At 60.8% G+C, this 56321-nt stretch carries 55 protein-coding genes (1 of these 55 running past the window's edge); 37 read left to right on the top strand and 18 right to left on the bottom strand.

Going from position 1 to position 56321, the window contains the following annotated elements; translation table 11 throughout:
• Together ACB037_RS18430 and ACB037_RS18425 are read left to right on the top strand one after the other, a co-directional pair.
• Nucleotides 1-653, top strand: the final stretch of a protein-coding gene (locus ACB037_RS18430) for a DUF4118 domain-containing protein (RefSeq protein ID WP_371175701.1). 1936 nt of this gene lie to the left of the window's left edge; 653 of the gene's 2589 nt are visible here — the last part of the coding sequence; its start codon lies off the left edge, out of view; its stop codon occupies nt 651-653.
• 38 nt (nt 654-691) lie between these two features.
• Nucleotides 692-1375 (top strand): response regulator, encoded by a 684-nt coding sequence (locus ACB037_RS18425; protein WP_319891540.1) that lies wholly within the window; start codon nt 692-694, stop codon nt 1373-1375.
• Between the two features lie 4 nt (nt 1376-1379).
• Here ACB037_RS18425 and ACB037_RS18420 read toward each other — a convergent pair whose 3' ends face one another.
• Complete coding sequence (locus ACB037_RS18420) at nt 1380-2507, bottom strand: multidrug effflux MFS transporter (protein WP_124244151.1); 1128 nt, start codon at nt 2505-2507, stop codon at nt 1380-1382.
• A 92-nt stretch (nt 2508-2599) separates the two neighbouring features.
• On the opposite strand from ACB037_RS18420, the gene ACB037_RS18415 reads away from it, so the two are divergent.
• Nucleotides 2600-3424, top strand: coding sequence for a helix-turn-helix transcriptional regulator (locus ACB037_RS18415; protein WP_371175700.1), 825 nt, complete (start codon nt 2600-2602; stop codon nt 3422-3424).
• Here ACB037_RS18415 and ACB037_RS18410 read toward each other — a convergent pair.
• Complete coding sequence (locus tag ACB037_RS18410) at nt 3354-3587, bottom strand: hypothetical protein (protein ID WP_041212072.1); 234 nt, start codon at nt 3585-3587, stop codon at nt 3354-3356. The genes ACB037_RS18415 and ACB037_RS18410 overlap by 71 nt on opposite strands.
• A gap of 283 nt (nt 3588-3870) precedes the next feature.
• Here ACB037_RS18410 and ACB037_RS18405 point away from each other — a divergent pair, with 283 nt between their 5' ends.
• Nucleotides 3871-5121: a valine--pyruvate transaminase gene (locus tag ACB037_RS18405; protein WP_109113150.1), complete on the top strand. Its 1251-nt coding sequence runs from the start codon at nt 3871-3873 to the stop codon at nt 5119-5121.
• Nucleotides 5122-5194: 73 nt separating this feature from the next.
• Here the strand turns inward: ACB037_RS18405 and ACB037_RS18400 are convergent, their stop codons facing one another.
• Entirely contained in the window at nt 5195-5635 is a 441-nt protein-coding gene (locus tag ACB037_RS18400; protein WP_010672292.1) for an Hsp20 family protein, read from the bottom strand.
• 92 nt (nt 5636-5727) lie between these two features.
• The gene (locus ACB037_RS18395; RefSeq protein ID WP_010672291.1) at nt 5728-6141 is read right to left on the bottom strand and encodes an Hsp20 family protein; all 414 of its coding nucleotides are present in this window, start codon (nt 6139-6141) and stop codon (nt 5728-5730) included.
• 256 nt (nt 6142-6397) lie between these two features.
• Here ACB037_RS18395 and ACB037_RS18390 point away from each other — a divergent pair, with 256 nt between their 5' ends.
• A complete protein-coding gene (locus ACB037_RS18390) occupies nt 6398-7168 on the top strand; it encodes an MBL fold metallo-hydrolase (RefSeq protein ID WP_371175699.1) in 771 nt (256 codons plus the stop codon).
• Nucleotides 7169-7253: 85 nt separating this feature from the next.
• Entirely contained in the window at nt 7254-8219 is a 966-nt protein-coding gene (locus tag ACB037_RS18385) for a GlxA family transcriptional regulator (protein WP_041214184.1), read from the top strand.
• A 98-nt stretch (nt 8220-8317) separates the two neighbouring features.
• Here ACB037_RS18385 and gyrB read toward each other — a convergent pair whose 3' ends face one another.
• The 4 genes from gyrB to dnaA form a co-directional block, all read right to left on the bottom strand.
• On the bottom strand, nt 8318-10729 hold the full coding sequence (gene gyrB / locus ACB037_RS18380) for a DNA topoisomerase (ATP-hydrolyzing) subunit B (RefSeq protein ID WP_052814513.1): 2412 nt from the start codon (nt 10727-10729) through the stop codon (nt 8318-8320).
• A complete protein-coding gene (gene recF, locus ACB037_RS18375; protein ID WP_010672287.1) occupies nt 10726-11829 on the bottom strand; it encodes a DNA replication/repair protein RecF in 1104 nt (367 codons plus the stop codon). Before recF ends, gyrB begins: the two co-directional genes overlap by 4 nt.
• 2 nt (nt 11830-11831) lie before the next feature.
• The gene (gene dnaN / locus ACB037_RS18370; protein WP_039040646.1) at nt 11832-12935 is read right to left on the bottom strand and encodes a DNA polymerase III subunit beta; all 1104 of its coding nucleotides are present in this window, start codon (nt 12933-12935) and stop codon (nt 11832-11834) included.
• Between the two features lie 83 nt (nt 12936-13018).
• The gene (gene dnaA, locus ACB037_RS18365; protein ID WP_371175698.1) at nt 13019-14389 is read right to left on the bottom strand and encodes a chromosomal replication initiator protein DnaA; all 1371 of its coding nucleotides are present in this window, start codon (nt 14387-14389) and stop codon (nt 13019-13021) included.
• Nucleotides 14390-14699: 310 nt separating this feature from the next.
• Here dnaA and ACB037_RS18360 point away from each other — a divergent pair, with 310 nt between their 5' ends.
• The 8 genes from ACB037_RS18360 to mnmE all read left to right on the top strand — a co-directional run bounded on the left by ACB037_RS18360 (nt 14700) and on the right by mnmE (nt 20953).
• Nucleotides 14700-15458: an amino acid ABC transporter substrate-binding protein gene (locus ACB037_RS18360; RefSeq protein ID WP_042079067.1), complete on the top strand. Its 759-nt coding sequence runs from the start codon at nt 14700-14702 to the stop codon at nt 15456-15458.
• A complete protein-coding gene (locus ACB037_RS18355; protein ID WP_082030189.1) occupies nt 15459-16127 on the top strand; it encodes an amino acid ABC transporter permease in 669 nt (222 codons plus the stop codon).
• Between the two features lie 12 nt (nt 16128-16139).
• Entirely contained in the window at nt 16140-16874 is a 735-nt protein-coding gene (locus ACB037_RS18350) for an amino acid ABC transporter ATP-binding protein (protein ID WP_042079068.1), read from the top strand.
• A 271-nt stretch (nt 16875-17145) separates the two neighbouring features.
• Nucleotides 17146-17280, top strand: coding sequence for a 50S ribosomal protein L34 (rpmH, locus tag ACB037_RS18345; protein WP_005307156.1), 135 nt, complete (start codon nt 17146-17148; stop codon nt 17278-17280).
• Nucleotides 17280-17639: a ribonuclease P protein component gene (rnpA, locus tag ACB037_RS18340; RefSeq protein WP_371175697.1), complete on the top strand. Its 360-nt coding sequence runs from the start codon at nt 17280-17282 to the stop codon at nt 17637-17639. The genes rpmH and rnpA overlap by 1 nt, the downstream gene beginning before the upstream one ends.
• Nucleotides 17606-17854, top strand: a complete 249-nt coding sequence (gene yidD / locus ACB037_RS18335) for a membrane protein insertion efficiency factor YidD (protein ID WP_084203073.1) — start codon at nt 17606-17608, stop codon at nt 17852-17854. The genes rnpA and yidD overlap by 34 nt, the downstream gene beginning before the upstream one ends.
• Nucleotides 17855-17859: 5 nt before the next feature.
• On the top strand, nt 17860-19506 hold the full coding sequence (gene yidC / locus ACB037_RS18330; RefSeq protein ID WP_042079069.1) for a membrane protein insertase YidC: 1647 nt from the start codon (nt 17860-17862) through the stop codon (nt 19504-19506).
• 85 nt (nt 19507-19591) lie between these two features.
• Nucleotides 19592-20953 carry a tRNA uridine-5-carboxymethylaminomethyl(34) synthesis GTPase MnmE gene (gene mnmE / locus ACB037_RS18325; RefSeq protein WP_371175696.1) on the top strand — a complete coding sequence of 454 codons (1362 nt, stop codon included), beginning with the start codon at nt 19592-19594 and terminating at the stop codon, nt 20951-20953.
• Nucleotides 20954-21023: 70 nt separating this feature from the next.
• Here mnmE and fhuB read toward each other — a convergent pair whose 3' ends face one another.
• From fhuB to ACB037_RS18300, 5 genes are read right to left on the bottom strand one after another with little or no spacing between them, the layout of a single operon-like run.
• Nucleotides 21024-23006 carry a Fe(3+)-hydroxamate ABC transporter permease FhuB gene (gene fhuB, locus ACB037_RS18320; RefSeq protein WP_371175695.1) on the bottom strand — a complete coding sequence of 661 codons (1983 nt, stop codon included), beginning with the start codon at nt 23004-23006 and terminating at the stop codon, nt 21024-21026.
• Complete coding sequence (locus tag ACB037_RS18315) at nt 23003-23905, bottom strand: ABC transporter substrate-binding protein (protein ID WP_371175716.1); 903 nt, start codon at nt 23903-23905, stop codon at nt 23003-23005. Before ACB037_RS18315 ends, fhuB begins: the two co-directional genes overlap by 4 nt.
• 31 nt (nt 23906-23936) lie before the next feature.
• A complete protein-coding gene (locus tag ACB037_RS18310) occupies nt 23937-24701 on the bottom strand; it encodes an ATP-binding cassette domain-containing protein (RefSeq protein ID WP_010672275.1) in 765 nt (254 codons plus the stop codon).
• A 46-nt stretch (nt 24702-24747) separates the two neighbouring features.
• The gene (locus ACB037_RS18305) at nt 24748-26394 is read right to left on the bottom strand and encodes a multidrug ABC transporter permease/ATP-binding protein (protein ID WP_371175694.1); all 1647 of its coding nucleotides are present in this window, start codon (nt 26392-26394) and stop codon (nt 24748-24750) included.
• Nucleotides 26395-26454: 60 nt separating this feature from the next.
• Nucleotides 26455-28563: a TonB-dependent siderophore receptor gene (locus ACB037_RS18300; protein ID WP_041214177.1), complete on the bottom strand. Its 2109-nt coding sequence runs from the start codon at nt 28561-28563 to the stop codon at nt 26455-26457.
• Between the two features lie 371 nt (nt 28564-28934).
• Between ACB037_RS18300 and mioC the strand changes: the two genes are divergently transcribed.
• The 15 genes from mioC to glmU all read left to right on the top strand — a co-directional run bounded on the left by mioC (nt 28935) and on the right by glmU (nt 42714).
• Nucleotides 28935-29384, top strand: a complete 450-nt coding sequence (gene mioC / locus ACB037_RS18295; RefSeq protein WP_039040628.1) for an FMN-binding protein MioC — start codon at nt 28935-28937, stop codon at nt 29382-29384.
• A gap of 508 nt (nt 29385-29892) precedes the next feature.
• Nucleotides 29893-31782: a tRNA uridine-5-carboxymethylaminomethyl(34) synthesis enzyme MnmG gene (mnmG, locus tag ACB037_RS18290; protein WP_010672271.1), complete on the top strand. Its 1890-nt coding sequence runs from the start codon at nt 29893-29895 to the stop codon at nt 31780-31782.
• A 20-nt stretch (nt 31783-31802) separates the two neighbouring features.
• Complete coding sequence (rsmG, locus tag ACB037_RS18285) at nt 31803-32429, top strand: 16S rRNA (guanine(527)-N(7))-methyltransferase RsmG (RefSeq protein ID WP_010672270.1); 627 nt, start codon at nt 31803-31805, stop codon at nt 32427-32429.
• A gap of 27 nt (nt 32430-32456) precedes the next feature.
• Nucleotides 32457-33260: a ParA family protein gene (locus ACB037_RS18280; protein WP_029313362.1), complete on the top strand. Its 804-nt coding sequence runs from the start codon at nt 32457-32459 to the stop codon at nt 33258-33260.
• Complete coding sequence (locus ACB037_RS18275; RefSeq protein WP_010672268.1) at nt 33257-34165, top strand: ParB/RepB/Spo0J family partition protein; 909 nt, start codon at nt 33257-33259, stop codon at nt 34163-34165. Before ACB037_RS18280 ends, ACB037_RS18275 begins: the two co-directional genes overlap by 4 nt.
• Nucleotides 34166-34355: 190 nt before the next feature.
• Nucleotides 34356-34766, top strand: coding sequence for an ATP synthase subunit I (locus tag ACB037_RS18270; protein ID WP_010672267.1), 411 nt, complete (start codon nt 34356-34358; stop codon nt 34764-34766).
• Between the two features lie 8 nt (nt 34767-34774).
• Nucleotides 34775-35557 carry a F0F1 ATP synthase subunit A gene (gene atpB / locus ACB037_RS18265; protein ID WP_010672266.1) on the top strand — a complete coding sequence of 261 codons (783 nt, stop codon included), beginning with the start codon at nt 34775-34777 and terminating at the stop codon, nt 35555-35557.
• A 58-nt stretch (nt 35558-35615) separates the two neighbouring features.
• Nucleotides 35616-35855 (top strand): F0F1 ATP synthase subunit C, encoded by a 240-nt coding sequence (gene atpE, locus ACB037_RS18260; protein WP_010672265.1) that lies wholly within the window; start codon nt 35616-35618, stop codon nt 35853-35855.
• A gap of 51 nt (nt 35856-35906) precedes the next feature.
• Nucleotides 35907-36377 (top strand): F0F1 ATP synthase subunit B, encoded by a 471-nt coding sequence (gene atpF, locus ACB037_RS18255; RefSeq protein ID WP_010672264.1) that lies wholly within the window; start codon nt 35907-35909, stop codon nt 36375-36377.
• 13 nt (nt 36378-36390) lie between these two features.
• Nucleotides 36391-36924, top strand: coding sequence for a F0F1 ATP synthase subunit delta (gene atpH, locus ACB037_RS18250; protein WP_010672263.1), 534 nt, complete (start codon nt 36391-36393; stop codon nt 36922-36924).
• 15 nt (nt 36925-36939) lie between these two features.
• Nucleotides 36940-38481 (top strand): F0F1 ATP synthase subunit alpha, encoded by a 1542-nt coding sequence (gene atpA, locus ACB037_RS18245; protein ID WP_010672262.1) that lies wholly within the window; start codon nt 36940-36942, stop codon nt 38479-38481.
• 42 nt (nt 38482-38523) lie between these two features.
• Nucleotides 38524-39390 (top strand): F0F1 ATP synthase subunit gamma, encoded by an 867-nt coding sequence (gene atpG / locus ACB037_RS18240; protein ID WP_010672261.1) that lies wholly within the window; start codon nt 38524-38526, stop codon nt 39388-39390.
• Nucleotides 39391-39423: 33 nt separating this feature from the next.
• On the top strand, nt 39424-40812 hold the full coding sequence (atpD, locus tag ACB037_RS18235; RefSeq protein WP_010672260.1) for a F0F1 ATP synthase subunit beta: 1389 nt from the start codon (nt 39424-39426) through the stop codon (nt 40810-40812).
• Nucleotides 40813-40830: 18 nt separating this feature from the next.
• Nucleotides 40831-41259: a F0F1 ATP synthase subunit epsilon gene (locus tag ACB037_RS18230; RefSeq protein WP_010672259.1), complete on the top strand. Its 429-nt coding sequence runs from the start codon at nt 40831-40833 to the stop codon at nt 41257-41259.
• A gap of 93 nt (nt 41260-41352) precedes the next feature.
• Nucleotides 41353-42714 (top strand): bifunctional UDP-N-acetylglucosamine diphosphorylase/glucosamine-1-phosphate N-acetyltransferase GlmU, encoded by a 1362-nt coding sequence (glmU, locus tag ACB037_RS18225; RefSeq protein WP_371175693.1) that lies wholly within the window; start codon nt 41353-41355, stop codon nt 42712-42714.
• 51 nt (nt 42715-42765) lie between these two features.
• Here glmU and creD read toward each other — a convergent pair whose 3' ends face one another.
• The 4 genes from creD to blrA form a co-directional block, all read right to left on the bottom strand.
• Entirely contained in the window at nt 42766-44157 is a 1392-nt protein-coding gene (gene creD / locus ACB037_RS18220) for a cell envelope integrity protein CreD (protein ID WP_371175692.1), read from the bottom strand.
• 121 nt (nt 44158-44278) lie between these two features.
• Nucleotides 44279-45073 (bottom strand): class D beta-lactamase, encoded by a 795-nt coding sequence (gene blaOXA / locus ACB037_RS18215; protein ID WP_371175691.1) that lies wholly within the window; start codon nt 45071-45073, stop codon nt 44279-44281.
• 99 nt (nt 45074-45172) lie between these two features.
• Nucleotides 45173-46594, bottom strand: a complete 1422-nt coding sequence (gene blrB, locus ACB037_RS18210; protein ID WP_279961620.1) for a beta-lactam sensor histidine kinase BlrB — start codon at nt 46592-46594, stop codon at nt 45173-45175.
• Nucleotides 46595-46628: 34 nt separating this feature from the next.
• On the bottom strand, nt 46629-47303 hold the full coding sequence (gene blrA, locus ACB037_RS18205; protein ID WP_041212060.1) for a beta-lactam response regulator transcription factor BlrA: 675 nt from the start codon (nt 47301-47303) through the stop codon (nt 46629-46631).
• 122 nt (nt 47304-47425) lie between these two features.
• On the opposite strand from blrA, the gene ACB037_RS18200 reads away from it, so the two are divergent.
• Together ACB037_RS18200 and glmS are read left to right on the top strand one after the other, a co-directional pair.
• A complete protein-coding gene (locus tag ACB037_RS18200) occupies nt 47426-48199 on the top strand; it encodes a DeoR/GlpR family DNA-binding transcription regulator (RefSeq protein WP_202044882.1) in 774 nt (257 codons plus the stop codon).
• Between the two features lie 55 nt (nt 48200-48254).
• Nucleotides 48255-50087 carry a glutamine--fructose-6-phosphate transaminase (isomerizing) gene (glmS, locus tag ACB037_RS18195; RefSeq protein ID WP_010672252.1) on the top strand — a complete coding sequence of 611 codons (1833 nt, stop codon included), beginning with the start codon at nt 48255-48257 and terminating at the stop codon, nt 50085-50087.
• Between the two features lie 60 nt (nt 50088-50147).
• Here the strand turns inward: glmS and ACB037_RS18190 are convergent, their stop codons facing one another.
• Nucleotides 50148-50924 carry a LuxR family transcriptional regulator gene (locus ACB037_RS18190; RefSeq protein WP_010672236.1) on the bottom strand — a complete coding sequence of 259 codons (777 nt, stop codon included), beginning with the start codon at nt 50922-50924 and terminating at the stop codon, nt 50148-50150.
• 211 nt (nt 50925-51135) lie between these two features.
• Between ACB037_RS18190 and ACB037_RS18185 the strand changes: the two genes are divergently transcribed.
• The 6 genes from ACB037_RS18185 to ACB037_RS18160 are packed head-to-tail and all read left to right on the top strand — an operon-like array spanning nt 51136 to nt 55966.
• The gene (locus tag ACB037_RS18185; protein ID WP_319859953.1) at nt 51136-51897 is read left to right on the top strand and encodes a DUF3450 domain-containing protein; all 762 of its coding nucleotides are present in this window, start codon (nt 51136-51138) and stop codon (nt 51895-51897) included.
• Complete coding sequence (locus ACB037_RS18180; RefSeq protein ID WP_371175690.1) at nt 51894-53201, top strand: MotA/TolQ/ExbB proton channel family protein; 1308 nt, start codon at nt 51894-51896, stop codon at nt 53199-53201. The genes ACB037_RS18185 and ACB037_RS18180 overlap by 4 nt, the downstream gene beginning before the upstream one ends.
• Nucleotides 53198-53728: a MotA/TolQ/ExbB proton channel family protein gene (locus ACB037_RS18175; RefSeq protein WP_010672233.1), complete on the top strand. Its 531-nt coding sequence runs from the start codon at nt 53198-53200 to the stop codon at nt 53726-53728. The genes ACB037_RS18180 and ACB037_RS18175 overlap by 4 nt, the downstream gene beginning before the upstream one ends.
• Complete coding sequence (locus ACB037_RS18170; protein ID WP_010672232.1) at nt 53725-54126, top strand: biopolymer transporter ExbD; 402 nt, start codon at nt 53725-53727, stop codon at nt 54124-54126. The genes ACB037_RS18175 and ACB037_RS18170 overlap by 4 nt, the downstream gene beginning before the upstream one ends.
• Nucleotides 54123-54785: an energy transducer TonB gene (locus ACB037_RS18165; RefSeq protein ID WP_319859955.1), complete on the top strand. Its 663-nt coding sequence runs from the start codon at nt 54123-54125 to the stop codon at nt 54783-54785. The genes ACB037_RS18170 and ACB037_RS18165 overlap by 4 nt, the downstream gene beginning before the upstream one ends.
• 2 nt (nt 54786-54787) lie before the next feature.
• Nucleotides 54788-55966: a hypothetical protein gene (locus ACB037_RS18160; RefSeq protein WP_319895237.1), complete on the top strand. Its 1179-nt coding sequence runs from the start codon at nt 54788-54790 to the stop codon at nt 55964-55966.
• The last annotated feature ends 355 nt before the right edge of the window (nt 55967-56321 follow it).

Below are 56321 nucleotides of genomic sequence, written 5' to 3'. Positions count from 1 at the left end.
AGACGCCGCTGGCCACCATCATGGGGGCCGGCAGCACCCTGCTGGAATACGGGGACCGGATAAGTGCGGAGGACCGCATCGAACTGCTGCACTCGGTGCAGGACGAGGCGCGCCGCCTGCACGGCTATGTGCAAAACCTGCTGGACATGACCCGCATCGGTTCACCGGATTTCCAGCTGAAACGGGATTGGGTCGACCTGGCGGACCTGGTGGAAAGCGCCCGCCGCCGGCTCGACTCCTCCTGGCGCCAGCACAAGCTGCTGGTGCACTTCGATCAGCAGATCCCCCGGCTCTATGTGCACGGCGCCCTGATCGAGCAGGTGCTGGTCAACATCCTCGACAACGCCTCCCGCTACTCACCGGCCGGCACCCCCATCGAGTTCAAGGTGATGCTGGCGGACCCCGACCTCATCATCGACATCATCGATATCGGGGTCGGCATCGCCGAGTCGGATCGGGACAAGATCTTCAATCTGTTCTACACCCAGCCGGTCGGTGACTGCGGCAGCCGCGGCACCGGGCTTGGCCTCGCCATTTCCCGCGCTATGATAGAGGTCCACGGCGGCCGCATCTGGGCATTCGCCGGCCCCAACGGCAACGGCACCTGCATGCGCATCTCCCTGCCGCTGGCCCTCAACGCACCGGCGGCCTGATGGTCGCCGCCCTTTTCAATCAGCAAACGGGAGGCTGAATGGCTCACATACTGATCATCGACGACGAGGCGGCCATCCGCCGTTTTTTGCGGATCAGCCTGATCGCCGAAGGACATCAGGTGAGTGAGGCGGTCGGCGTCACCGAGGGGATGGCGCAGTATCGCCACCTCAACCCCGACCTGGTGATCCTGGATCTGGGCCTGCCGGACGGTGATGGCATGCAGATCCTGCACGCCATCCGCGAACATCACGCCAATCCCGTGCTGGTGCTCTCGGCGCGGGACTCGGAGCAGGAGAAGGTGCGGTTGCTGGATGCGGGGGCCAACGACTACATGAGCAAGCCGTTCGGCGTCGGGGAGATGATGGCCCGTATCCGGGTGCTGCTGCGCCAGCGGGTCGGCGCCACCAGCGGCGAATGCCGCCACTTCCCCCAGTGTGGCCTGACCCTGGACAGCAGCAGCCACAAAGTCACCCTGCAGGGCGAGGAGATCCCCCTCTCCCGCAAGGAGTTCGCCCTGTTGCAGGCCCTGGTGTGCCACCCCGGCAAGCTGGTGCAACAGACCCAGCTGCTCATCGACATCTGGGGGCCGAGCCACAAGGAAGATACCCACTACCTGCGCATCGTCATCGCCAGCCTGCGCAAGAAGCTGGGAGATAACCCCCAGCAACCCACCCTGATCGAAACTGAAGCCGGCATCGGCTACCGCTTTATCGGCAGCTGATGTTTCACGTGGAACGACGCCAACCACAGCACAGGGCCAGCAGACCGCAACCCCCGAGCAGCAGACCGAGATCCTGCAAGCTGGCTGCAACCGCCAACCCCAGGCTGAGCAACAGGTAGTAACCGAGCCCGAACAGGGCCCCGGCACTGCCCGCCACCTCCCGATAGGCCAGCAGCGCCTGGCTCAGCACATTGGGGATAGCCAGCCCGAACGCGACCACCACTCCCGTCATGGGCAGCAGAAACCAGAGCGATGCCTGACTGGCCCACACCAGCCAACCCGAACCCAACGCCAGCACGGCGGCGAGCCGTATTAACGAGGCAGGCGTCCAGCCACGGCCCAACAGATGCTTGTTGAGCAGGCTGCCCACCAGGGTCGCCAGCGCCAGCACGATGCCGGAGTAACCAAACTCGCCCGCGCTCAACCCCAGACTGGCAAACAGAAACGGCGCCAGGCTGTAGTAGCCGAACAGCATGGTGTTGAACAAGGCGACCAGGGCGGCGCTGCGCCACAAGCCGGTATCACGCACCATCCGGCAGGCCAGCGGCCAGAGTGCGACCCTTTGGGTGGTGGCCGGGCGGGTTTCCGGCAGTTGCCAGCAAGCCATCAGCAACAAGCCGATTGCCAGCGCCAGCAGGGCGCCGAATACCCCGAGATAACCCAAGTCATCAGCCAGCAGGCCACCGCTCACCAGCCCCAGCACAGGACTCAGGGAGAGCGCGATGCCCATCACCGAAAAGACCCGCGCCAGATCGCTGCCCTGATAGCTGTCGCGCAGCATGGTCTGGGTCACCACGGAACCCACGGCGGCGCCGAAGGCCGCGATGACCCGGGCCAGCAGCAGGGTTTCAAATTGAGTGGCCAGCAACGCCAGCAGGGTGCCGGCGCCATAGGTCAGCAACCCCGCCAGCATGGCGGGACGCCGCCCGATGAGATCGCACAGTCGGCCCCAGCAGACCACGCCCGCCGCAAACGCCAGAAAATAGACCGACAGGGTCTGGGACGCCTGCCCCTCGCTCACCCGAAACTCAGTGGCGATATGGGTCAGCACCGGGCTGTAGATGGTCTCCACCATCTGGGGAAACATCATCAATCCGACCACCAGCCAGCGCGGTGGCAACCTGTTGTTCATGACACACCTCCTTCACAAGAGGTCGCCATTCTAGAGAGGGATAACATGTCCGATTACAATAAGGCGGACTATAAACAGCAAGAATCGGACACATGGCCTTTATTCTTCCCGATCACCCCTTTGATCCGGACCAGCACGACGGCAGCGCCATCGGTATTGCCGCCGCCCTCGGCTGGCACGACTCCGGCCGCCATCAGCACCAGCGCCACCAGCTGCTGTTCGCCCAGGCAGGCTGCATGACCATAGAGCTGGACGATCAGGTCTGCCTGCTGCCGCCGACGCGAGCGGCCTGGTTGCCAGCAGGCCTGCCCCACCGGGTATTGATGCGCGGGGTAGTGGCCTATCGCTCCCTCTACTTCCAGCCGGAGCCCGCGTTGCCAAACGAGATGGCGGTGCTGGCGGTCAACCCGCTGCTGCGGGAGATCATCGAGCGGATGGCGCTCTGGCCCTGGGACAAGCCGGAAGCAGAGCAAACCTGCACACTGGCATTATTGAAAGAAGAGCTGGCGCAAGCGCCGCGGGAATCCTGGCAGTTGCCGCTGCCGTCAGACGGGCGTCTGACCGGCTGGCTGCAGGAGTTAAAGCGGGGTGACACCCTGCCCGATCGGCTCAACCGGCTGGCCGAACGGGTGGGTGCCAGTGACAAGACCATAGGCCGCATCTTCATGCGGGAGACCGGCATGAGCTACCAGGCCTGGCGCCAGCAGTGGCGACTGCTGCGGGCCATGGAACTGCTGGCCGAAGCCGAGCCCATCAGCCGGGTGGCCGCTGCGCTGGAGTTCGCCAGCGACAGCGCCTTCATCGCCTTCTTCAGGCAGCACACGGGGCAGACCCCCTTGCGCTACCTCAACTCTCGGGATGAGTCGCATCGGCCGAACTCGCCTCCACCACCAGGGTCTCCAGGGCCAGCGGCTTGAGGTTTTGAATGGCCTCTGCCACCACGTCATGGGAGGCCTGCTGCTGCAAGGCCAGCATCTCCTGTTGCAGGGCGGCGCTGTCCAGCTCGGGTCTGGGGTTCTCGGCGGCCATGGCATTCAGGCTCAGGCTGCTGGCAATCAGGGTAGCGATCAGGATCTTCATCTGGCGTGCTCCGGTGTGGTTGAGATGACCAGATAGCTATTCCAATAGTTGTGCCAGATTTATAACAGCATGATTTTATTGATATAAATAATTTTTTGATGCTGCCACCCCCCTTCCTGAATCGAATGTTGGTTATTTTAAAACCTATAAATGGTTTTTTTTACCACCTCCATCATGGCAACCCTGTTCCACGTGAAACGCCCCGTTTTTTTGATCGACACCCGCTTTTGAAGTGAGCTATGGTGCTAGCTCCCCCCTTAACTGACTCTGGATTTGCCACCGAATGGAATTCTCCTTGTTCGGCGAGAAGTTCACTCGCCACGCCGGTATTACCCAACTCATGGACGACCTCAATCAAGGGCTGCTGAATCCCGACGCCATCATGCTGGGAGGCGGCAATCCGGCCCCCATCCCCGCCATGCTGGAACGCTTTCAGGCCGAGGCCAATACCCTGCTCGACAACGGCGAACTGATCAAGGCCATGGCCAACTACGATGGCCCCCAGGGCAAGGACAGGTTCACCAGGGCGCTGGCCGCCCTGCTCAGCAAGGAGCTGGGCTGGGAGATCTCCGCCCGCAACATCGCCCTGACCAACGGCAGCCAGAACGCCTTCTTCTATCTGTTCAACCTGCTGGCCGGCGAATTCGCCGACGGTCGCAAGAAGAAGGTGCTGTTCCCCCTGGCCCCCGAATACATCGGCTATGCCGACTCGGCCCTCTCGGACGATCATTTCGTCGCCTACAAGCCCACCATCGAGAAGCTGCCCGACGGCCAGTTCAAATACCACGTGGATTTCGAGAGCCTGCAGGTGGGCGACGACATCGGGGTGATCTGTGTCTCCCGGCCGACCAACCCCACCGGCAACGTGCTCACCGACGAGGAGATCGAACACCTCGATCAGATCGCCCGTGACAAGGGGATCCCGCTCCTCATCGACAATGCCTACGGCGTGCCCTTCCCCGGCATCATCTTCAGCGACGCCAAGCCGTTCTGGAACGCCAACACCATCCTCTGCATGAGCCTCTCCAAGCTCGGCCTGCCGGGCACCCGTTGCGGCATCGTCATCGCCGACGAGAAGATCATCCGGGCCATCACCAACCTGAGCGGCATCATCAATCTGGCACCGGGCAGCCTGGGTCCGGCCATCACCATTCCGATGATCGAGAGCGGAGACATCATCACCCTGAGCGAACAGGTGGTGAAACCCTTCTACCAGCACAAAGCCACCTTCGCGGTCCAGCTGCTGCGCGAGGCCATTCCGGACCCGCGCTTCCACATCCACAAGCCGGAGGGTGCCCTCTTCCTCTGGCTCTGGTTCGAAGACCTGCCGATCCACTGCCAGGAGCTGTATGAGCGACTGAAGGCGAAGAACCTGCTGATCGTGCCCGGCCACTACTTCTTCCCCGGCATCGACGACCCCGAGTGGCGCCACAGCCAGGAGTGCATCCGCCTCAACTATGCCCAGAGCGAAGATCTGGTGCGTCGCGGCATCGCCATCCTGGCCGACGAGATCAACGCCCTCTACGCCGGTTGATTCCCCCTTCGGCATGAAAAAAAGAGGCCTGCAGATGCAGGCCTCTTTTCTATCAGGTGGTCAGCGATGTTGTTTAACCGGGCAGTGCCAGCTGATCGGGTTTGCCGATGGGGATGGCGCGAGGCTTGAGCGCTTCCGGCAGCTCCCGGGCCAGCTCTATGGTCAGCAGACCGTGCTCCAGCCTGGCCCCCTGCACTTCCACGTGCTGGCTCAGCTTGAAGGCGAGCTCGAAGTCCCGCTCGGCGATCCCCTGATGGAGGAATTGGCGCTCGCCCATGGTGGCGACCTTGCGCCCCTTCACCTTGAGGGTACCGTTTTCGGTCTCCAGCTCCAGCTCATTGCGATCGAAACCGGCCACGGCAACCGTGATGAGGTAGCTGTCGTGATCCCGCTTTTCGATGTTGTACGGGGGGTAGGCCGAGGTCTTCTGATCGAACAGGCCTTCCAGCTCGCGGGCCATCCGCTCGAAGCCGACGGCATTGGAATAGAGATGAGAAAAATCGAGGTTACGCATGATCCTATCCTTCTATAAAGCAACAGGGTTTACTCTCCACGGGCCCGCCATCGGCACCCGGGAAACATCAGCAATGCGACGAGGTCAGGCTGTCAGCCGTTGATCTCGATCTTGCGGGGCTTCATCGCCTCGGGCACTTCGCGCACCAGGTCGATGTGCAGCAGACCGTTCTTGAGGTCGGCCCCCTTCACCCGCACGTAGTCGGCCAGCTGGAAGCGGCGCTCGAAACCGCGTTCGGCGATCCCCTGATAGAGGTAGTTGCGCTCGGTGTCGGCCTGCTTGCTGCCCTTCACCGTCAGCAGATTTTCCTGGAAGCTCAGCTCCAGCTCTTCCTGGGTAAAGCCCGCCACCGCCATGCTGATGCGGTAGTCGCTGTCACCCAGCTGCTCGATGTTGTAGGGGGGATATCCGGCATTGCCATTGCTGGCGGCAGATTCGATGAGAGTGGCCAGACGATCGAAACCGATGGCAGAACGATAGAGCGGAGAAAAGTCGATAGAACGCATAGTATTACCCTCTTGTGAGCGATAACGGATTGTTTGCCCTCCTGATGGACGGGCGCCTGGTCGAAACCTCTGTCGAGCGTTCCGGCCTTGTTATCTATATAGGGGCCAGCATTTGGCTTTCAAGGGGTAAAAACAAAAGAAATGCAGGCCATCAAGAATGGCCCGATTAGATCGATAATAGGCCTGAGGGCCACTCATGATCCGTCCCTCACCCCTCCATACTGGCCGTGTCCCCAACGAGAAACCGGAGCACGCCATGAAGATTACCCAGGTTCGCAACGCCACCCTGCTCATCCACTACGCAGGAACCCGCTTCCTCATCGACCCCATGCTGGCCCCCAAGGGGAGCTACCCCGGCTTCGAAGGCATGGCCAACAGCCATCTTCGCAACCCCCTGGTCGAGCTGCCGCTGCCCATGGCGACCCTGCTGGAGGTGGATGCGGTGATTGTCACCCATGACCATCTGGATCACTGGGACGATGTCGTGAAAACGAAGATCCCCAGGCACCTTCCCCTGTTCGTGCAGCATCAGAAAGATGCCGACACCATGAGGGGATGCGGCTTCGAGGATGTGCGCCTGCTGGGTGAGGTCGGCGAGTTCGCTGGCATTCGCCTGCAACAGACGGAAGGCCGGCACGGCAGCGATACCATCATGGCCCTGCTGGGGGATCGCCTTGGCGAGGTCAGCGGAGTGGTCTTCTCCCATCCCGCCGAAAAGACCCTCTATCTGGCCGGCGACACCGTCTGGAATGCCCAGGTTGAACAAGCGCTGCACCGGCACCAACCCGAGGTCGTCGTCCTCAACTGCGGCGATGCCCAGGTGACGGGTCTGGGCGCCATCATCATGGGCAAGGAGGATGTGGCCGCCGTCTATCAGGCCGCCCCGCAGGCCACCCTGATCGCCAGCCACATGGAGGCGGTCAATCATGCCCTGCTGTCCCGGCGGGAGCTGCGCGACTACCTGGACAGCCAGGGGATGGCCGCCCGGGTACGGGTGCCCGAGGATGGCGACACCATGGTGCTCTGAGCGAGAGGCCGGGCACCACATGGCTCTTCGGCTTTCTGTTGCTGCCCCGTATGATGGGGATCCGAGTGCAAAGGAGTCTGCCACCATGCCCCGTCCCCTTATCGTCGCCGTCATCACCTTCGATCGCTTCAGCCCCTTTCACTGCTCGGTGCCCTGCCTCATCTTTGGCGACAAGATGATGCCGGGCCAGTCGTTGTTCGAGCTGAGACTCTGCGCCGGGGATGACACGCGGCAACCCGCCTCCTCCCAGGGCTTTCGCATGGAGGCCGACTATGGCCTGGAGGGCCTGCTGGAGGCGGATATCATCATCATCCCCTTCTGGCGCGATCCGGCCGAGCGCCCCGCCCAACCCTTGCTCGATGCCCTGGTTGCCGCCCGGATCAGGGGAGCCCAGATCGTGGGGCTCTGTCTCGGCACCTATGTGCTGGCCTATGCCGGCCTGCTGGACGGGCGCGGTGCCGCCACCCATTGGGAATTTGAACAGGAGTTCGTCCAGCGCTTCCCCCGGGTGCGGCTCGATACCAATGCCCTCTACGTCGACGACGACGGGCTCATCACCTCGGCTGGCACCGCCGCCAGCCTGGACTGCTGCCTCTATCTGGTTCGCCAGCATCACGGCAGCCAGATTGCCAACAAGCTGGCCAGGCGGCTGGTGGTGCCTCCCCACCGGGAGGGTGGCCAGGCCCAGTTCATCGAGCAGCCGGTACCCGCCACCACCCGGGATGCCAGGATCAACCAGCTGTTCGATCACCTGCGCCTGCACCTGGCCGCGCCCCACACCCTGGACAGCCTGGCGGAACATTGCATGATGAGCCGACGCACCTTTAGCCGCCGCTTCCAGCTCGCCACCGGTCTCTCCCTCGGGGAGTGGCTGATGGCGGAGCGCCTGCGCCGCAGCCAGACGCTGCTGGAGTCCAGCTCCCACACCGTGGAACGCATCGCCGAACTGGTGGGGCTCGGGTCTGCCACCATATTGCGCAAGCACTTTCGCGCCCGCTTCGGGGTGTCGCCGCGGGAGTGGCGCCGCACCTTTCGTGGTGACAGAGTCTAGGTCCCACATGTTTCACGTGGAACGCGCCCTCTTCCTTGCCCCAGAAAACAAAAAGCCGCTCACGAGGAGCGGCTTTTGATGGTTGTCGGACCGTCTGATTAGACGTCGAGGTTGGCAACCCGCAGGGCGTTGGTCTCGATGAAGTCGCGACGGGGCTCTACTGCATCACCCATCAGGGTGGAGAAGAGCTGGTCGGCACCGACCGCGTCGTCGATGGTGACACGCAGCATGCGACGGGCTTCCGGATCCATGGTGGTTTCCCACAGCTGCTCCGGGTTCATCTCCCCCAGCCCTTTATAGCGCTGGATGTAGATGCCACGCTTGCCTTCGCCCATCAGCCATTCGACCGCTTCGACGAAGCTGGCGACCGGCTTCACCTTCTCGCCACGCTTGATGTAACCGCCTTCCTCGATCAGGTTGGCGATCTCCTTGCCCAGGGAGACCAGCTGACGGTACTCGGAGGATTGCAGGAAGTCATAGCTGAGCGGGTATTCGCGGTCGACCCCGTGCTGGCGTACCACGGCGTGGGGCACGAACAGGCTGCGCTCCTCGTCGCGGCGTACCTGCATCTGGTACTGGATGCCGTGGTTGCTCTCGTTGAGCACGGCCTCCATGCTCTGGCACCATGCCAGCAGATCGCTCTCGCTGGCCAGCAGGGTTTCGTTCAACTCAGGCTGATAGATCAGCTGGGTCAGCACGGCTTCCGGGGCGCGACGGGACATGCGGGTGATCAGGTGAGTCACGGCGCGATGCTGGTTGACCAGACGCTCCAGCGCCTCGCCACCGATGGCCGGGGCAGACTCGTTGACGTGCAGGGTCGCACCGTCCAGCGCCATGGCGGTCTGGTACTGCAACAATGCGTCTTCGTCTTTCAGGTACTGCTCCTGCTTACCCTTCTTCACCTTGTAGAGCGGCGGCTGGGCGATGAAGACATAGCCACGCTCGATGATTTCCGGCATCTGACGATAGAAAAAAGTCAGCAGCAGGGTACGGATGTGCGCACCATCGACGTCCGCATCCGTCATGATGATGATGTTGTGATAGCGCAGCTTGTCCGGGTTGTACTCGTCACGACCGATGCCACAGCCCAGAGCGGTGATCAGGGTACCCACCTCCTGGGAGGAGATCATCTTGTCGAAACGGGCCTTCTCCACGTTCAGGATCTTGCCCTTGAGGGGCAGGATAGCCTGGTTCTTCCGGTTGCGACCCTGCTTGGCGGAGCCGCCAGCAGAGTCCCCTTCCACGATGTAGAGTTCGGAGAGCGCCGGGTCTTTCTCCTGACAGTCCGCCAGCTTGCCGGGCAGACCGGCGATATCCAGCGCGCCCTTGCGGCGAGTCAGTTCGCGGGCCTTGCGGGCCGCTTCGCGGGCACGGGCCGCATCGATGATCTTGTTGACCACGATCTTGGCGTCGCCCGGGTTCTCCAGCAGGAAGTCTGCCAGCTTCTCGCCCATCGCCTGTTCCACGGCGGTCTTCACCTCGGACGAGACCAGCTTGTCCTTGGTCTGGGAGGAGAACTTAGGGTCAGGCACCTTGACGGAGATAACGGCAATCAGACCTTCACGGACATCGTCACCACTGGCGGCGGACTTGGCCTTCTTGCTGTAGTCCTCCTTGTCCATGTAGTTGTTCAGCGTCCGGGTCAACGCGGTACGGAAGCCCACCAGGTGGGTGCCACCATCCCGCTGCGGAATGTTGTTGGTGAAGCAGTAGACCCCTTCCTGATAGGCGTCGTTCCACTGCATGGCGACTTCGACACCGATGCCGTCCTGCTCGGTGGTGAAGTGGAACACCTTGGGGTGAATCGGGGTCTTGTTCTGGTTCAGGTACTCGACGAAGGCCTTGATGCCCCCTTCGTAGCAGAAGTGCGCCTCGCGGCCGTCACGCTCGTCCATCAGACGGATGGAGACGCCGGAGTTGAGGAAGGATAGCTCGCGCAGACGCTTGGCCAGGATCTCGTAGTGGAACAGGGTGTCGCTGAAGATGGTCGGGCTCGGCCAGAAGCGAACTTCGGTCCCGGTGCCGGTGCTGTCACCAATCTGCTTGAGGGGTGCCTGCGGCTCGCCCAAGTGATAGGTCTGCTCGTAGACATGACCGTTGCGGCGGATGGTCAGCAGCAGCTTGTCGGAAAGCGCGTTCACCACGGAGACGCCCACACCGTGCAGACCGCCGGACACCTTGTAGGAGTTGTCATCGAATTTGCCGCCGGCGTGCAGCACGGTCATGATGACTTCGGCGGCGGAGCGGCCCTCTTCCGGGTGGATGTCCACCGGAATGCCGCGACCGTTGTCGCGCACGGAGACGGAGCCGTCGGAATGGATCTTGACCTGGATATCGGAGCAGTAGCCAGCCAGAGCCTCGTCGATGGAGTTGTCGACGACCTCGAACACCATGTGGTGCAGGCCCGATCCATCGTCCGTATCGCCGATATACATCCCCGGGCGCTTGCGGACCGCATCCAGGCCCTTGAGCACCTTGATATTCGAGGAGTCGTAAGTATTTTCACTCATAGCTTACTCTCTGCCTTCTCTAACGTTTCGGAGATCTTGCCTTGTTCCACGTGGAACAGCTTGCAGTCACTCGCATCCATCATGTCTGCGAGCTGACCGGTATCGATGGCGGTGATGAACACCTGGGACGCGCACTGCTTCAGCCTTGCGGCCAGCAGACGACGTTTGTCGACATCCAGTTCAGAGGCAAAATCATCAATTAAAAAAATACAGCCGCGGCTGCTATGTTGATTCAAATAGAGCCCTTGGGCCAGCCGCATGGCACAGACCAGCAACTTCAGCTGACCCCTGGACAAAATATCCTGCGCGGGCACGCCGTTCGCCTTGAGCCGCACGTCCGCCTTCTGCGGACCGACCCCAGTGTACCCCAGCGAACGATCCCGTTCGAACCCCGCCTCCAGCAATGCATCGAGGGGAGTGTCTTTTTCCCAGCCTCGATAGAATCCAAGACTGATATCGAACTCCGGCAGAAAATCTGCCGTCATCTCCTTGATCAGGGGTGTAATGGCCTGACAATAACTGGCGCGAAACCCCGCCAGCTCGCCACCCAGTCGCACCAGCTCCTGATCCCAGAATGCCAGTTGACGATACTGGGTGCTCTGGCGCAGCAAGGCATTGCGCTGCTTCAACAGCCGACGCACCCGCCCCCAGAGGGAGAAGAAGGTCGGCTCCTGATGGAAAACACCCCAGTCGAGCCAGGCCCGGCGAGCCTGGGGCCCACCGGTCAGCAGGCTGAAACCATCGGGGTGGATCAACTGTACCGGCAACAGCTCCGCCAGATCGGCCAGACGCTGGGCCTGGGCACCGGCGATCTTGAGCTGGGTTTCGCCCCCCTTGTCCTTGGCAAGCCCGATGGGCACCTGACGCCCCTCCAGCTCGCACTGGGCAAACAGGGTAAAAGCCCGCTCGCCCTGGCGGATGACCCGCCCGGTCAAATGGGTACGAAACGAGCGGCCGAGACCAAGATAATGAATGGCTTCCAGCACGCTGGTCTTGCCGCTGCCGTTGCTCCCGACCAGGATATTGAGGCCGGGAGACAGCGCGAGACTGGCGTGCTGGATGTTGCGAAAGTCGCTGAGCTGGAGTTTGACCAGGGACACGACTAGATCCGCATCGGCATCACCACGTACTGGGCATCTTGGTTCTCAAAATCCTCAATAATGGCGCTGCTGATGGAATCGCTCAGGCTGATCCGGATTTGGTCACATTTTAACGTATTCAACACGTCCAGCACATAGGAGACGTTGAAGCCGATCTCCATCTCGCCAGCGGCGTATTGTACGTCAAGCAGCTCTTCGGCTTCTTCCTGTTCCGGGTTGTTGGCGGTGATGCGCAGCAGGTTTTCCTGCAGATTGAGACGCACCCCACGGAATTTCTCGTTGGAGAGGATGGCGGCACGGGCAAAGGCCTGGCGCAGATCCTCGCGACCGGCGATCAGGGCCTTGTCGCTCCCTCTCGGGATGACGCGGCGCCAGTCCGGGAAACGGCCATCCACCAGCTTGGAGGTGAAGATAAAGCCATCCAGGGCGGCGCGCAGGTTGCTGCGGCCCACTTGCAGCCGCACCGGCTTGTCTTCCGCTTCCAGCAGGCGCACCAGCTCCAGCACCCCCTTGCGGGGCAGGATGACCTGATGATCGGGCAGCGATTCCCCCACCACCTCGCGGCGGCAGGTGGCCAGCCGGTGACCGTCCGTCGCCACGGTACGCAAGCCGTGGCCTTCGCTCTCGAACAGCATGCCGTTCAGGTAATAGCGCACGTCCTGGCTCGCCATGGAGAACTGGGTCGCGTCGATGAGTTTTTTCAGCTCCAGCTGGCTGATGTCGAACTCGAGCACGGATTCCCAATCCTCGATGTTCGGATATTCGGTCGCCGGCAGGGTCGACAGGTTGAAGCGGGAGCGGCCGGAACGGATGATGAGGCGCTCTCCCTCGGTACTGAGGCGGATCTCCGCCCCTTCCGGCAGACCGCGACAGATGTCCAGCAGCTTGCGCGCCGGCACTGTGGTGCGGCCATCCTGGCTGTCGCTGTTGAGATAGACCTGTCCGATCATCTCCACCTCGAGATCGGTCCCGGTCAGCGACAGCAGGCCATTGCTGACATCGAGCAGGACGTTGCCGAGGATGGGCAGGGTCGGCCGGCCACCCAGGGCACCGGACACCAGTTGCAGGGGACGTAACAGGGCCTCACGGCTAATTTCGAGCTGCATCTGTGCTCTCCGTTGTTATTGGGAGGAAAGGATTCGGATCAGGCTGGAACATGCAATCTGCATCTGTGCACTCCGTTCCGTTATCAGGAAGAAAGGGTACGGATCAGGTTGGAATAGTCTTCCTTGATGTCGTGACTCTCTTCCTTCAGCTGCTCGATCTTGCGGCAGGCATGAAGAACCGTGGTGTGGTCACGGCCACCAAAGGCATCCCCTATCTCAGGCAAGCTGTGGTTCGTCAGCTCCTTGGCCAGCGCCATCGCCAGCTGGCGCGGGCGGGCAACGGAACGGGAGCGGCGCTTGGAGAGCAGATCCGCCAGCTTGATCTTGTAGTACTCCGCCACCGTCTTCTGGATATTGTCGATGGTGACCAGCTTCTCCTGCAACGCCAGGAGATCGCGCAGCGCCTCGCGCACGAAGTCGATGTTGATGGCGCGGCCGGTGAAGTTGGCGTTGGCGATCACCCGGTTGAGGGCACCTTCCAGTTCACGGACGTTGGAGCGAAGCCGCTTGGCGATGAAGAAGGCCACTTCGTCTGGCAGGTGGATCTGGTTCTCGTCCGCCTTGCGCATCAGGATCGCAACCCGGGTCTCCAGCTCGGGCGGCTCGATCGCCACCGTCAGACCCCAGCCGAAGCGGGACTTGAGACGATCCTCCACCCCGTTGATCTCCTTCGGATAGCGATCCGAGGTCAGGATGATCTGCTGGTTGCCTTCGAGCAGGGCGTTGAAGGTGTGGAAGAACTCCTCCTGGGAGCGCTCCTTGTTCGCGAAGAACTGGATGTCATCGATGAGCAGGGCATCGACGCTACGGTAATAACGCTTGAACTCTTCAATGGCGTTATTCTGCAGCGCCTTCACCATGTCCTGCACGAACCGCTCGGAGTGCATGTAGATGACCTTGGCGTCTTTCTTGCGATCCTTGATGGCATTGCCAACGGCGTGCAGCAGGTGGGTCTTGCCCAGACCGGTGCCACCGTAGAGGAACAGCGGGTTGTAGGCGCCACCCGGATTGTCTGCTACCTGACGGGCAGCCGCACGGGCCAACTGGTTGGACTTACCCTCGACGAAATTCTCGAAGGTGTAGTTCACGTTGGTGTTGCTCTTGTGATTCGGCTCGGGCTTGGCTTCGGCCTTGTTCTCCCAGCTCTTGGGAGAGTTATTCACAGGATCGACACCGCGGGCCGGCGCCCTGGCGACCGCGATGGGATGGGGGCGATTGCCGATGTCAAAACGCAGGGTGGGAGCATCGGCTCCGCACAGCTCGTTGATGATGCCGTTGACCCGGAGCAGGTACTTGTCGCGTACCCAGTCCAGAACGAAGCGGTTCGGTGCATACAGGGTCAGAGTATTGTCACTCAACTCCGCTTGAAGCGGCCGGATCCACATGCTGAATTCTGCCGAGGGCAACTCATCTTGCAGCCGGTTAAGGCACTGCTGCCATAGCGAAGCAGTCACTCTAGACTCCCGTCAATTGATTAAGTAAAGACCGGCTATTCTACGTTTTTAGTGGCCGGATCTCCAGTTGCCGCCGCACGGATCCAGCAAATAAGATCCTTGACTTTCAAGGATCCAACGCCCCAGGATCTCATTTCATCCCCAAAGTTACCCACAGCCGCCAACCGGCGATGTGGACAGAATGGAACTCTGCGACCACAGTTATTTTATATAACCAAATATCATTTATTTTTTATATTTTATTCCAATAACATCAGCGCCGTCCCGTGATTACAACTAAAAATACAGCACTACAGAGAGAGGAATCCCCATGAAATCCACCATCAAACTGATTTCCGGCGCCGCCATTCTGCTGGCCAGCCTGTCCGGTCAAGCCATCGCCCAGGAAACCATCAAGGTCGGCATGTCCGGCAAGTATTTCCCGTTCACCTTCGTCAAGCAGGACAAGCTGCAAGGCTTCGAGGTGGACATGTGGAACCAGATCGGTGAGCGCACCGGCTACAAGGTCGAGTTCGTGACCGCCAGCTTCTCCGGCCTGTTCGGCATGCTGGAAACCGGCCGCGTCGATACCATCTCCAACCAGATCACCATCACCGACGAGCGCAAGGCCAAGTACGACTTCTCCCAGCCCTACGTCTATGACGGCGCACAGATCGTGGTGCGCAAGGGCAACAACAGCATCCAAGGTCTCAAGGATCTGGAAGGCAAGACCGTTGCGGTGAACCTGGGCTCCAACTTCGAAGAGCTGCTGCGCAAGAACGACCCGAACAAGAAGATCGACATCCGCACCTATGACTCCGCCTTCGAGCAGGACGTCGCCCTGGGTCGCATCGATGCCTTCGTGATGGACCGCGTCTCCACCGCCCAGCTGATCAAGGAATCCAAGCTGCCGCTGCAACAGGCTGGCGCACCGTTCGAGACCATCGAGAACGCCCTGCCCTTCCTGAAGACTCCGGAGAAGCAGGCACTGCTGAAGAAGGTCGACGAGGCCCTGACCGCCATGCGCAAAGACGGCTCCCTGACCAAGATCTCGGAAAAATGGTTCTCTGCGGACATCACCAGCAAATAAATGATGGAATTTGATCTCGAGTACACACTAGGGCTGTTCCCCATCCTGCTCAAATACCTGGGCACCACGATGGAAATGGCCCTGTGGGGATTCGTATTGGCACTCGTACTGTCGCTGATCCTGGCGATAGTACGGGTCTTTCGCGTTCCCGCAATTCACTGGCTGGCGATGCTGTATATCTCGTTCTTCCGGGGTACCCCGCTGCTCGTCCAGCTGTTCCTGCTCTACTACGGACTGCCGCAGCTCTTCCCCATCTTCGTGGGGATGGATGCCTTCACCGCCGCCATCATAGGCCTGACCCTGCACTTTGCCGCCTACATGGCCGAGTCGATCCGGGCCGCCATCCTCGGCATCCACAAGAGCCAGATGGAGGCCGCCCTCAGCATCGGCATGAGCCGGCTGCAGGCGATGCAGCGGATCATCCTGCCCCAGGCCGCCCGCATCGCGACGCCGTCCCTGATGAACTACTTCATCGACATGATCAAGAGCACCTCCCTGGCGTTTACCCTGGGAGTGGCGGAGATCATGGGCAAAGCCCAGATGGAAGCGGCCTCCTCCTTCAAGTTCTTCGAGAGCTTCATGGCGGTAGCCCTGGTCTACTGGGTCGTCGTCATCTTCTTCACCCGCTTGCAGCACCTGCTGGAAGTGCGCCTGAACCGCGCCTATTAAAGGAGACCTGTCATGATCAAGCTAACGGGTCTTTCCAAGGCCTATGACGGAAATCAGGTGCTCAACGGCATCGATCTTGAGGTGAAAAAGGGGGAAATCGTCGTCATCATCGGTCCCTCCGGCACCGGCAAGTCGACCCTGCTGCGCTGCCTGAACCTGCTGGAGACCCCGGACGCCGGCCGGCTCGCCATCGATGATCTGCAGCTGGATCTGGCCAGGGCCAGCGATCAGCAGGCCATCGAGCTGCGCAAGCGCGCCTCCTTCGTGTTCCAGAACTATGCCCTGTTCGCCAACAAGACGGCACTGGACAACATCGCCGAGGGGCTCATCACCGTCTGGAAACAGCCGAAGGCGGAGGCTCGTGCCACGGCCCTGGGCATCCTCAAGGACATAGGCCTCGCCGAGAAGCAGGATGCCTACCCGGCCTCCCTCTCCGGCGGCCAGCAGCAGCGGGTCGGCATCGGCCGTGCCATGGCGGCCCACTCCAAGGTGATCCTGTTCGACGAGCCCACCTCGGCCCTGGATCCCGAATGGGTCGACGAGGTGCTGGGCCTGATGAAGCAGCTCGCCCGCCAGCACCAGACCATGGTGGTGGTGACCCACGAGATCGAGTTCGCCCGTGATGTCGCCGATCGGGTGATCTTCATGGAGGGAGGCCGGATCGTGGAGCAGGGCCCGCCGAGCCAGATATTGGTCGATCCGCAGGATCCCCGTACCCGGGAATTCCTGCGCAAAGTGCTGAAATAGCTCTCTCTTTGGCGGCTCTGCCGCCTTTTTTCTTGGCGGATCCTTGTTTAACCCAGGGTTGCCAGTATAATTCGGGGCCCTTGATCCTCTGGATCCTGCCAGCTTCTCCTGCTCTTGTTTGACGAGCAGGGCGAGACGGGAGGGAACGGCGGATTGACGAGAAGCCGAACTCTGTTTAGAATTCGGCCTCTTTTGCTAGTCGTCACACGCTATAGCTGGCGCGTCGGCTAAGTGTGACAATCAAAACTGTACAGAAATACGGAATCGAATCATGAAACGTACTTTTCAACCGTCCAACCTGAAGCGCAAGCGCTCTCACGGTTTCCGCGCCCGCATGGCTACCGCCAACGGTCGCAAAGTTCTGGCCGCTCGTCGTGCCAAGGGTCGTGCCCGCCTGGTAGTCTAATGCCTACCCAGCACGCCTTCTCTCGGGAGTTACGTCTGTTAACTCCCGAACACTTCAAACGCGTTTTCGCCGAGCCTGTCCGGGCCGCTTCTCCGCAAATTACGCTTCTTGCTTGCCCCAATTCCCTCGAACACCCCCGTCTTGGTCTCGCCGTGCCCAAAAAGGCGCTCAAGCGTGCCGTCTGGCGCAACCGTGTAAAACGAGTGGTTCGGGAAAGTTTTCGCCTCAATCAAGCCAATCTGCCCGCTATCGACATCGTCGTGATCGCCAAGGGTGGCGTGAAGGAGATGGACAACGAAGCGCTGTTCAAGTTACTGGAAAAGCTATGGCGCACTCTGTCACGCCGTTGCAATGGGTAGCCATCAAACTGATACGCCTGTATCAGCTAATCCTTAGTCCCCTGCTCGGGCCGCGCTGCCGTTTCACCCCGACTTGTTCCCAATTTGCGATAGAAGCAATCCGACTTCACGGTTTCATAAAAGGCGTTTGGTTAGCCAGCAAACGTCTATTAAAATGCCATCCCTTATCCGAGGGTGGTTATGACCCGGTTCCGCAACCAAAGCGAAGAAACTGAAGACTATGGAATCACAACGCAATTTACTCCTGATCGGTTTGCTGTTCGTGAGCTTCTTGCTCTGGCAACAGTGGGAGTCCGACAAGGCTCCGAAGCCGGCCCCGACGACTGTGGCCCAAACCGAACATTTCGTACCTGAAGCCGGTCAGACCGGTGATATTCCCCAGGTTTCCGAGCAAGCAAATGGTAACGCCGCGCGCAAGCTGATCACCGTCTCCTCCGACGTGCTCAAGTTGACCCTGGATACCCAGGGCGGTGACATCGTCTCTGCCGAACTGCTGGCCCACAAGCTGGAAGAAGGCAAGGAACAGCCGTTTACCCTGCTGACCAGCCAGCCGGCGCACCTCTATGTCGCCCAGAGCGGCCTGGTCGGTCGCAATGGCCCGGACAGTCAGGCCGAGGGCCGTCCCACCTATGATGTGGCCCAGACCAGCTATCAGCTGGCCGACGGTCAGGATCAGGTCGTGGTCCCCATGACCTGGACCGACAGCAAGGGCGTGGTCTTCACCAAGGAGTTCGTCCTCAAGCGCGGCGATTACGCCGTGGGGGTCGACTACAAGATCGACAACAAGTCTGCCGAGCCGGTCCAGGTGCAGTTCTACGGTCAGCTGAAGCAGACCATGACCACGCCGAAGGATCAGGAAGGCCATGCCATGGTGGCCAGCGCCTACCGTGGTGGTGCCTTCTCCAGCGACGACAACCGCTACAAGAAGTACACCTTCGACGAGATGAAGGATGCCGACCTGAACAAGACCACCAAGGGTGGCTGGGTCGCCATGCTGCAACACTACTTCGTCTCCGCCTGGGCGCCGAATGCCGAGGACACCAACAGCTTCTACAGCCGCGTGATCCCGGGCAAGGACCAGGCCATCATCGGCTACAAGGCGCCCCTGGTTGACGTCGCCGCCGGCCAGCAGGCCGAGGTGAGCGGCAAGCTGTGGATCGGTCCCAAGCTGCAGGATCAGATGGCCAAGGTGGCCAACCACCTCGACCTAACCGTCGACTACGGCTGGCTCTGGTTCATCGCCCAGCCGCTGCACTGGCTGCTGACCGTGTTCCACGGCTTCGTCCAGAACTGGGGTCTGGCCATCATCATGCTGACCCTGCTGGTGCGCGGCATCATGTTCCCGCTGACCAAGGCCCAGTACACCTCCATGGCCAAGATGCGCATGCTCCAGCCCAAGCTGGCGGCGCTCAAGGAACGCTTCGGCGACGATCGCCAGAAGATGTCCCAGGGCATGATGGAGCTGTACAAGAAGGAGAAGGTCAACCCGCTGGGCGGCTGTCTGCCCATCCTGGTGCAGATGCCCATCTTCATCGCCCTCTACTGGGCATTGATGGAGTCTGTTGAGCTGCGTCACGCGCCGTTCGCCCTGTGGATCACCGACCTGTCGGTGAAGGACCCCTTCTTCGTGCTGCCGATCCTCATGGGTGCCTCCATGTGGTACCTGCAGAAGATGAGCCCGACCACCATCACGGACCCGATGCAGCAGAAGGTGATGCAGTTCATGCCTATCATCTTCACCTTCATGTTCCTCTGGTTCCCGGCAGGTCTGACCCTGTACTGGCTGGTGAGCAACGTCATCTCCATCATCCAGCAGACCATCATCTATCGTCAGCTGGAGAAGAAAGGCCTGCATTCCCGCAGCTAATCTTCCCTGATGACAAAAGAGGCGGCCTTCGGGCCGCCTTTTTTATTACAATGTCCGCAATCACCGAACAGACGAGTCAAGCAAGATGACAACAGACACCATAGTGGCACAGGCCACCGCCCCCGGCCGTGGCGGCGTCGGCATAGTCCGGGTCTCAGGCCCCGCCGCCGAGCGGGTCGCCGAAACCGTGCTCGGCAGGCTGCCCAGGGTGCGCTATGCCGAATACCTGCCATTCAGGGACGAGCAGGGCCAACCGCTGGATCAGGGCATAGCCCTGTTGTTCAAGGCCCCCAACAGCTTCACCGGTGAAGACGTACTGGAGCTGCAGGGCCATGGCGGCCCCGTCATCCTCGACATGCTGGTGCGCCGCATCCTGCAGATCGAGGGCATCCGCCCCGCCCGTCCCGGCGAGTTCAGCGAGCGCGCCTTCCTCAACGATAAGCTGGATCTGGCCCAGGCCGAGGCCATCGCCGATCTGATCGAGGCCTCCAGCGAGCAGGCCGCCCGCAGCGCCATGCACTCCCTGCAGGGCCAGTTTTCCGGCAAGGTGCAGCAGCTGGTGGAGAGCCTCACCCGGTTGCGCATCTACGTGGAGGCCGCCATCGACTTCCCGGACGAGGAGATCGATTTTCTCTCCGACGGCAAGGTGGCTGGCGATCTCTACGCCATCATGGACGAACTGGATGCCGTGCGCGGCGAGGCCAAGCAGGGCGCCCTGCTGCGGGAAGGGATGAAGGTGGTGATCGCCGGTCGCCCCAACGCCGGCAAATCGAGCCTGCTCAACGCCCTGGCCGGCCGCGAGTCCGCCATCGTCACCGAGATCGCCGGCACTACCCGCGACGTGCTGCGCGAGCACATCCATTTGGATGGCATGCCGCTGCACATCATCGACACCGCCGGCCTGCGCGATACCCAGGACAAGGTGGAGCAAATCGGCATCGAGCGTGCCTGGGCCGAAATAGAACAGGCCGATCGGGTGCTCTTCATGGTGGATGGCACCACCACGGATGCGGTCGACCCGCGGGAGATCTGGCCGGAATTTGTTGATCGGTTGCCAAAAAAGATCGGCCTCACCGTGGTGCGCAACAAAGCCGACCTGACCGGCGAGGATCTGGCTCCGAGTCAGGAGCAGGGCCACGCCGTCTACCGCATCTCCGCCAAGACCGAGCTGGGGCTGCCCGCCCTGCGCGAGCACCTGAAAGCCTGCATGGGCTTCCAGGGCAACACCGAGGGGGGCTTCATGGCCCGCCGCCGCCATCTGGATGCGCTGGAACGCGCCGCCGAGCGGCTGCTGGTGGCCAAGGAGCAGCTGGAAGTGTTCGTGGCCGGCGAGCTGGTGGCCGAAGAGCTGCGCCTGGCGCAGGAGTCCCTCTCCGAGATCACCGGCGAGTTCAGCTCCGACGATCTGCTGGGCCGCATCTTCTCCAGTTTCTGCATCGGCAAGTAAGTCCGCAGAGCAGGCAATGAAAAGCCCGGGTTCATCCCGGGCTTTTTTTGTGCGCTTTTCATCCACCGACCTAGAGGCGGCGCAGGCACCACATGAAGTAAGCACCCCCTAACAGGGTGGAGACCAGACCGACGGGCACCTCCTGGGGAAAGAGGATCTGCTGGCCGATCCAGTCCGCCGACACCATCAGCAAAGCGCCACAGCCTGCGGCGCCGAGCAGGTGCCAGCGCGCCCTCACCAGCCCCATCAATCTGGCCAGGTGCGGCGCCAGCAGACCGGCAAAGGAGAGCGGGCCTATCACCATGGTGGCACTGGCGGTGAGCACGGCCACCAGCAGCAGGATGGTGAGCTGGGCGCGGCCGAGGTGGATCCCCAGAGCCGTCGCTACCGCCGGCCCCATGGGCATGAGATCGAGCCAGCGGCTCACCAGCAGGCAGGCTGCCAGCATCAGCAGCGCCAACACCACCAGGGCAAGGGCCACCGGCTGGGTGACGTAATAGGTGGAGCCGGACATCCAGTAGAGCAGTTGCTGCACCCGCAGGTCACCGTTGGCCAGGGCGATGGCCTGCAACGGCTCGAACAGCGCCGTGATGGCGATGCCAGACAGCAGTATCCGCTCCGGCTGGAAGCCGTTGCGCCGGTTGATAAGCACCAGCAGCAGCAGGCAGGCGAAGGCGCCCACCAGCCCCCCTAGCAGCAGCATGGGCAGCGGCAAGGCGGGCAGCAACAGGGCCGCCGCAATCACCCCCATGAAGGTGCCACCGCTCACCCCCAGCAGTTCGGGGCTCGCCATGGGGTTGTTGCTGACTCGCTGCAACAGGGTGCCTGCCAGCGCCAGCAACACGCCTGCGGCACCCGCTGCCAGCGTGCGCGGCAAGCGCCACTCCAGCTGGGCCTGCCACCGCAGCCAGCTCGGCCAGCCCCAGCCGCCCATCCCCTGCCCAAACAACAGGGAGGCGATCACCGCCACAGCCAGCCCCAACACCATCAGGCCGACAAGGCGAGTCGGCGCCGGATGGCGGGCCAACAACAGAGAGGAGTTCGCCTTAGGCGCACTCTGCTTGATACCAAGACGCGGGATCAGCCAGAGCAGCAGCGGCGCCCCCAACAGGGCCGTCATGGCGCCGGTCGGGATCAGCACAGGCCAGAACCGGCTCAGGGTCTGCAGCAGCAGATCGGTGGCCGCCAGCAACAGGGCGCCGAGGATGGGTGCCCACAGCAGCCGCTGGGCCAGTTTTCTGACCCCCAGCAGCCGCACCATGGCGGGCGCCGCCAGCCCGATAAAACCGATCAGCCCCACCACGCTCACCACGCAGGCGGTGACAAACACCGCGAGGCCGAGGCCGGCGAATCTCAGGTGCTTGAGAGAGACCCCCAGGCTGCGAGCGCTGGCATCGTCCAGCTCCAGCACTGCCAGCGGGCGCACCAGCACCACCGCCAGCATCGCGGCCAGCAGCAACCGTGGCAGCAGATAGCCGACGCCGCTCCAGCTGTTCTGGGCCAGAGATCCGCTCCCCCACACCAGCAACCCTTTGAGCTCTTCCTGGAAGAACAGCAGCAATCCCATGCTGATGGCGGCCAGATAGAGGTTAATCACCAGCCCTGCAAAGACGATGACCACGGGATTGAGCTGACGGCGCCAAGCCAGGGCGAAGACCAGCCCCATGGCCAGGCTTCCCCCGGCCATGGCGATCCACTCCCGCCCGATCAGCAGCCAGGAGGGGGCGAGCAGGGTCACCATCATCAGCGCCAGCTGGGCGCCGGAGGCCACCCCCAGGGTGGTGGGCGAGGCCAGGGGATTGCGCAGCACCTGCTGCATCAGGGTACCGGCGAGCCCGAGGGCGGCACCGGCCAGCAGGCAGATGGCAAGGCGCGGCAGCCAGCTGAAATGAACCACCGCCTGGCGGGCATCGTCCAGCTCGGGGGAGAACAGGGCCTGCCACCAGAGCGCCCCCGGCAGTTGACGCGCCAGCTCGGTGCAAGCCAGCCCCAGTGTCAGCACCAACAGGCAGAGACCCGGGCGCAGCAGGGGCGAAGAAAGAGAAGAGCTCATTGATTTGATCCCCCGATTGCTCTGTGGACAGCCTGCTCCCGCAAGGCACCGTCCAGCAGGGTGGCGAAGCGGCGGGCCGCCAATATGCCACCAAAACTCCATGTCGCAGGCAGATGGATCACCGGATTGTTCTGTACCAGCGGGAGATGCTGCCACAATCCAGGCTCCTGAAGTTTTTCACCAACTCCTACGGGCACGGGGTCCACCACCACCAGCCTGGCCTCCGACATCCCGAGAAACTGCTCCAGGCTCGCGACCGAGAATCCCCAGGCATTGGTCTCTCCCTGCCAGGCGTTGCGAAGGCCGAGGCGCTGCATCACTGCCTCGAACAGGCTGCCATGGCCAAACACCCGCACATGGCGCTCATCAATGAATTGCACCACCAGCAAGGGGGGCAGATCGGCGGGCTGCGCCGCCTGCATCTGTTCCAGATCCAGCTCCAGCGCGGCGAGCTGGCGTTCGGCCTCGGTCTCTTTGTTGACCAGGGCGGCTATGGTCAGGGTCGCTTCCCGCAGTCGCAGCCACAGATCGGTGCCCGGTTCATACAGGGCGATGGAGTGCACCGGCGCGATGCGGGAGAGAGTCGGCGCCAGGGGGGCCGCCAGCGGCGAGATGAGAATAAGATCCGGTTTGAGCTCCGCCAACAGTTCCCGGTTGGGCTGGGCACGCAGCCCGATATCGATCACCCCGGCAGGAAGCTGGGGTTCACCGACCCAGGCGCGATAGGGGGCCACATCCCCCACCGCCATCGGGGTGACCCCCAGAGCCAGCAGGGTCTCGGCTATGGTCCAGTCCACTGTGGCGATGCGAGGCGTAGCGCTGGTGGCGTCGGTGGCGGTGACAAGCTGCCCGGCCTCCCCTGCCAGGGGCAGCAGCAGACTGAGCAGACAGGGCGCCATCTTCAATAAACGGTTCAAGAGCGGCCCCCGGTCAGACGATGGCGATGGCGTGGTCATGGGCCGGATGGCGAATGACCTCCATGGGGATGCCATAGATGGCGTTCAGGGTCTCCCCTGTCATAATCTGTTCGGGCTCGCCGTGGGTCAGCAGACGGCCGGAGTGCAGCGCCACCAGCCGATCGCAGAAGCGGGAGGCCATGTTGATGTCGTGAATGACGATGATGACCCCGAGGTTGAGCTGGCGGCTGAGCTGCTTGACGAGCGTGAGCACCTCCACCTGATGGGCCACGTCCAGGGCGGCCAGCGGCTCGTCCAGCAGGATGAAACGGCTCTCCTGAGCCAGCAGCATGGCGAGCCAGACTCGCCCCCGCTCACCGCCGGAGAGGGTATCCACCAGCCGATCGGCAAAGCGTTCGGTGTGGGTCAGGGCGATGGCACGCTCCACCTGACGGTGATCTTCCGCTCCCATCCGGCCCAGCAGTCCGCGCCAGGGGTAGCGCCCCATCTCCACCAGTTCGCGGCCGAGCAGGTTTTCGGCACTCGGCAGGTGCTGGGGCAGATAGGCCACCTGACGGGCAAACTCCCGGTTGCCCCAGGCAGACAACGGCTGGTCATCGAACAGGATCTCCCCGCCGCTGTGGGGTTGCTGGCGCGCCAGCAGCTTGATCAGGGTCGATTTGCCCGACCCGTTGTGGCCGATGAGGCCATAGACCCGACCTTGCTCGAAGCGAAGGCTGGTGGGGTGCAGCAGCGTGCGGTCATTGACCGCGAAGCTGGCGGATTTCATCTCGAACATAAGCAATTCCTGTGCTGGCTTGCTGCCAGTCTCATCGGTGCCAGCATCAGGCCGGCACCTTGCCATCCAGATGGGCGACCGCATCCCGGCTCACCTGCTCGCGCTGCTCGCCGGTAAGTTCGGTGAGGCGGCCCTGGCGCATCTCCAGCAGGCGATCGGCCAGAGAGAAGTAGTGATCGTCGTGGCTGATGGCGATCACCGTCTTGCCCATCTCTTTCAGGCGCGGCAACAGCACCTGATAGAAGATGCGGCGGAACTGGGGATCCTGATCCGCAGCCCACTCGTCGAACAGCATCACCTCCCGCTGCTCTGCCAGGGCCAGCAGCAGGGCGACCCGCTTGCGCTGGCCCTGGGAGAGGTCGATATCGGCGATGAAGCCATCCTTGATGGCAAGCTTGCTGCCCATCTGCAACCGCTCAAGCCACTCGGCGACCAGCGCCTCTTTCGGCTCGGGCCCCAGCAAATGCTGGAACAGGTGGTAGTCGGTGAAGATGGCGGAGAAGAGCCCCAGATAGCCGTTGCGATCGGTGACCGGCTCCCCATCCAGCAGGATCCGGCCAGAGACCGGTTGACAGAGCCCGGTCAGCAGCATGGCCAGGGTCGACTTGCCGGAGCCGTTGCCACCAATGAGGAATATCTGCTCCCCCCGCTCGATCACCAGATTGATGGGGCCCACGGAGAAACCGCCCTCCCCCTGGTAGTGAAAGCTCACCTGATCCAGCTCGATGCGCTGCCAGGGGCGAGGCGCAGGCGGCAACGGGAACGCTTCGTCCGGCTCTGCCAGATTGAGGGCAGCTATCTTGTCGAACGCCACCTGGGCGGCGATCAGGGTCGGCAGGGCTCCGATACCTTGCAGCAAGGGAGTGCGCAGGAACAACAGGGTCAGGGCGAAGGTGGCGGCCACATTGGTGTTGGCCCAGCCCAGCCCGTTGGCCAGGAAGAAGACCAGGCCGATGGCACCCAGCATCATGATGTTCGACCAGTTCACCGCGCTCAGGTGGTAGGTATCGGCGCGGATGATCTGCTCCCGGTAGTCCCGGGCATTCTGCTCATAGAGCTGGTGGTAGACGAAGTGGGCACGCTCGCGGTTGAGCGCCAGCTCCTTGCTCCCGGCGATGATGGACTGGTAGTTCTGGTAGAGCCTGTCTTCGGCCTGGCGCATGTGCGCCAGGTGGCGATAGACCCGGTTCACCAGCAGCCAGCCCACCACCATGGTCACGGTGACCCAGAGGGCGGTAACACCGAGCAAGGCGGGAGAGAGCAGGCCAAGGTAGATGATGGAGCCCAGAGTGAGCACCAGACCCTGTACCAGCTCCGGCAGGCGCACGAAGGCGATGGTGATCTGACCGATGTCGCTGGAAAGGGAGGCCAGGAGCGGCCCCTGCCCTATTTGACGCAGACGGGCGACGTCGGTATCCAGCAGTTGCTTGAGCAGGCGGCCACGCAACCGGTAGACGAAATGGTGACCCAGGGTGGTCAGGGCCAGCTGGGATCCGAGCGTGACCACCAGCAGCAGCAAGACAAGGCCGACAAGCTGACCCAGGATCGGCAGCGGATCCCCGACTGATTCGATAAGTGATTGATTGATGAAGGCAATGACGCCTATCCCGCTGACAGCACTCAGCAGGCTGAGCAGGGTAATGGCGATGAAGGGCCAACGGTATTGGCGATAAACCAGTGACAAGAGTTCCATGACAGGCCTGTAGATGAATGGAAGGAGGGCGGGAGCCTTCGCCCCCGCCCGGCCTGTCGCTTACCAGCGGTAGTTGACGGTGCCGACTATGCTGCGCGGCTCGCCGTAGTAGCAGTAGTAGTCGCAGCTCGCCACATAGGTGTCGTTCAGCAGGTTGTTGACGTTGATCTGGGCACGCCAGTTCTTGGCAAAGTCATACCCGATCATCGCATCCCATACAGTGTGTGCCGGTACCTGGGCGGAACCATAGATGGGAGTGTAGTCCGCATTCACCGCGCCGATGCCGACGCTGGAACCCACATAGCGCACGCCGGAACCCAGCTCAAGACCGGATACCGGGCCCTGCTGCACCTTGTAGTTGCCCCAGAAGGAGGCCTGGTGGCGCGGGATCAGGCTCGCACGACGATCGCCGTTGCCGGTGTCGTTGGTCTTGGCATCGGTATAGGTATAGGCAGCGGTCAGGCGCAACGCCTCGGTGGCCTGCACGCTCCCCTCCAGTTCGACCCCCTGGGAGGTCACTTCACCGGCCTGGGTCTGCTGGCCGGAGCCGGTAGAGACCAGGGAGTTGGTCTGCTCCAGATCGAACAGCGCCAGGTTGATGTAGCCATCGAGGAAGCTGGGTGCGTACTTGACCCCGGTCTCGTAGAGCTTGCCTTCCAGCGGCTTGTAGGAGTTGCCGGTGTTGGGGTCTATCCCCGGCAGCACTTCGAAGGATTCCGCATAGGCGAAGTAAGGGGAGAGACCGTTGTCGGCCAGGTACATCAGGCTGCCGGAGAGAGAGAGGTTGTCGTCGTACTGTTTCTCGTTCTTGCTCTTGGCTTCGCTGATGTTGTGGGTTTCCACGTAATCGAAACGACCGCCCGCGGTCAGCAGCCAGCGATCATCCCAGCGGATCTGGTGCTGGGCATAGAGGCCGCTCTGACCCTTGGTGCTCTTCTGGTGGGTCGCGGTGGATTCATCAAAACCGGGGAAACCGCTGTAATCCGGGTTCATGGTGTTGATAGCGCCCATGCCATAGTTGTCGGCTTCCTGACCTTCATTCACATGGCGCTGCAGATCCACCCCCAGCAGCAGGGTCTGCTCCGTGCTGTCGGTGTTCCAGTAGCCCACCATCTGGTTGTCCATGGTGGCGCTCTTGGTATCCCCATCCCGGTAGACCAGGCCGCGGTAGGCGGTGGTGCCTTCATAGGTCGGGAAGATATAGGTCTGGCGCAGCAGCAGATCGTTGTAGTTGAAGCGAACGTTCTGCTTGAACTCCCAGGTCTGGTTGAGCTGGTGGGCCAGCTCGTACCCGGCGGAGATCTGGGTATTGCGATTGCGATCGTAATCCGGCTGGCTCAGGTTGGTGGAGGGATCGATCTGGCCGCCGGAGGTATTCAGGGTGCCATAGACCGGGAAGAAGCCGTTGGTCGGCACCCCTTCATCGTGCTTGAAGCTGGAGAGCAGCGTCAGCGTGGTGCGATCCGAAATATCCAGGGTCACGCTCGGCGCCAGATAGGCGCGCTCGTTGTAGGTGCCATCCAGCACGCCGTCCCGCTCGTTGTAGAGGGCCACCAGACGATAACGGCTGTTGTCGGTAAGAGAGTCAGAGACATCCACCCCGACCTGGCGCAGATCCCGGTTGCCCAGTTGAAGGTTCACCAGTCCCTGCGGGGTCGCGGTCGGACGCTTGCTGATGGCGTTGATGACGCCTCCGGGAGGGGCTTCGCCATACAGAATGGAGGCCGGGCCTTTGAGCACTTCCACGCTCTCAAGGCCGAAGGGCTCCGGGGTCCAGACATAGTAACCGGTGCTGAACAGGCGGTTGCCATCCAGGTAAGAAGCCGCATCGAAGCCGCGAACCTTGAACCAGTCAGCATCCGTGTCCGAACCATAGGACTGGGACAGGACGCCGGAGCGATAGCGCAGGGACTCGTCTAGCTTGAGTACGGCGTGCTGGTCCAGCTCTTCGCGATTGACCACGGAAACGGCACGGGGGGTCTCTGCCATGGGGACCTCGACCTTCATGGCGGTCCCGGTCACGACCATGGTTTCGCCCGCCTTGGGCAACTCTTTATCCGCCTGTTCCGCCGCCAACACGGGCAGGGACGCCAGCAGACAGGAGAGCGGCAGCAGCTGTGCGCCTCTCTTTCGCATCACGGCATTCGGGGTATTTTTTTGCGCAATCATATAAGTGTCTCAAATATCAATAAGTTATGTTTGATTTCTTATTATGGGTGCCCAATTGGGCCGGTCAGCCCGGCGCCTCAGGCGAATAAAGCAGCGCCATGCTACTACAGGTGCCGTGATCGAATCGATTCAATAATTGCTAATCATTTGCATCTGCATTGTTAATTGATGTTTTGAAGTGTCGTTTGACAACGAAATGTGCGATGAGGTCGCAACAGGCGGAAAGAAGGCGCCACAGTGGCCACGAGGCCGGTTTTGGCTGCAAAAAAGTGGACAGGATCCTTATCCCCAAGCTTTATCCATATTTATCCACATGCTTTGGCGGTAAGATCCCCCCTCTTCACTTTTTCGATGACATCAGGATCCATTCCATGGCCAAACTCAACCTCGTCGTCGGCTCCATGCTGGGGGCCTCCGAATATGTCGCAGATCATGTGGTCGGCCTGCTTGAACAGGCGGGCCACCAGGCGGAGATCCACAACCCCGCCAGCCTGGCCAGGATCCTGACCGAGCCAGAAGCCATCGTGCTGGTGGTCACTTCCACCCATGGTGCGGGGGATGTACCCGACAATCTGCAGCCCTTTGCCCGGGATCTTGCCGAACAGCAGCCGGATCTCGCCGCCTTCAAGTACGGAGTGATCGCCCTGGGGGATCGCAGTTATGACACCTTCTGCCAGGGCGGCAAGACGCTGGATCGGCTGCTGGCCGGGTGCGGTGCCAGCCGACTGGGGGATCTCCTGGAAATAGACGTGACCCAGCACGAGATCCCCGAAGATGCCGCAGAAACCTGGATCCACGACTGGATGACCTTGATCGGCTGATCAGGGCCAGGGAGATCCGGTCACGACCTCCGATCTCCCTGGTTATCCCCAGATCCCTATCCACCAGGTTATTAACAGGTGGATCCGGATAAGTTTTTCCCGAGAGCTCCCCACATGAGCTCGGATAATTGTGCATAACTTAGGTGCTAAGCTCTGCAAAACCTATAGTTATTCATGTATTAGATCTTGCCGACCATGTATCTGTGTATAAAAACCCATGTTATCCCCCCGTTCGCCCCCTCTGGATCCAAGCTTTTCCACAAGCAGCGATCGACCTTAACCGAATGATCTTTATGATCAAAAATGCCTTATCAACAGAAGTCGCGGATCCTAATAAAATATCCAATAAAAGATCGATCTAAAGATCCTTAAGATCTATTTAACCTCTCCCTGATCCATACTGATCCTGAAGTAGACGTTCCCCTCCGGATGCTAAACAGATAGAATGATCCGCCCTTCAGACCAGGCAAACAAAGATCTTCAGGCGTGCAGATCAAGGTGATCCCCAATGCAATACCATGAACAATTTGATGTGATCGTCGTCGGTGGCGGTCATGCAGGAACCGAAGCAGCAACAGCGGCAGCCCGTATGGGTCTCAATACCCTGTTGCTCACCCACAACATAGATACGCTGGGGCATATGTCCTGCAATCCGGCGATCGGCGGGATCGGCAAGGGACACCTGGTCAAGGAAGTCGACGCCCTTGGCGGGATCATGGCGCAGGCCATCGATCTCGGCGGGATCCAGTTCCGCACGCTCAACTCTTCCAAGGGCCCTGCGGTGCGGGCTACTCGTGCCCAGGCTGATCGCCTGCTGTACAAGGCTGTGGTGCGTCAGACCCTGGAGAACTACCCGAACCTGAAGATCTTCCAGCAGGCCTGTGACGATCTGGTCATGGACGGGGATCGCGTCGCCGGGGTCGTTACCCAGAGCGGGATCCGCATCAGCGGCAAGACGGTCGTACTGACCGTTGGCACTTTCCTCAATGGTCTGATCCACATCGGCATGGAGAACTACAAAGGGGGCCGCGCCGGGGATCCTCCCTCAATTGCCCTCGCCCAGCGCCTGCGTGAAATGCCGCTGCGCATCGATCGCCTCAAAACGGGCACGCCACCACGCATCGATGCACGCACCGTCGATTTTTCCGTGATGCAGCAGCAACATGGTGACGATCCTCGCCCGGTCTTCTCCTTCATTGGCAACGCCAGCCAGCATCCGCGCCAGATGCCTTGCTACGTGACCCATACCAATGAGCAGACCCACGAGGTGATCCGCAACAACCTGGATCGCAGCCCCATGTACGCCGGGGTGATCGAGGGGATAGGCCCGCGCTACTGTCCGTCGATCGAGGACAAGATCACCCGCTTTGCCGACAAGACGGCGCACCAGATCTTTGTGGAACCGGAAGGCCTGACCACCCACGAGCTCTACCCGAACGGGATCTCCACCAGCCTGCCGTTCGACGTGCAGGTGCAGATCGTCCGCTCGATCCGTGGCTTCGAGAATGCCCATATCACTCGCCCTGGCTACGCCATCGAGTACGATTTCTTCGATCCGCGGGATCTCAAGGCCAACATGGAGAGCAAGTGCATCGAGAACCTCTTCTTCGCCGGCCAGATCAACGGCACCACCGGCTATGAAGAGGCCGCTGCCCAGGGCCTGATGGCCGGTCTGAACGCGGGCTTGCGCGCCCAGGGCAAGGAAGCCTGGCACCCACGCCGGGATCAGGCCTACATGGGCGTGATGATGGACGATCTCTCCACACTGGGGACCCGCGAACCCTATCGCATGTTCACCAGCCGTGCCGAATATCGCCTGCTGCTGCGGGAAGACAATGCGGATCTGCGCCTGACCGCCATCGGCCGCGAGCTGGGTCTGGTGGATGATCATCGCTGGAGCCTGTTCAATGCCAAGGTGGAACAGGTGGAGCAGGAACGTCAGCGCATGCGCTCGACCTGGATCCACCCGCAGCATCCGTCTCTGGAGGCCGTCAACGCCCTGGTCAACACTCCCCTGACCCGGGAGCAGAGCCTGGAAGAGCTGCTGCGTCGCCCCGAGGTGACCTACGATGCCCTGATGGCCATCGAGGGTGTGGGGCCTGCATTGACCGATGCGGCTGCCGCGGATCAGGTGGAGATCCAGATCAAGTACGCCGGTTACATCGAGCGTCAGCACGACGAGGTGGAGAAACAGCTGCGCAACGAAAACACCCTGCTGCCGCTGGACATGAACTACCGCGACGTGAACGGTCTCTCCAACGAGGTGATCGCCAAGCTCAACGATGCCAAGCCAGAGACCATTGGTCAGGCGTCCCGCATCTCCGGCATCACCCCTGCCGCCATCTCCATCTTGCTGGTGCACCTGAAGAAACACGGCCTGCTGCGTAAAACCGCCTGAGGAATTCCCCGTTGGACAACATGCTGCAAAGATTGAACGGCCTGCTCATGCAGGCCGGAATTGTTATCACCGAAACCCAGAAGACCCAGTTGGTGCAGTTGGTCGAGTTGCTGCACAAGTGGAACAAGGCTTACAATCTCACCTCGGTGCGAGATCCTGACGCCATGCTGGTCAAGCATATCCTCGACAGCCTGGTGGTGAGTCCTCACCTGCACGGTGAACGCTTCATCGATGTGGGAACGGGTCCGGGTCTGCCCGGACTGCCGCTGGCCATCATCAATCCGGACAAACAGTTCGTGCTGCTCGACAGCCTGGGCAAGCGAATCAACTTCATCCGCCAGGTGATCCTGGAGCTGGGGTTGACCAATGTGACCCCCGTCAAATCCCGGGTGGAGGAGTATCAACCCGAGACAGGATTTGATGGTGTACTGAGCCGGGCTTTCGCCTCCCTGGAGGACATGCTGAGCTGGTGTCATCATCTGCCGTCACCCGAGGGCAGCTTCCTGGCGCTCAAGGGACAATACCCCGAGCAGGAACTGGCACAGTTGCCTGACAGCATTCGTCTGGTTGCCACCCACAAGCTGGTGGTGCCGGAACTGGAAGGCGAACGCCATCTGCTGGAGTTTAAAGCCATCCAGCCCGAATAGGGCCGCCGCATTCATTTAGGGGACAGTGTGGGAAAAGTCATTGCCATAGCCAACCAGAAGGGTGGAGTGGGTAAAACCACCACCTGTGTGAATCTGGCCGCCTCCATGGCCGCTACCCGGCGCAAGGTGCTGGTGATCGATCTGGATCCGCAGGGCAATGCCACCATGGGCAGTGGCGTCGACAAGTACGATGTCGAGCGCACCGCCTATGAACTGCTGATCGAAGATGCCCCCATCGGCGAGGTGATCATCCCCGAAACCTCGGGAGGCTATCACCTGATTGCCGCCAATGCCGACGTGACCGCGGCAGAAATCCGCCTGATGGAGTTTTTTGCCCGCGAGATCCGCCTGCGCAACGCCCTGGCCTCGGTCAGGGACAAGTACGACTACGTCTTCATCGACTGCCCGCCTTCTCTCAACATGCTGACGGTGAACGCCATGGCCGCCGCCGACTCCGTGCTGGTGCCCATGCAGTGCGAATACTATGCGCTGGAAGGGCTGACCGCCCTGGTGGACACCATCAGCAAGCTGGCAGCCGTGGTCAATCCGGAGCTGAAGATCGAAGGGGTGCTGCGCACCATGTTCGATCATCGCAACCGGCTGGCCAATGATGTGTCCGATCAGCTGAAACAGCATTTCGGGGACAAGGTCTATCGCACCATCATTCCCCGCAACGTAAGACTGGCGGAGGCGCCGAGTTTTGGCGCGCCAGCCATGCACTATGACAAATCATCGGTGGGGGCCAAGGCCTATCTGGCCCTGGCTGGCGAGATCCTGCGCCGCCAGGAGCAGGAGTCCCAGCCGCTCACCGCAGATCGAGAGAGCATATGACGCCGAAGAAACGTGGGCTGGGCAAGGGGCTGGACGCCCTGCTCAGCACCAGCACGGCCGCCCGCCAGAAACAGGTGATGAGCGACCAGCGCACCGAACAGGCCATGGCCCCGACCAATCAGGGGGAATTGCGCAAGCTGCCGGTGGAGTGGTTGCAGTCCGGCAAATACCAACCGCGCAAGGATATGTCCCAGGATGCGCTGGAGGAGCTGGCCAACTCCATCCGTGCACAAGGGGTGATCCAGCCCATCGTGGTTCGCTCCATCGGTGAAAACCGTTTCGAAATCATTGCTGGTGAACGCCGCTGGCGCGCCTCCCAGCTGGCCCGTCTCGAAGTGGTGCCCTGCCTGGTCAAGGATGTCGCCGACGAGGCGGCCGTCGCCATCGCACTCATCGAGAACATCCAGCGTGAAGATCTCAACGCCATCGAGGAGGCCGTCGCCCTCCAGCGCCTGCTGACGGAGTTCGAACTGACTCACCAGCAGGTTGCCGAGGCGGTAGGCAAGTCCCGCACCACGGTCACGAACCTGCTGCGTCTCAACCAGCTCAACGAGGACGTGAAGCGCTTCGTGGAACACGGCGACCTCGACATGGGGCATGCCCGTGCCCTGCTGGCCCTGAGCGGTCAGGCCCAGTCAGAGCTGGCCAAACTGGTGGCCCAGAAGGGGCTGACAGTGCGAGATACCGAGAAGCTGGTGCAAAAAGCACTGGAACCGGCAAAAACCAGGGTTGAACCCGTCCGCGATCCGCAGTTTGGTTATCTCGAGCGCCAGATTTCTGAAAAAATTGGCAATCAGGTGCAACTTCAGCCGGGCAAGAAAGATAGCGGCAAGTTAGTAATAAGTTACGATAACTTGGCAGATTTGGACCGGGTATTGGGCTATTTTGGCCTGTCAGAATCGTGATTTTTACGCTTTTTGTAGTAATAAAACATCCATTACTTTCGATATGAACATAACCTTAATTTCGCGCGGAAAGCCGCAAAAATTAAGGATTTTTGCCATGTTGCAATAGCCGTCTTCACGGGTATAATTTGACCGGCTTTTCGAGCTGTGAACCTGGGGTCTTCGGATCCCGATTTTTTACAGTTCTGTAATGTTCAGGGGTAGGTTGGTGAAGCAGAAAATAGCCTTGGAAGGTTTGACGCTGGCCTTGGCTATGCTCGTTTGTCAGCTGGTCCTGATCCTGGCGATCGCCACCGTCTGGTTTTATCAGGCGGGAGAGTTCGCCGGACAATCCTCTCTCTACGGAGGGGGGATGTACTGGGTTCCTCAAGCCCTGTTCACGCTCTGGGTTCTGCGCCGCAAGGTGACGAAAGAGAGCGTAGGCCTGGTTTTGCGGGACTTTTATGGTGGGGCAGGGATTAAGCTCATTACTACAACAGGACTTTTCGCCCTGCTGTTTGGCGCCGGGATTGAGGTCGACACCGCCTCGTTCTTCGCCACTTATATCCTCGCCCTCGTTGTACAGTGGATAGTTTCATTCACGCTTAACAACCACTATTAGGAAAACTCATGTCTGCAACCGGAGAAGTCCTGACTCCTCAGGGATATATCTCCCACCACCTGACCCACCTGCAGGTAGGGTCCGGGTTCTGGACGGTGAATATCGATTCCATGATATTTTCCGTCGTGCTAGGCGCCCTGTTTATCTGGTTGTTCCGCAAGGTTGCCGTCAAGGCCACCAGCGGTGTGCCCGGTAAGCTGCAGTGCTTTGTGGAGATGCTGGTCGAGTTTGTGAATGGTAACGTCAAGGACATCTTTCATGGTCGCAACAAGGTCATCGCACCTTTGGCCCTGACGGTGTTCGTGTGGATCTTCCTGATGAACTTCATGGACCTGATCCCCGTTGACTTTATCCCTCACGCTGCACAGTTGATGGGTGTTCCCTATCTGCGTGTGGTTCCCTCTGCTGACGTTAACATCACCATGTCCATGGCTTTGGGCGTGTTCTTCTTGATCCTGTACTACAGCATCAAGGTCAAGGGTATCAGCGGGTTCGTGAAGGAGCTGACGCTTCAGCCTTTCAATCACCCTGCTGCCATCCCGGTTAACTTCATCCTTGAAACCGTCACGTTGATTTCCAAGCCTGTTTCATTGGGTCTGCGACTGTTCGGCAACATGTATGCTGGCGAACTGATCTTCATCCTGATTGCGGGTTTGTTACCCTGGTGGTCACAGTGGATCCTGTCCGTGCCTTGGGCAATCTTCCACATCCTGATCATCACTTTGCAGGCGTTTATCTTCATGGTTCTGACCATCGTCTATCTGTCGATGGCGCAGGAAGACCATGGTTGATGCAACTCAAATAATCCTTTTTATACAATCAATTACATCTAAATAAATGGAGATCCTCATGGAAAACTTGAACATGGACCTGCTGTACATCGCTGCTGCAATGATGATGGGTCTGGCGGCTATCGGCGCCTCCATCGGTATCGGTATCCTGGGTGGCAAGTTCCTGGAAGGTGCAGCTCGTCAACCTGACCTGATCCCTGTTCTGCGTACCCAGTTCTTCATCGTGATGGGTCTGGTGGATGCGATCCCGATGATCGCCGTTGGTCTGGGTCTGTATGTGATGTTTGCGGTTGCCTAAGTCATTACGACTCACGCAGAACCCATTAACTAACTAAAGAGGACATCGGCTGTGAATATCAACGCCACCCTCCTCGGCCAAGCAGTTGCTTTTTTCATCTTCGTAGTGTTTTGCATGAAGTACGTATGGCCGCCGCTGATGGCTGCCATCGAAGCCCGTCAGAAAGAAATCGCTGACGGCCTCTCTTCTGCAGAGCGTGCCAAGAAAGATCTGGAGCTGGCCAAGGCCAACGCCACCGATCAGCTGAAAGAAGCCAAGCTTCAGGCTGCTGAAATCATCGATCAGGCCAACAAACGCAAGGCCCAGATCATTGATGAGGCCGCTGTCGGAGCCCAAGCTGAGCGGGAGAAAATCCTGGCTCAGGGCCGTGCAGAGATCGAAGCTGAACGTCATCGTGCCAAAGAAGAACTGCGCAAGCAGGTTGCTGCTCTTGCCATCGCGGGTGCAGAGAAGATCCTGGCACGCCAAATCGACCAGGCTGCCAACAGCGACATCGTCGACAAACTGGTAGCAGAACTGTAACGGGAACGGGGCTATGTCTGAACTGACTACAATCGCTCGCCCCTACGCCAAGGCTGCTTTCGAGTTTGCCGTTGAGCACAAGGCGGTTGACCAATGGCTGGAGATGCTCGATTTCGCCGCTCAGGTGGCAGAAAACGAGACCATGCACAGCCTGGTAAACGGCTCCGTTGCTGCCGAAGAACTGGCAAAGCTGTTTGTCGGTGTCTGCGGTGAGCAGCTCAACGAGCACGGTCAGAACCTGATCCGGGTGATGGCCGAGAATGGTCGCTTGGGTGTGCTGCCGGCGGTCGTTGCCGAATTCGTCGCGCTCAAGGCTGAACTGGACAAAGAAGTTCAGGCTGACGTGATTTCGGCGATCGAACTGACCGACCAGCAGAAAGCCAATATTCAGGCTTCTCTGGAACAACGTCTCGCGCGCAAAGTGAAGCTGAATTGCAGCACAGATGCGTCCTTGATGGCCGGGGTGCTCATCAAGGCCGGTGATCTCGTTATCGACGGCACGGTCCGCGGTAAGCTGGATCGCATGGCCGATGCGCTGCAATCTTGATTGGGGTATTAGAGCATGCAACTGAATTCCACTGAAATCGCCGAGCTGATCAAGCAGCGCATTGCGCAGTTTGATGTCAAAAGCGAAGCGCGTAACGAAGGTACCATCGTTTCTGTAAGCGACGGTATCATTCGTATCCACGGTCTGGCCGATGCCATGCAGGGTGAGATGATCGAGCTGCCGGGCAACCGCTTCGCTCTGGCATTGAACCTGGAGCGTGACTCCGTTGGTGCCGTAGTAATGGGTCCCTATGCCGATCTGGCCGAAGGGATGAAGGTAAAGGGTACCGGCCGCATTCTGGAAGTGCCGGTCGGTCGTGGTCTGTTGGGCCGGGTGGTCAACACCCTGGGTCAGCCGATCGACGGTAAGGGTCCGGTAGACAACGACGGCTTCTCGCCGATCGAAGTGATCGCCCCGGGCGTTATCGAGCGTAAGTCTGTTGACCAGCCAGTCCAGACCGGTCTGAAAGCCATCGATGCCATGATCCCTATCGGTCGTGGCCAGCGTGAGCTGATCATCGGTGACCGCCAGGTTGGTAAGACCGCCATCGCCATCGACACCATCATCAACCAGAAAGATTCCGGCATTAAGTGCGTCTACGTTGCGATCGGCCAGAAGGCCTCCACCATCGCCAACGTGGTGCGCAAGCTGGAAGAGCACGGCGCCCTGGCCAACACCATCGTGGTCGTGGCTTCTGCCTCCGAAGCGGCTGCTCTGCAGTACCTGGCTCCCTACGCCGGTTGCTCCATGGGCGAGTACTTCCGTGACCGCGGCGAAGACGCACTGATCATCTATGATGACCTGTCCAAGCAGGCCGTTGCCTATCGCCAGATCTCCCTGCTGCTGCGCCGTCCGCCTGGACGTGAAGCTTACCCGGGTGACGTCTTCTATCTGCACTCCCGTCTGCTGGAGCGTGCTGCTCGCGTCAACGCCGAGTACGTAGAGAAGTTCACCAATGGTGCCGTGAAAGGCCAGACCGGTTCCCTGACCGCCCTGCCGATCATCGAAACCCAGGCCGGTGACGTCTCTGCGTTCGTTCCGACCAACGTGATCTCCATCACCGATGGCCAGATCTTCCTGACCTCCCAGCTGTTCAACTCCGGTATTCGTCCGGCGGTTGACCCGGGTATCTCCGTATCCCGTGTGGGCGGTGCTGCTCAGACCAAGATCGTCAAGAAGCTGTCCGGTGGTATCCGTACCGCGCTGGCCCAGTACCGCGAACTGGCGGCATTTGCCCAGTTCTCTTCCGACCTGGACGATGCCACTCGCAAGCAGCTGGATCACGGTCAGAAAGTCACCGAGCTGATGAAGCAGAAGCAGTACTCTCCGATGAGCGTGGCCCAGCAATCCCTGGTGCTGTTCGCCGCCGAGAAGGGTTATCTCGCCGATGTCGAACTGAGCAAGATCGTCGACTTCGAAGCCGCTCTGCTCTCTTACGCCAATACCCAGCATGCCGAGCTGATGGCTGAAATCAATGCCAAGGCCGACTACAACGACGCGATCGTTGGCAAGCTGACTGCGTTGCTGGATGACTTCAAGGCAACCCAGACCTGGTAAGCGTGTGTGGCAGCGCAAGCTGCCACCTGATGGAGAGAAGAGATGGCCGGCGCAAAAGAGATACGTAACAAGATCGGGAGTGTGAAGAACACTCAGAAGATCACCAGCGCTATGGAAATGGTGGCAGCGAGCAAGATGCGCCGTGCGCAGGAACGCATGTCTGCCAGCCGTCCGTACGCTGAAACCATGCGCAAGGTGATCGGCCATATCGCTCAGGGGAACTTGGAATACAAGCACCCCTACCTCATCGAACGTGAGGTGAAGCGAGTGGGTTACATCGTCGTCTCCACCGACCGTGGCCTGTGTGGTGGTCTGAACATCAACCTGTTCAAGGCTGCCCTCAATGATATGAAGCAATGGAGCGCGAAAGGTGCCAAGGTTGACCTGGCATTGATCGGTAACAAGGCCTCCAACTTCTTTGAACGGCACGGCGCCAAGGTGAAAGCCCACGTCTCCGGACTGGGTGACAACCCGAGCGTCAATGACCTGATCGGTTCAGTGAAGGTCATGCTGAAGGCTTACGACAACGGTGAGATTGACAGGCTGTATCTGGTGTACAACAAGTTCGTCAACACCATGGTTCAGCAACCAAAAGTCGATCAACTGCTGCCTTTGCCCGTAACAGAAGACAGCAAGCTCGCCAAGAAGCACCACTGGGACTACCTCTATGAGCCGGATCCCAAGCAACTGCTGGATACCCTGCTGATTCGCTACGTCGAATCCCAGGTCTACCAGGGTGTGGTAGAAAACTTGGCAAGTGAACAGGCAGCCCGAATGGTTGCCATGCAAGCCGCGACTGACAACGCCGGCAACCTGATTAACGATCTGCAACTGGTATACAACAAGGCCCGTCAGGCCAGTATTACCCAGGAGCTCACAGAGATCGTTTCCGGTGCTGCTGCGGTGTAAGGCAAGGGTTATCAAAGGTTTAGAGGATTTGACATGAGTAACGGTTTCATCGTCCAAATCATCGGCGCTGTGGTGGACATCGAGTTCCCGCAGAATGCCGTGCCCCAGGTGTACGATGCACTGAAGGTTGTCAGCGAAGGCCAAGGCCAGGGTCTGGTACTGGAAGTTCAGCAACAGATCGGCGGCGGCGTCGTGCGTTGCATCACCATGGGTTCCTCCGACGGTCTGCGTCGTGGGTTGGAAGTAGTTAACAGCGGCAAGGCCATCCAGGTACCGGTCGGTACCTCGACCCTGGGCCGTATCATGAACGTACTGGGCGACCCCATCGACGAGAAGGGTCCGATCGGCGAAGAAGAGCGTTGGTCCATCCACCGCGAAGCCCCCAGCTACGAAGATCAGTCCAACAGCACCGAGCTGCTGGAGACCGGCATCAAGGTTATCGACCTGGTATGTCCGTTCGCCAAGGGTGGTAAGGTTGGTCTGTTCGGCGGCGCCGGTGTAGGCAAGACCGTCAACATGATGGAGCTGATCCGTAACATCGCGATCGAGCACAGCGGTTACTCCGTGTTCGCCGGTGTAGGTGAGCGTACCCGTGAGGGTAACGACTTCTACCACGAGATGATGGAGTCCAACGTACTGGACAAAGTATCTCTGGTTTACGGTCAGATGAACGAGCCGCCCGGAAACCGTCTGCGCGTGGCGCTGACCGGCCTGACCATGGCCGAGAAGTTCCGTGACGAAGGTCGTGACGTGCTGTTCTTCGTGGACAACATCTACCGTTACACCCTGGCCGGTACCGAAGTATCCGCACTGCTGGGCCGTATGCCCTCCGCAGTAGGTTACCAGCCGACCCTGGCCGAGGAGATGGGTGTTCTGCAAGAGCGCATCACCTCCACCAAGACTGGTTCCATCACCTCCGTACAGGCCGTTTACGTGCCTGCGGATGACTTGACCGACCCGTCTCCGGCGACCACCTTCGCCCACCTGGATGCGACCGTCGTACTGTCCCGTCAGATCGCGGCACTGGGTATCTACCCGGCCGTTGACCCGCTGGACTCCACCTCCCGTCAGCTGGATCCGCTGGTGGTTGGCAAGGAGCACTACGAGACCGCTCGTGGCGTTCAGACCGTACTGCAGCGCTACAAGGAGCTGAAGGACATCATCGCCATCCTGGGTATGGATGAACTGTCAGAAGAAGACAAACTGACCGTAGCCCGTGCCCGTAAGATCGAGCGTTTCCTGTCCCAGCCGTTCTTCGTGGCAGAAGTGTTTACCGGTTCTCCGGGCAAATACGTGCCGCTGAAGGAAACCATCCGTGGCTTCCAGGGCATCCTGAAGGGCGAGTATGACGATCTGCCGGAGCAGGCGTTCTACATGGTTGGCGGCATCGACGAAGTCGTCGAGAAGTCCAAGAAACTGTAAGCCTCGATAGGAGGGCCCATGGCTGAGATGATCTCCTTTCACCTGGATGTGGTGAGCGCCGAAGGAAAACTGTTTTCCGGTCGCGTGCAATCTGCCCAGGTATCAGGCTCCGAAGGTGAGCTGGGTCTCCGCCACGGTCATGCTCCGTTGCTGACTGCCATCAAGCCGGGCCTGGTCCGCTTGATCAAGCAAAATGGTAGCGAAGAGGTGCTGTACATCTCCGGCGGCATGCTGGAAGTACAACCCGAAGCCGTGACCGTGCTGGCCGATACCGCCATTCGCGCCGACGATCTGGATGAGGCGAAAGCCCAGGAAGCCAAGCGTCGTGCCGAAGAGCGGATCAACAGCTCCCATGGTGATATCGACTATGCTCAGGCGTCTGCCGAGCTGGCCAAAGCGATGGCCCAGTTGCGGGTTATCGATATCGTCAAAAAGAATTACCGTTAATCACGGTGATGCAAAAAGCGACCTTCGGGTCGCTTTTTTTTTGCCCGTTGGATAGACTCCGCCCAGCATTTCCACCTGTTTCAAAGGCTAGCTATGTCTCTCAATGTCGTGATCCTGGCTGCGGGCAAAGGCACCCGCATGCGTTCCTCCCTGCCCAAGGTGCTGCACCCCGTGGCCAACAAGCCCATGGTCTCCCATGTGATCGAGACCGCCCGCCAGATCGGTGCCGAACAGCTGCACCTGGTCTATGGCCACGGCGCCGAACTGCTGAAGGAGCGGATCCAGGCATCTGACCTCAACTGGGTGCTGCAGGCCCAGCAACTGGGGACCGGCCATGCCGTCGCCCAGGCCATTCCGTTCTGGCATGACGAAGACGACGTGCTGGTGCTCTACGGCGATACCCCGCTGATCCAGCCCGAGACCCTGCAACGGCTGCTGGCCGCCAAGGCCGACGATGGCATGGCGCTGCTGACCGTGGTACTGGACAACCCGACCGGCTATGGCCGCATCGTGCGGGAACATGGTCAGGTGGTCGGCATTGTCGAGCAGAAGGATGCCAACGCCGAGCAACTTGCCATCCGCGAAGTGAACACCGGCGTGTTGGTGGCCAACGGTGGTCAGCTGCGTAGCTGGCTCTCCCGCCTGGACAACAAGAATGCCCAGGGCGAGTTCTATCTGACTGACGTCATTGCCATGGCCCACGGTGACAACTGCCCCATCGCTGCAGTCCATCCGGACAGCGCCATGGAAGTGGAAGGAGCCAACAACCGGGTGCAGTTGGCCCAGCTCGAGCGCAGCTACCAGCAGATGCAGGCCGAGAAGCTGATGATCGCCGGCGCCACCCTGATCGACCCGGCCCGCTTCGATCTGCGCGGCACCCTGGAAATCGGGGAGGAGGTGGTGATCGACGTCAACGTCATCATCGAAGGCAAGGTGGTGCTGGGCAATCACGTGCGCATCGGTGCCGGCAGCGTATTGAAGGATTGCGTGATCGGCGACCACACCGAGGTGAAACCCTACTCCGTCATCGAAGGTGCGCAAATTGCTGACCAGTGCTCGGTCGGGCCCTTTACCCGCCTGCGCCCGGGTGCCGTGCTGGAGCAGGATGCCCATGTCGGCAACTTCGTCGAGATGAAGAAGGCTCGGCTGGGTGTGGGCTCCAAGTGCGGTCATCTGACCTATCTGGGTGATGCCGAGATCGGAGCCGGTGTGAATATCGGTGCCGGCACCATCACCTGCAATTACGATGGGGTGAACAAGTTCCAGACCATCATCGAGGACGACGTTTTCGTCGGCTCCGATACCCAGCTGGTGGCGCCGGTGCGGATCGGCAAGGGGGCGACCCTGGGGGCGGGTTCCACCATCACCAAGGATGTGGCGGAAAACGAGCTGGTGATCACCCGGGTGCCCCAGCGCCACATTCCGAACTGGCCCCGTCCGGTCAAGAAGAAGTGATGCCCGATCAATGAAATGCAAACCGGCGCCCGAGGGCGCCGGTTTTTTTGCTTATGGCTGATGGCTGGTGTTACTGGTCGATGGCTGGGGGGCCGCCCATGCGGTGGCGGAGGGACTGCTCTCCATCACCTGATACCAGTCGAGCTTGCGAGTCAGCCCCATGACCAGCGCCAGGGTGGCGAACAGCAGCAGGGCGCCGAGCAACAGGGCTGTCTCCTCGGCCTGCAGCAGCCCGAACAGAATGGCGTAGACCAGCCCCAGCAGGGCGGCGAATCCCATGCCCTGTTTCGGGCCGCCCAGCACATGGCTCAGGTAGAAGCCGTTGAGGGCCACACTGGCCAGGGCGGCAATGAGATAGGCCAAGGTAAAGCCGAGATGCTCGGTCAGCGCCAGCAGCACCAGATAGAAGATGGCCAGCCCCATGCCCACCAGCGCGTACTGGATGGGGTGTACCCGCAGCCCTTTTAGCAGCTCGAACATGAAGAAGCTGATGAAGGTGAGGCCGATGAACAGCAGGGCATATTTGGCGGCCCGCTCGTTCAGCTGATAGTGATCCACCGGTTGCACCAGGCTGACGCTGAATGACGGCAGTTTGGTACCGGCTCCCTTCATCATGCGGTTGAAGCGGCTCTCCATGTCGGTGGCGAACCAGCTGGTCTGCCAGCTTGCCTCGAACCCTTGATCCGCAAGGGTGCGTTCACCGGGCAGAAAGTCGCCGAGAAAATTGGGATGGGGCCAGTTGCCGCTCAGGTGAAACCGGCTGTCCTGTCCGAGCGGTACTATTTCCAGCGCGTTCATGCCCTGCAGATCCAGCTCGATGTGAAAGCGGCCATCTTCGTCTGGCAAGGCGTCGAGCGGGGCATGGATCCCCACTCGCCCGTCCCCCAGCTGGGCGCCAGGGGCAAACGGGATGCGTTGCTCCCCCCATTGCAGTTCGGGTACGCGGCTGATGCCCCGGGCATCGGAGAGGATCAGGCTGAGATAGGATTTGCCCGGCACCAGGGCGGGATCCGCCGGGTCGAAGCTCAGGTTCGGGTTGCCGGCCACCAGCCCCTTGTCAGCCAGGCTGGTGGGCATCAGGCCGGAGAGGGAGAGGCGACTGTGATAAATCTGGGCCTGATAGATACCGAGCTTGCGCGGGGTCACCTCCATGCTGGCCCGCACGTCCAACCTCTTGGGCAGCAGGTAGCGATAGACCTGCTCCTTGCGCTCGAAATGTTTGCCATCCTGCTCGACGGTGACGGCCCGGGTATATGGCTGTACCAGTACGGGCCCCATCAGGCGCTGTGGCCCGCTGTGGCTGGCCATGATGCTGTGAATGGCCTGACTGCGATAGGCCTGGCGCTCCCGATTCAGCTCCATGATGGCGTGAACCGGGATCATCATCAGCAGGCAGAGCAACAGCAGCAGGGCGATCTTGTGGGTGAAAATCTGTTTGACCATGACACGTCTCCTTGTTGTTGAACGGGAGTGTGCCGGGGTCGCGTGAAGGGAGGATGGGGCAGTGTGAAGTAGTGGTGAAGGGGCATAAAAAAACCGGCGCTAGGCGCCGGTGTTGCTGGCATCAGAGTGTCTTCAACCGGGCCGGCAGGGCGGCGAACACCTCTTCCCTGGCCCTGAGGGAAGCGAACTGCTTGCCCGGCGTCTGGATGACGGTGTGGACGAAGATGAGCGTCTTGTCCTGTTTGCTGGCCCAGCCGACGAACCAGCCGATCTGCTGCTCCCTGTCCAGGCTGCCATCCAGCAGCTTGGGGTAACCCATGCCGGTCTTGCCGTGGATCTGCCAACCGTCGATGTCGGGCTGACGCATCAGGTTGGCGGTATGGCGCAGGGTCTTGGCGGAGACCGGCAGCTTGCCGCTCACCATCTTGCCAAGGAAGCGGGCTTGCTCCTGGGGGCTGATGGCGAGGCTGGCGCTGAGCCAGGCCTGGGTCAGACCGTCGTGCTTGCCCGGGTTGCCTTCGAGATCCCGGTTGCCGTAGTCGAAGCTGTCCACGTAGTGCTGGAAGCGAGCCTCTCCCAGCCACTCGGTGAGGCGCTGCGAGTACCAGATGACCGAGAATTGCATCCAGCTGCTCGGGGTGGTGGTCTGTTTCCACTCCGGCAGGAAATCAGGATCACCGGCCTTGAACGGCAGGGCCGGCAGTTGTTCATCCACCAGGAAGCCGCTGTCATAGCCCATCAGTGCCAGCGGGATCTTGAAGGTGGAAGCCGGGGTCAACTGGGCGGCACAGTCCCCCAGGGTGCTGACGGGTTTGCCGGTGCCATCGGCAAACAGCATGCAGCCAGAAGCGGCGCTGGCAGGCAGTGCACAGAAGAGGCCAGCGGCAAGCAGACCGGACAACAGCATACGGGGCATATCTATCTCCTTGATTAATATGAATGCGCATCGACGGGGACGGTCGTCATCGAGGAGGTGCAGCTTAGCCCGGCTCTGTGTGCTTGGTGTGAAGTGTCCTCAGTTGCCGGGCAGCCAGAGTGTGGCCAGCACCCCCCCGTCCGGCTGATTGGCAAGAGCAAGATGGCCGCCATGCTGGCGTGCCACCTCCATGGCAAAACTGAGCCCGAGGCCGCTGCTCTTGCCCTTGTCTGGCCTTGGCAGGGAGTAGAAACGCTCGAAAATCCTGGGCAGCGCAAAGTCGGGAATGCCTGGCCCCTGATCCCGCACCCGGAAGCAATAACCCCCCTCCTCCATGGCGCCGCTCAGCACCAGGGTACTGCCGGCGGGGGCGAAATCGAGGGCGTTGTCCAGCAGGTTGCCAAGGGCCTGCTCCACCAGCAGGGGATCCCACTTCTGCTTCTGACCTTCCCCCAGCTCGGCGTGCAGGGCGAGCTGGCGGCGCTGGGCCTGGATCTGGCGGGCATCGAGCACCCGTCTGCCCAGCCGGGCCGGCTCAACGGATTGTCTGTCCAGCCCCTGCCCTGATTCGAGGCGGGCGAGTTGCAGCATGCGCTCGATCAGCTGCTGCATGCGGGCCGTCTCCAGATTGATGTTGCCGATAAAGCGCTTTGCGATGTCCGGCGGCGGCGCCTCGGCCAGAATCTCCCCCGCCCCGCGAATGGCCGCCAGCGGGCTTTTGAGCTCGTGGGTCAGGCTGTGGACATAGGCCTCGATATAGGCCTTGCCGTCCAGTTGACGGCGCATGGTTTCCAGGGAGTGGCCTAGCCTGTCCAGTTCGGGGCTGTAGAGGCGCGGCAGGCTGGCGGGCTGACCCTGGCTGATTGCATCTGCATAGTGCACCAGCTTGCCGATGGCGCGGTTGAGCCACCACACCAGCAAGGCGCCGATGAGCAGCGAGATGAACAGCAGCAGGGCCGCCCCTTTCAGCAACTGGTGTTCGCTGCGCTCTATCATGGGCTGCAGGGTGCTGTTGGGCTTGGCGACGGTGAGGGAGCCGAGGATGTCATCCCCTTCCCGCAGCGGGGCGGCCACGTGCATCACCGAGCTGGCGGGATCGTCGGGGTCGCTGCGGGTGCTGCGGGCGCCATATTCGCCGCGCAGGGTCAGGTAGACGTCGTTCCAGCGCGAGTAGTCCTTGCCCAGATCTACCCCGTCCGAGTCGTAGACCACCCTGCCTTTTGCGTCGGTCACATAGATGCGGTACTCCGCCTGCTGCTTGAGGTGGCCATCGATGAGGGCATTGATGGGACTCTGGTTGAGGCGGGCGAAGGCGCTGGCCAGCCGGCCATTCGCCATCTTTCCTTCCTGCATGTCGTCCAGGGCCAGGGGGGCCAGCATCTGCGCCATGTCTACCAGGGTATCTTCGGTGGCGCTGCGTACCCCGGGCTTGATCTCCTCGACGAAGATCTCCAGCACGAACCAGGCAGCCAGGGCGAAGATCAGCACCAGGCCGCACAGCAGTTGCAATCCGATTCTCATCTCATCCCCCTGCCGATGCCCGGCCACTCTGAGTTCATGCCAGCTCCAGACTGTAGCCCAGCCCGCGGTGGGTCAGGATCAGGTTGGCGTCAGGGTCCCGCTCCCGCAGCTTGGCCCGCAGAGTCTTGATGTGGGTGTCGACGGTGCGATCCAGACTCTCTTCCGCATCCTGCCACACCAGATCCATCAGCTGCTGGCGGGAGTAGACCCGACCCGGCGCCAGCATCAGGGTCTTGAGCAGCAGGTACTCATAGCGGGTGAGCGTCAGGGGCTGGCCCAGGAAGCAGATTCGTGCCCGCTCCTCGTCCAGGGCGAGTGGCTGTATCGGCTGGTAGGGGGCGGGCTGGCTGCGGCGCAGGATGACCCGCACCCGGGCGCACACCTCACGGGGTGAGAAGGGTTTGGCCACATAGTCGTCTGCCCCTATCTCCAGCCCGATCAGCCTGTCTATCTCCTCGCTGCGAGCGGTGAGAAACATCAGGGGAATATCGGTCAGTGCCCGCACCCGCTTGCACAGTTCAAAACCGCTGATATCCGGCAGCCCCACATCCAGGATCAAAAAATCCGGTCGCGTCTGTTCCAGTCGCGCCAGCAACGGCTGACCAAGGGGGAACCACTCCACCTCGAAACCATCGGTCTGCAGGGCATAGATCAGGGTATCGGCAATGCTGGCTTCATCTTCCACCAGCCAGATGAGTCGTTTTTGCATGGCGTCCTCGTCGCAAATCGGCTCCTCATTCTGGCATCGAACCAAATCGGATCCTATTTGCCGTTTGATTTTTCCCGAAAAGGCATTAATATTTCGCCATTCTTTCGAATCGAAACTTATAAATGACCAAACGCAACACACAGCAGCGCCGTCACACCATAGTGAGTCTGGTGCAGGAGCAGGGGGAAGTCAGCGTCGATGCCCTGGCCAAGCACTTCGCCACTTCCGAGGTGACCATCCGCAAAGATCTGGCGGTGCTGGAGACCGGTGGCCTGTTGCTGCGTCGCTACGGCGGTGCCGTTCCCCTCCCCAGCGAGATGGTGGTGGACAGCAACCCGGAACAAATTTCGAATCGAAAGCTGGCCATTGCCCGCGCCGCCGCCGAGCGGATCCGCGATCACAACCGCGTCATCATCGACAGCGGCAGCACCACCAGCGCCATGATCCCCATGCTGGGCAACAAGCGCGGCCTCATCGTCATGACCAACTCCCTCAATGTGGCCGGTGCCCTGCGTGAGCTGGAAAACGAACCCACCCTGCTGATGACTGGCGGGACCTGGGATCCCCATTCCGAATCCTTCCAGGGGCAGGTGGCGGAGCAGGTGTTGCGCTCCTATGACTTCGACCAGCTCTTCATCGGTGCCGATGGCATCGACCCGGAGCGGGGCACTACCACCTTCAACGAGCTGGTGGGCCTCTCCCGGGTCATGGCCGAAGTGTCGCGGGAGGTCATCGTCATGGTGGAGTCGGAGAAGATCGGCCGCAAGATCCCCAATCTCGAGCTGCCCTGGTCCGGCATCCATACCCTGGTGACCGACGAGGGGCTGAGCAATGCGGCCAGAGAACAGATTCAGGCCAGGGGGATCACGCTGATTTGCGCCCCCGTGGCCGTGTGATTTGAACAAACCATTATCCAACCGAATTAACGTCTTACGTTTCAAGGAGAAGTCTATGTGTGGCATCGTCGGGGCCGTCGCCCAACGTGATGTGGCTGAAATCCTGGTAGAGGGCCTGCGCCGTCTGGAATACCGTGGCTACGATTCGGCTGGTGTCGCCGTGTTCAGCGCCAACCAGCCGCTGCAGCGGGTGCGTCGCCTCGGCAAGGTGGCCGAGCTGGCCAAGGCACTGGAGGAGCAGTCCGTCCACGGTGGTACCGGCATTGCCCACACCCGCTGGGCTACCCATGGCGAGCCGTCCGAGCGCAATGCTCACCCCCACGTCTCCGAGCATATCGTGGTGGTGCACAACGGCATCATCGAGAACCACGAAGAGCTGCGGGAAGAGTTGAAGGCGCTGGGCTATGTGTTCAGCTCCGACACCGACACCGAGGTGATTGCCCACCTGGTGCACCACGAGCTGAAATCCGCCCCCAGCCTGCTGGCGGCCATGCAGGTAGCGGTGAAGCAACTGCGCGGCGCCTACGGCACCGTTGTCATGGACAGCCGTGACGACAGCCGCGTGGTGGTGGCCCGCTCCGGCTCCCCCCTGGTGATCGGCCGCGGCATCGGCGAGAACTTCATCGCCTCCGACCAGATGGCCCTGCTGCCGGTGACCCGCCGCTTCATCTTCCTGGAAGAGGGCGATGTGGCCGAAGTGACCCGCCGCGACGTGCACATCTTCGATACCCACGGCGAGGCCGTGGTGCGCGAGGAGCTGGAGTCCGAGCTCTCCCACGATGCCGGTGACAAGGGCGAATACCGACACTACATGCTCAAGGAGATCTACGAGCAGCCCAAGGCCATCACCAACACCCTGGAAGGCCGCCTGGGCAGCGATCACGTGGTGGTCGAGTCCTTCGGCAACGGCGCCCGTGCCATTTTCGACAAGGTCGAGCACGTCCAGATCGTCGCCTGCGGTACCTCCTACAACTCCGGCATGGTGGCCCGCTACTGGTTTGAAGAGATCGCCGGCGTCTCCTGCGACGTGGAGATCGCCTCCGAGTTCCGCTACCGCAAGTCGGTGGTGCGCCCCAACAGCCTGCTGGTGACTCTTTCCCAGAGCGGCGAGACCGCCGATACCCTGGCCGCCCTGCGCCTGGCCAAGGAGTCCGGTTACATGAGCTCCCTGGCCATCTGCAACGTACCGGGCTCCTCCCTGGTGCGCGAATCCGACCTGGCCTTCATGACCCGTGCTGGGGCAGAAATCGGGGTGGCGTCCACCAAGGCGTTCACCACCCAGCTGGCTGGTCTGCTGATGCTGGTGGCCTCCGTCGGTCACTGCCGTGGCAACCTGAGCGCCGCCGCCGAGGCCGAACTGGTCAAGGCGCTGCAAGCCCTGCCTGTACGCATCAAGGAGAGCCTGGCCTTGGCCAAGCAGATCGAGACTCTGGCCGAAGAGTTTGCCGACAAGCACCACAGCCTGTTCCTCGGTCGTGGCAGCCAGTACCCCATCGCCATGGAAGGGGCGCTCAAACTCAAGGAGATCTCCTACATCCACGCCGAGGCCTATGCCGCCGGTGAGTTGAAGCATGGCCCGCTGGCGCTGATCGATGCCGAGATGCCCATCATCGTCGTGGCGCCGAACAACGATCTGCTGGAGAAGCTCAAGTCCAACGTGGAAGAGGTGCGTGCCCGTGGCGGTATCCTCTATGTGTTCGCCGATGCGGACGCCGGTTTCAAGAGCGACGAGACCATGCGGGTGATGAGCCTGAACCACGTGGAAGAGATGATCGCGCCGATCGTCTATACCGTGCCGTTGCAGCTGCTCTCCTACCACGTCGCCCTCATCAAGGGCACCGACGTGGATCAACCGCGCAACCTGGCCAAATCCGTGACTGTGGAATAAGCCGTCGCCGGAAATGAAAAAAGAGCCGCATTGCGGCTCTTTTTGTTTTGGCAAAACAGGCTACGACAGCCGCAGGTTGGTGATGGTCACGTCGTCCAGGGAAGGCACAATGATGCCGCTGGAGATACTCTTGGCGATCGCCTGGTTGCGGTTGCGCGAGTCCGTCTTGTTGGTGACCTGATTGAGGTGGAAGTTCACGGTTCGCTCGCTGATGCCGAGGATGGTGGCGATCTCCCAGGAGGTCTTGCCCTCGCTGGCCCAGAACAGGCACTCCTTCTCCCGATCCGACAGCTCGGCCAGGTATTTCATCAGGTCTGGCCTGGCCTTGATGAGGGTCAGGGCCGAGTTGAAGATGTAGCTGGCGCAGAATGACAGCAGGGGAACGTTTTCAAACATCAGATCGGAATTGGACTTCTCCTTGCTGATGAAAGAGAGGATGCCGTGTTCCCCCTGCGGCGTGTGCAGCGGGAAGGAGACGCCGTTCCTCACCCCGAAGTCGGCGGCGAGATTCATCACCTCCCTGCTGGCGCTGGGCAACCAGGGGGCATCGCAATCGAGCTTGTTCCAGAAGATGGGCTGGGTCTGCTTCAGCCCCAGGAAGACGACCGGATCCTGGGTCAGGTAGTGCCGTTCCGAATAGGCATCAAACCAGCTGGTGGGGCAGTTGTTGAACAAGGCAACATGGGATTTCTGCATACTGATGGGGAAAATAATCAGCAAACGGAAGTAATCAAACCCCATTTGATGACTGAAGCGCTCCAGTTGTTGCTGGATCTCGCTGGTCTTCTTCGCCTTGGTGAACCGATCTATGTGTTCCCAGATCGCATCGTTAAACATGTAAGTCTCCTTTTTCGATCACTTATCTTGCTGATCGAAAAGACATTTTTTAGTTATTTAAAATGGTGTTGCGACTACCAACGCCAGTTATTCCCGTACTTGTCTAAAAAGTATCCTGTTTTTTCGGCCAGAGGCCAAGAAAATCATCTGATTGCCAGTGACCCTACTCTTTGAGACAATGAGAATAGTTATCATTGTTAAGATTTATATCATGAACAAGTTTTGGGGTCTGGCCTTGTTACCCATGGCCGTTCATTGCGTCGTGTCCGCCGAAGAGGTGGTTGCGCCAGCATTGAAGAACAGTATCGCCGACGGGAAAGCCTCCCAGCTGCGTGTGGAGAAAGCCGCCGATGGAGCAGTCGCCGCCAGGATTGAGCTGCAAAATGCCCAACTGCAACTGCGGGATCTGGAAGCCTACAACCGCTACATGCAGTCTCTGGTGGCCGATCAGCAAAACGAGCTGGGCAAGCTGAACCAGCAGTTGGAGGCGGTACAGGAGACCAGACAGGGGCTTGTCCCCCTGATGCTGCAGATGCAAGCCGATCTGGAACAGCTGGTACAGGATGACATCCCGCTACGCAGAGAGGATCGTCTGGCGCGGGTTGCTGCCTTGAAAGCGACGCTGGCTAGAGCCGATGTGAGCGAGGCGGAGAAGTTCCGCCAGCTATTGCAGGCCTATCAGATTGAAGCCGAATACGGCAGCAGGCTGGACCATTATTCCGCCGAGCTGGTGCTGGATGGCGCACCGCGCCGGGTCGACGTGCTGGCACTGGGCCGGGTCTCCCTGCTGGCGATGACCGCCGATCGCTCCCAGGCGTGGCGCTGGTCTGCCGAGCACAAGCAGTGGCAAGCCCTCGACGGACAGTGGCTCTCCCCCATCGCCGAGGCGTTGGAAATGGCTGCCGACAAGAAAGTTCCCCAGTTGTTGAATGTCCCCTTCTCCGTCAGCCGTGGTCAGGAGGCCCAGTCATGAGCGTCACCATGAAGTGGTTACCCCTTGCCCTCGCCCTCTCTCTGGGCACCACAGCCGCCGCGGCCGAGGAAGCCTGGCAGCAGCAGGAACAGGCCCGTGAGCAGAAGGCTCAGCAGGATCTGGCATCTGTCTCCAGGGAGCTGAGCAGTGCCCGTGCCAAGCTGGCCGAGGCCCAGCGCCTGAGCAAGGAGCTGGCCAGTCAGTTCGCGGCCAATGAAAAGCAGCTGGTGGAGCTCAATACCCAGTGGGATCAAGCATCCGGCGACATGAACGACATCTTTGCGGTCACCCGTCAGGGCGCCAGCGATGCGGTCAAGTTGCTGAGTGAATCCGCCGTCGAGGGCCAGTATCCTGATCGTCTCGCCCCGCTGAAAACCATGGCACAGGATAAAAAGGTGCCGGATCGCGCCGCCCTCGCCTTGCTGCCAGCCACCTTGCTGCAGGAGATCCGTGAATCGGGCCGGGTTGCCCAGTTCAACGGCAAGGTGCTCGATGCCCAGGGCGTTGCCAGCGAGCAGACGTTGACCCGGATCGGCAGCTTCGCCCTGCTGGGCGATGCTGGTTTCTTGCAACCGGGGGCCGAAGGCCTGAGTCCGGTGCTGGGCCTGCCAGGCAGCGTGCTTTCCGCTGTGGCCGCTTATCAGGGTCAGGAGGGAGAAGCGTTGCCGCTGGATCCCTCCCACGGTGTTCTGCTCGATATGCTGGCCCAGGCGCCCACCTTCTGGCAGCAAGTCCAGCAGGGCGGCCAGGTCGGCGCCATCATCGTGCTGCTGGCCGCCATCGGCCTGGGGATCGCTGGAGTACGGTTGTGGAGCCTCTCCCGCGAACTGGGTCGGGTTCGTCGCCAGCTCAAGAGCGGTGAATATCATGCCGACAACGCCCTCGGCCGGGTGCTGACGGTGGCTGACAAGCATCCAGAACTGAGCATGGAGACCCTCGAACTGCGTCTGGATGAGGCGATCCTGCAGGAGACCCCTCGCCTGGAGCGCGGCATCGGCATGGTCAAGGTGATCGCGGCCATCGCCCCCATGCTGGGTCTGCTCGGGACAGTGACCGGTATGATCGGCACCTTCCAGGCCATCACCCAGTTCGGTACCGGCGATCCCAAGATCATGGCGGGCGGCATCTCCATGGCCCTGGTCACCACGGTGCAGGGTCTGGTAGCGGCCATTCCGCTGATCCTGGCCCACAGCCTGTTGCAGTCCCGTTTCACCGAGCTCTCCAACGTGCTGGAACAGCAGGTGGCCGGGATCCTGGCCGAGCGGGCCGAAAGCAATGGTGACAGGGTGGAGCGGGTAGCATGATGCTCGACATCTGGCAGCAGTTGCAGAGCTTCATGGGCCGTGGCGGCCCGGTGCTCTGGGTCATTCTGGCCTTGCTGGTGCTGATGTGGATTCTGATGATCGAGCGGCTGCTCTACCTCAACCTGGGGTTTGCACCGTTGCAGCGTGAGCTGCTGGGCCGCTGGCAGGCGCGTCGCGAGCGTCACAGCTGGCACGCTCGCGCGATTCGCGGGCGCTGGCTGGCAGAAGTGGAGCTGGCGCTCAACCGTCATCTGATCTTCATCCGCACCCTGGTGGTGCTCTGCCCCATGCTGGGGTTGCTGGGTACAGTGACCGGCATGATAGGCGTATTCGATGCGCTGGCTGCGGCCAACCGCTTTAACCCGGAGAGCATGGCGGGCGGGATCTCACGCGCTACCATCCCCACCATGGCAGGCATGGTGGTGGCCCTCTCCGGCGTGTTGTTACTGAGCCGGCTCGAGAGTCAGGCCAAGCGTGCGCTGGCCAAGACCCGGGACGGCCTGCGAGAAGAGAAGGTAATGCAATGAGACGGCAATCCAAACGCCAGCGCGATGAAGTGCAGATCGACATGACCCCCATGCTGGATATCGTCTTCATCATGCTGATCTTCTTTATCGTGACCACCTCCTTCGTGCGCGAAGCCGGGCTTGAGGTACACAGACCCCAGGCCAGCCAGGCCAAGGCGCAGAAATCGTCCAGCATCATGCTGGCGATCGGCGCTCAGGGGCAGATTTTCCTCGACCGCAAACAGGTGGATGTGGAGCGGGTGCAGGCCACCCTCGCCCGACTGTTGGCGGAGCAGCCCGAGGCAAGCCTGGTGATCCAGGCCGATGAACGGGTACCCCACGGCAAGGTGGTGCGGGTGATGGATGAAGCCAAGGCGGCAGGCATCGCCAACATCGCCGTGGCGGTGGCACCGAAATGAAACACAAGTTGATGAGCCTGGGACTGGGGATCGCCCTCAGTCTGGGCATCCTGTTGTTCATGGCCGCCCTAGTGGAGCCGCCCGGAGGGGAGAAGGCGACCACAGAGCAGAAATCCATCGTCATCAACATGCAGAACGAGGTGACCGAGGTACAGGTGCGTGAGCGGCCGGTACCCCAGGAGCCGGAACCCTTGCCGGAGCCGCCTGCCGCGCTGGCTTCGACACCGATGCCCATGCCGGCGGCGGCCCCGTTGCCTTCGGTACAACCGAGCCTGGATCTGGTCTCGACCCTGAGTGCGGTACAGGTCTCTGCCCCTGGCGTGGCGACCAGTCCCACTCCGGTCGCGAGCGGCAATTTCCATGGACAGCAGCAGGGCGCTGGAATCGGTGCCGGTGACCTCTTGATGCCACTGCAACGGGTTGAGCCTGTTTATCCCTACCGGGCCCAGCAGGCCGGCATCGAGGGGTCCGTGACCTTGCGTTTCAGCGTCGATGCCGACGGGCGGGTACAGGATGTGGAGGTGGTCGAGGCCAAGCCGAAGCGTCAGTTCGAGCGAGCGGCCATTCAGGCGATCAACAAGTGGCGCTATCAGCCGAGGCCGGGCGCCACCGACAAGCTGGTGCAAGTCATCACGCTCAAATTCAAATTGGAGTCATAACCATGTTGCGGATCTGGATCTGTCTGCTGGCCCTGGTCAGCCAAGCCTGTCTGGCGATGGAGGTGAGCCCTCATTTCTCCCGCCAGCTGGAGCCCGTGATGAAGCTCTATCAATCCGGCAAGTGGCAACAGGCCCAGAGCAAGGCGGCTGTGCTCAAACCCGGTTCCGAGGCTGAGCACGCCTGGCTGGCGCAGTTACAAGCCTCTCTGGCCGCCAACCTGCAGCAGACCGCACAGGCGAGTCGCTATGTGGAGCAGGCTCTTGCCTATAAAGAGTGGCCAGAGCAGCAACGACTTCAGTTGTTGCGTCTGCGAGGGGATATCCAGGCCCAGCAATCCAACTGGTCCGGCGCCATCGCGAGCTACAAGGCCGCATTGGCCATCAAGGCTGACGATGCCTTGCGTCTGCGCTTGGCTGGCCTCTATTACCACAACAAGCAGTACGGCGAGGCAGCCAGCCAGAGTGAACAACTGTTGAAGAAAAGCTGGCAGAAGCAGGCAGCCATCATCCGCCTCTCCGCCCTCACTGCATTGCAGCGTTACGGCGTGGCTGCGGATCAGGCCGAAGAGTTGATCCGCCGCGAGCCGAAAGAGAGCAAGTGGTGGCAGCAGGCTGTGTCGCTCAATCTCTCCGCCAAGCGTGGTGATCGAGCGCTTGCACTGCTGCAAACCGCCATCGACCGTCAATTGATGGATGATGCCGCCGCCCGCAACCAGCTGATCCGCCTGTATGCTTGGCAGGGACTGCCCTATCGTGGTGCGCGTCTGCTGGAGTCTGCCATGGCCAAGGGACAGATGAAGCAGAGCGCCGAGAATCGCCAGTTGCTGGCCCAGTTGTGGGAAGGGGCACGTGAGTGGCCGAAGGCTGTGGACAGCTGGCAGCTGCTTGCCCGGGAACATGCTCACCCCAAGGCCGCCATGCGTGCCGCCGAACTGCTGCTGCAACAGGGCAAGACGGATGCCGCCATGACCCAGCTCGCGGCCATCAAGTCAGTGAAGGGAGAGCAGGGCAACAGAGCCAAGGCCCTGCTGGTGCAGGCACACCTCAATAAAGAACAATATGCTCAGGCGCTGGTGTTGGCTCGCGAGCTGCAACAGCAGAACAACTGGCAAGACAGGGCGACCAGCTGGGTCAACTATATTCAGGCCCAGACTGACGGTATGAACAAAAAATCGGCATGAAACTGGGGTAAACTCTCATTTCATGGGGTTTAGCCTGCTTTTTCAGCAAACGAGCGTATTTTTACAAAAAGCTCTTGTCATCGCGGCGCGGCTCCCTATAATGCGCCCCTACCAGCACGGCGGACCACGCCGAACTGATGAGCCAGCTTCCTAGCGAAGTGGGCGCCGAAAGAAAAGCGAAAACAACCGCTTGACTTTCAAAGTGAGGAGCGTAAGATGCGCCTCCTCAACGCGATAAGCGTGACGCTCTTTAACAATTTGAATCAAGCAATCTGTGTGGGCACTCACAGCATCGAGCATCAAAAACAATTTTTGATATCAATGTCTGATGAAGTGACCAAAGCAACGAAAGTTG

Origin of the sequence: Aeromonas sp. S19(2024) (genome assembly GCF_041402625.1) — a bacterium.
Lineage (GTDB): Bacteria > Pseudomonadota > Gammaproteobacteria > Enterobacterales > Aeromonadaceae > Aeromonas > Aeromonas caviae.
This window is presented reverse-complemented; position numbering and strand designations above follow the sequence as displayed.

Excerpts from the sequence above, each read along its gene's own strand:
- ACB037_RS18425 (WP_319891540.1), top strand. The coding sequence starts at position 692 with ATGGCTCACATACTGATCATCGACGACGAGGCGGCCATCCGCCGTTTT.
- ACB037_RS18420 (WP_124244151.1), bottom strand. The coding sequence starts at position 2,507 with ATGAACAACAGGTTGCCACCGCGCTGGCTGGTGGTCGGATTGATGATG.
- ACB037_RS18415 (WP_371175700.1), top strand. The coding sequence starts at position 2,600 with ATGGCCTTTATTCTTCCCGATCACCCCTTTGATCCGGACCAGCACGAC.
- ACB037_RS18410 (WP_041212072.1), bottom strand. The coding sequence starts at position 3,587 with ATGAAGATCCTGATCGCTACCCTGATTGCCAGCAGCCTGAGCCTGAAT.
- ACB037_RS18405 (WP_109113150.1), top strand. The coding sequence starts at position 3,871 with ATGGAATTCTCCTTGTTCGGCGAGAAGTTCACTCGCCACGCCGGTATT.
- ACB037_RS18400 (WP_010672292.1), bottom strand. The coding sequence starts at position 5,635 with ATGCGTAACCTCGATTTTTCTCATCTCTATTCCAATGCCGTCGGCTTC.
- ACB037_RS18395 (WP_010672291.1), bottom strand. The coding sequence starts at position 6,141 with ATGCGTTCTATCGACTTTTCTCCGCTCTATCGTTCTGCCATCGGTTTC.
- ACB037_RS18390 (WP_371175699.1), top strand. The coding sequence starts at position 6,398 with ATGAAGATTACCCAGGTTCGCAACGCCACCCTGCTCATCCACTACGCA.
- ACB037_RS18385 (WP_041214184.1), top strand. The coding sequence starts at position 7,254 with ATGCCCCGTCCCCTTATCGTCGCCGTCATCACCTTCGATCGCTTCAGC.
- gyrB (WP_052814513.1), bottom strand. The coding sequence starts at position 10,729 with ATGAGTGAAAATACTTACGACTCCTCGAATATCAAGGTGCTCAAGGGC.
- dnaN (WP_039040646.1), bottom strand. The coding sequence starts at position 12,935 with ATGCAGCTCGAAATTAGCCGTGAGGCCCTGTTACGTCCCCTGCAACTG.
- ACB037_RS18360 (WP_042079067.1), top strand. The coding sequence starts at position 14,700 with ATGAAATCCACCATCAAACTGATTTCCGGCGCCGCCATTCTGCTGGCC.
- ACB037_RS18355 (WP_082030189.1), top strand. The coding sequence starts at position 15,459 with ATGATGGAATTTGATCTCGAGTACACACTAGGGCTGTTCCCCATCCTG.
- ACB037_RS18350 (WP_042079068.1), top strand. The coding sequence starts at position 16,140 with ATGATCAAGCTAACGGGTCTTTCCAAGGCCTATGACGGAAATCAGGTG.
- rpmH (WP_005307156.1), top strand. The coding sequence starts at position 17,146 with ATGAAACGTACTTTTCAACCGTCCAACCTGAAGCGCAAGCGCTCTCAC.
- rnpA (WP_371175697.1), top strand. The coding sequence starts at position 17,280 with ATGCCTACCCAGCACGCCTTCTCTCGGGAGTTACGTCTGTTAACTCCC.
- yidD (WP_084203073.1), top strand. The coding sequence starts at position 17,606 with ATGGCGCACTCTGTCACGCCGTTGCAATGGGTAGCCATCAAACTGATA.
- yidC (WP_042079069.1), top strand. The coding sequence starts at position 17,860 with ATGGAATCACAACGCAATTTACTCCTGATCGGTTTGCTGTTCGTGAGC.
- mnmE (WP_371175696.1), top strand. The coding sequence starts at position 19,592 with ATGACAACAGACACCATAGTGGCACAGGCCACCGCCCCCGGCCGTGGC.
- fhuB (WP_371175695.1), bottom strand. The coding sequence starts at position 23,006 with ATGAGCTCTTCTCTTTCTTCGCCCCTGCTGCGCCCGGGTCTCTGCCTG.
- ACB037_RS18315 (WP_371175716.1), bottom strand. The coding sequence starts at position 23,905 with ATGGCGCCCTGTCTGCTCAGTCTGCTGCTGCCCCTGGCAGGGGAGGCC.
- ACB037_RS18310 (WP_010672275.1), bottom strand. The coding sequence starts at position 24,701 with ATGTTCGAGATGAAATCCGCCAGCTTCGCGGTCAATGACCGCACGCTG.
- ACB037_RS18305 (WP_371175694.1), bottom strand. The coding sequence starts at position 26,394 with ATGGAACTCTTGTCACTGGTTTATCGCCAATACCGTTGGCCCTTCATC.
- ACB037_RS18300 (WP_041214177.1), bottom strand. The coding sequence starts at position 28,563 with ATGATTGCGCAAAAAAATACCCCGAATGCCGTGATGCGAAAGAGAGGC.
- mioC (WP_039040628.1), top strand. The coding sequence starts at position 28,935 with ATGGCCAAACTCAACCTCGTCGTCGGCTCCATGCTGGGGGCCTCCGAA.
- mnmG (WP_010672271.1), top strand. The coding sequence starts at position 29,893 with ATGCAATACCATGAACAATTTGATGTGATCGTCGTCGGTGGCGGTCAT.
- rsmG (WP_010672270.1), top strand. The coding sequence starts at position 31,803 with ATGCTGCAAAGATTGAACGGCCTGCTCATGCAGGCCGGAATTGTTATC.
- ACB037_RS18275 (WP_010672268.1), top strand. The coding sequence starts at position 33,257 with ATGACGCCGAAGAAACGTGGGCTGGGCAAGGGGCTGGACGCCCTGCTC.
- ACB037_RS18270 (WP_010672267.1), top strand. The coding sequence starts at position 34,356 with ATGTTCAGGGGTAGGTTGGTGAAGCAGAAAATAGCCTTGGAAGGTTTG.
- atpB (WP_010672266.1), top strand. The coding sequence starts at position 34,775 with ATGTCTGCAACCGGAGAAGTCCTGACTCCTCAGGGATATATCTCCCAC.
- atpE (WP_010672265.1), top strand. The coding sequence starts at position 35,616 with ATGGAAAACTTGAACATGGACCTGCTGTACATCGCTGCTGCAATGATG.
- atpH (WP_010672263.1), top strand. The coding sequence starts at position 36,391 with ATGTCTGAACTGACTACAATCGCTCGCCCCTACGCCAAGGCTGCTTTC.
- atpA (WP_010672262.1), top strand. The coding sequence starts at position 36,940 with ATGCAACTGAATTCCACTGAAATCGCCGAGCTGATCAAGCAGCGCATT.
- atpG (WP_010672261.1), top strand. The coding sequence starts at position 38,524 with ATGGCCGGCGCAAAAGAGATACGTAACAAGATCGGGAGTGTGAAGAAC.
- atpD (WP_010672260.1), top strand. The coding sequence starts at position 39,424 with ATGAGTAACGGTTTCATCGTCCAAATCATCGGCGCTGTGGTGGACATC.
- ACB037_RS18230 (WP_010672259.1), top strand. The coding sequence starts at position 40,831 with ATGGCTGAGATGATCTCCTTTCACCTGGATGTGGTGAGCGCCGAAGGA.
- glmU (WP_371175693.1), top strand. The coding sequence starts at position 41,353 with ATGTCTCTCAATGTCGTGATCCTGGCTGCGGGCAAAGGCACCCGCATG.
- creD (WP_371175692.1), bottom strand. The coding sequence starts at position 44,157 with ATGGTCAAACAGATTTTCACCCACAAGATCGCCCTGCTGCTGTTGCTC.
- blaOXA (WP_371175691.1), bottom strand. The coding sequence starts at position 45,073 with ATGCCCCGTATGCTGTTGTCCGGTCTGCTTGCCGCTGGCCTCTTCTGT.
- blrB (WP_279961620.1), bottom strand. The coding sequence starts at position 46,594 with ATGAGAATCGGATTGCAACTGCTGTGCGGCCTGGTGCTGATCTTCGCC.
- blrA (WP_041212060.1), bottom strand. The coding sequence starts at position 47,303 with ATGCAAAAACGACTCATCTGGCTGGTGGAAGATGAAGCCAGCATTGCC.
- ACB037_RS18200 (WP_202044882.1), top strand. The coding sequence starts at position 47,426 with ATGACCAAACGCAACACACAGCAGCGCCGTCACACCATAGTGAGTCTG.
- glmS (WP_010672252.1), top strand. The coding sequence starts at position 48,255 with ATGTGTGGCATCGTCGGGGCCGTCGCCCAACGTGATGTGGCTGAAATC.
- ACB037_RS18190 (WP_010672236.1), bottom strand. The coding sequence starts at position 50,924 with ATGTTTAACGATGCGATCTGGGAACACATAGATCGGTTCACCAAGGCG.
- ACB037_RS18185 (WP_319859953.1), top strand. The coding sequence starts at position 51,136 with ATGAACAAGTTTTGGGGTCTGGCCTTGTTACCCATGGCCGTTCATTGC.
- ACB037_RS18180 (WP_371175690.1), top strand. The coding sequence starts at position 51,894 with ATGAGCGTCACCATGAAGTGGTTACCCCTTGCCCTCGCCCTCTCTCTG.
- ACB037_RS18175 (WP_010672233.1), top strand. The coding sequence starts at position 53,198 with ATGATGCTCGACATCTGGCAGCAGTTGCAGAGCTTCATGGGCCGTGGC.
- ACB037_RS18170 (WP_010672232.1), top strand. The coding sequence starts at position 53,725 with ATGAGACGGCAATCCAAACGCCAGCGCGATGAAGTGCAGATCGACATG.
- ACB037_RS18165 (WP_319859955.1), top strand. The coding sequence starts at position 54,123 with ATGAAACACAAGTTGATGAGCCTGGGACTGGGGATCGCCCTCAGTCTG.
- ACB037_RS18160 (WP_319895237.1), top strand. The coding sequence starts at position 54,788 with ATGTTGCGGATCTGGATCTGTCTGCTGGCCCTGGTCAGCCAAGCCTGT.